This window comes from Blastococcus sp. CT_GayMR20, assembly GCF_004570345.1.
This window is the reverse complement of sequence record NZ_SPQM01000013.1, coordinates 1-55,270: the sequence shown is the minus strand read 5'-3', so window position 1 is coordinate 55,270 and position 55,270 is coordinate 1. Positions and strand designations below refer to the sequence as shown.

The window sequence follows — 55,270 nt, the reverse complement described above, 5'->3', positions numbered from 1 at the left end:
CGTTGCGCGAGCCTGCGTCCTTCAGGCGGGCGGCCTTGACCATCAGCGCGTGCGAGGCCTCCACCTTGGTGGCCATCTCGGCGAGCTGGAAGGCGATCGCCTGGTGCTGGGCGATCGGCTTGCCGAAGGTCTCTCGCTGCTGCGCGTAGGCGATGGCGAGCTCGAAGGCCCGGATGGAGATGCCGCAGGCGCGGGCGGCGACGTTGACCCGCCCGACCTCGACGCCGTCCATCATCTGGGCGAACCCGCGGCCGGGGACACCCCCGAGGATGTCGGTGGCCTTGGCCTGGTAGCCGTCGAAGACCAGCTCGGTGGTGTCGACGCCCTTGTAGCCCATCTTGTCGATCTTCCCGGGGATGGTGACGCCGGGAACGACCTCGCCGAAGCCCTCCGGCTTCTCGACCAGGAACGTCGTGAGGTTCTGGTGGGCCTTCTCGGCGCCCTCGTCGGTGCGCACGAGCGCGGCGACCAGGGTGGAGCTGCCGCCGTTGGTCAGCCACATCTTCTGGCCGTCGATGACATAGGTGCCGTCGGCCTGCTTCGTCGCCTTGGTACGGATGCCGGCGACGTCGGACCCCAGGCCCGGCTCGGACATGGAGAACGCGCCGCGCACCTCACCGGTCGCCATGCGCGGGAGGAAGCGCTCCTTCTGCTCGTCCGTGCCGTGCTGGATGAGCATGTAGGCGACGATGAAGTGGGTGTTGATGACACCCGAGACGCTCATCCAGCCGCGGGCGATCTCCTCGACGACCAGCGCGTACGTCAGCAGCGACTCACCGAGACCGCCGTACTCCTCGGGGATCATCAGCCCGAAGATCCCGAGCTCCTTGAGCCCGTCGACGATCTTCTGCGGGTAGATGTCGCCGTGCTCGAGCTCCTGCGCGTTCGGAATGATCTCGCGGTCGACGAACGTCCTGACCGTGGACAGGATCTCCTGCTGGATGTCGGTCAGGTCGGCGGTCTGGGCCAAGCGGGTCAACTGTCGCTCCATTCGGGACGGCGGTGTCCGAGTTACCGGTGAGTATGGGCCACGTCCGGGGGACTCCCGGCGTGTGCCTGCTCACGCTCCAGGCCTGCGCGTGGTGGAGTACCGCGACCGGCGCCGCCGGGCAGGAAGGACGTCATGCCGAGCTCCGACGACAACCTCTACCGAGGCGATCCGCCGTCCGCGCCTCCGCAGTACGCTCCGCAGCCGGCCTACGGCCCGCCGCCCGGCTACGGCCCGCCGCCCGGCTACGGCCCGCCGCCCGGCTACGGGCCGCCCCCGGGCTACGGGCCGCCGGGCTATCCGCCGGTGTACGTCCGCCCCACGAACACGATGGCGATCCTGTCGCTGGTCATGGCGTTCGTCTTCGCCCCCGCCGGCCTGGTCCTGGGGATCGTGGCGCGCAAGCAGATCCGCCGGACCGGCGAGGACGGCGACGGCCTCGCCCTGGCCGGCATCATCGTCGGTGGCATCATCACCGGGATCTACGTGCTGCTGATCCTGTTCTGGATCATCGCCTTCGCCTCGCTGACCAACGGCTCCTTCGGGCCGTAGCTCATTCCTCGGGCGGGGTGAAGGACGACGTCCGCTCCATGCCGGCCGCGCGGCCCTTGCCGGCGATGACCAGGGCCATCTTGCGGCTGGCCTCGTCGATCATCTCGTCGCCGAGCATGGCCGAGCCCTTCTTCCCGCCGGCCTCCGACGTCGCCCAGTCGTAGGCGTCGAGGATCAGCTCGGCGTGGTCGTAGTCCTCCTGGGACGGCGCGTAGATCTCGTTGGCCGCGTCGATCTGCCCGGGGTGCAGCACCCACTTGCCGTCGAAGCCGAGCATCGCCGAGCGCTTGGCGACCTCCTCGAAGGCCGGCACGTCGCGCACCTGCAGGAACGGTCCGTCGATGGCCTGCACGCCACGGGCCCGGGCGGCCATCAGGATCTGCATGAGGATGTAGTGGAACGGGTCGCCCGGATAGTCCGGGTGCAGGGCGCCGACCACGAGCGACTTCATGTTGATGCTGGCCATGAAGTCGGCCGGGCCGAAGATGATCGTCTCGATCCGCTCGCTGGCGAAGGCGATGTCGTTGACGTTGATCAGGCCCTGCGCGGTCTCGATCTGCGCCTCGATGCCGATCCGGCCGACCTCCAGGCCGTTGGCCTTCTCGATCTGGCTGAGCAGCAGGTCCAGCGCCTTGACCTGGGCGGCGTCGGCGACCTTCGGCAGCATGATGCAGTCGAGGTTCGCGCCGGCTCCGCCGACCACCTCGAGCACGTCCTGGAACGTCCACTCCGTCGTCCAGTCGTTGACGCGGACGGTGCGGATCTTGTCGCCCCAGCCGCCCTCGTTCAGCGCCGCGACGATGTTCTTGCGGGCACCGGGCTTGGCCAGCGGCGCGCACGCGTCCTCGAGGTCGAGGAAGACCTGGTCGGCGGGCAGGCCCTTCGCCTTCTCCAGGAACCGGGGGTTGCTGCCGGGGACGGCGAGGTTGGAACGACGGGAACGAAGCTCGGCCACGGGTCCTCCGGGATGGTGGGTGGGTCGGAGACAGGGCTTGTCAGGTGGTCTGTCAGCTACCGGAGAGTAGCCAGGGCCCTTCCCGGTCGCTGACCGCCCGGACCGGTCGCCTGCCGACTTGTGGTCGATGACACGCACCGACTCGCCGGTTCGGGCGACAACAGGTCAGCAGTCGGCGCTCAGGTGGCCGGCTCCACCAGGGTCGTCGGCCGGCTCGCGCGCACGACGAGCGCCACGCCGGCGACGACGAGGGCCACCCCGGGAAGAGCCAGCAGCGGCGGTACCTGCCCGAGCAGCGCGAGGGCGAACAGCAGCGCACCCGGCACCTCGAGCAGGACGGCGAGGCTCACGACCGTCGGCCCGACCGACGACAACACCAGGTTGAGCAAGGTGTGCCCGAACAGCTGCGCGGCCACGGTGATGGCAGCGATCAACCACCAGTCGCGCCCGGTGAACCCACCGAGCGGCGCGCCGACGACCAGCGCCGACACCGCGATCACGACCGCGCAGACCGAGTAGCAGACGACTGCGTACGCGGACGTGGCGAGCCGCTGCCGGGCTCGCGCACCGGAGAGCACGTACCCACCCGCGCAGATCGCGCCCAGCAGGGCGAGTCCGTCGCCGGCGAGCGCCTCGAGGCTCACCGTCACGTCGACGCCGACGATCAGGACGACGCCGACGAAGGCGAGCAGCAGCCCCCACCACACGGCCGCTGGCAGGCGCACGCCCGAGATGCGTGCGGCGAGCGCCGTCCAGATCGGGGTGGTCGTGACCAGCGCGACCGAGGCGGCCACGGTCGTCATCGACAGGCTCGGCAGCCAGGTGGCGAAGTGCGCGGCGAGGAAGAGCCCGGCCACCACGGAACTGCGCAGGTCGCGCCACCGCAGGCAGGTCAGGGTGGCCCGCTCGCGGGTGAGCAGCACCGGGACGAGGGCGGCCGCGCCGGCCGCATTGCGCCAGAACGCCAGCGCCAGCATCGGCGCGGTGACCATCGCGGTCAGCGGCGCCGACAGCGAGACCCCCACGACGGCGAGCGACAGCAGTCCGACGTCCCGGGGCCCCGGCCGGTGCAGCGCCCAGGCCTGCGCAGCCGCGGGGCGGCTCACGCGGGTACGCGGATGCGGCCACCGGCCACGGGGACGACGGACCCGCGGACGGTCGCCGCGATCGCCGTGCCCCCGGAGGCGGTCACCGTGCAGGAGAGCACCGACGGGCGCCCCAGCTTGTCGCCCTGGCGGACCGTGTAGGACGACGTCCCCTCCCCGGCTAGCAGGCCGCTCTCGACCAGCCAGACGCCCGTGCCCAGGGCGGCCGACCCGGTCGCGGGGTCCTCCCCCCAGCGCAGGTCGTTCGCGAAGACGCGCGCGTAGGCGGTGGAGGTCGCCGCGTCCCAGGAGAGGACGGAGACGCCCTCCCCCACGCCCAGCGCGTCGAGCGCTGCCTGGTCCGGCACGGCGGCGTCGACCAGGTGCGGCGCGACGGAGAGGTACGCGAAGGGGAGGCCGCAGCCGGCGACGTCGGCCGGCAGGCCCGTGGCGTCGGCGGGGCTCAGCCCGACCGCCCGGGCCAGCTCGGCCGCGGCCGGCCCGTCCTCCAGGGTCGGGCGGCCGCCGGTGAGCTGCGCGCCGTCGTCGTCGACGACCAGGTCGAGGACGCCGAGGCCGCACTCCTGCCGCAGCGTGCCGGCGCCGAGCCGGCCGGTGCGCACCAGCGTGTGGGCGGCACCGACGCTCGGGTGCCCGGCGAACGGCAGCTCGGCGAAGGGCGTGAAGATCCGCACGCGGTAGTCGGCGCCCGGCTCGGTCGGTGCGCAGACGAACGACGTCTCGGAGAGGTGGAACTCGAAGGCGAGCGCCTGGCACTGCTCGGTGCTCAGCGCGTCGGCGTCGAAGACCACGGCCAGCGGATTGCCCGCGAACGCGCGCGGGGCGAAGACGTCGACGATCTCGTAGTCGAGAACCTCCGGGGACGACACGCCCCGACGGTAACCTCACCGATCGTGACCTCCGCGAGCAGGGCGTACGTCTCCCGGCTCGCCGGGCTGACCGTGTTCGACCCCAACGGCGACCGCGTCGGCAAGGTGCGGGACGTCGTCGTGGCGCTCCGGGTCGGATCGGCCGCGCCCCGCGTGCTGGGCCTCGTCGTCGAGGTGGTCGCCCGCCGGCGCATCTTCGTCCCGATGGGCCGGGTGACCGCGGTCGACCCCGGCGCGGTGATGCTCGCGTCGGGCACGCTCAACCTCAAGCGCTTCGAGCAGCGGGCCGGCGAGACGCTGGTGCTCGGCGAGCTGCTGGACCGGACGGTGCGCATCCTCGAGTCGGGCCGTCCCGCTCACGTGGTGGACGCCGGCATCGAGCAGACGCGCACCGGCGACTGGGTGCTCTCACGGCTCGCCGTGCAGGAGCCGGGCCGCCTCGGCCGCCGCGGGCAGCTGCACCAGGTGTCGTGGGACGAGGTCGAGGGGCTGGCGCTGCCGCAGACCGGCCAGGGGGCCGAGACCCTGATCGCCACCTACCGCGACCTCAACCCCGCCGACGTCGCGCACGCGCTGCAGGAGCTGCCGATCAAGCGACGGCACGAGGTCGCCGAGGCGATGGACGACGAGCGGCTGGCCGACGTCCTGGGCGAGCTGCCCGAGGCCGAACAGATCGTCATCCTGGGGACTCTGGAGGAGCGCCGGGCCGCCGACGTGCTCGAGGCCATGGACCCGGACGACGCCGCCGACCTGCTGGCCGAGCTCTCCAACGTCGACCGCAACCGGCTGCTGGAACTCATGGAGCCCGACGAGGCCGAGCCGGTGCGCCAGCTGCTCAAGTACTCCGAGGACACCGCCGGCGGCATGATGACCAGCGAGCCGGTGATCCTCACGCCCGACGCGACGATCGCCGAGGCGCTCGCGCGGGTGCGCGAACCGGAGCTGACGCCGTCCCTGGCCAGTCAGGTGTACGTCTGCCGGCCGCCGGCGGCGACACCCACCGGCCGCTACCTCGGCCTCGCCCACATCCAGCGGCTGCTGCGCGAGCCTCCGTCGAGCCTGGTGAGCGGCGTCCTCGACGACCTCGAGCCGCTCAAGCCGGAGGCACCGCTGGCGGAGGTGACGCGCTACTTCGCGACGTACAACCTCGTCGCCGCCCCGGTGGTCGACGCGCAGGGCCGGTTGGTGGGCGCCGTCAGCGTGGACGACGTGCTCGACCACCTGCTGCCCGACGACTGGCGCGAGCGGGCACGTCGTGGCTGACGCGCCCCGGCTCGACATACCCCGCAGCAGGACCCGCAGCCTCACCGGGTTCCTGCGGCTCAACCCGGACGCCGTCGGCAACTTCGCCGAGGGCATCGCCCGGTTCCTGGGCACCGGCCGGTTCCTCGCCGTCCAGACGATCATCGTGATCGTCTGGATCACGCTGAACGTGGCCGCCGTCCGGCTGCGCTGGGACCCGTACCCGTTCATCCTGCTCAACCTGGCGTTCTCGACCCAGGCCGCCTACGCCGCGCCGCTGATCCTCCTCGCGCAGAACCGGCAGGCCGACCGCGACCGGGTGCAGGCCGAGGAGGACCGCGCGCGGGCCGCCTCCGTCCGCGCCGACACCGAGTACCTCGCCCGCGAGCTCGCCTCGCTGCGCGTGGCGGTCGGCGAGCTGGCCACCCGTGACTTCATCCGCAGCGAGCTGAGCCGGGTGTTCACCGAGGACGAGGACGCCGAGAAGCGCGAGAAGAAGTCGAAGAAGAAGCGCGACCAGGGGGCGCTGACGAGCGCCGATCCCACGGGGTAGGAACGCCCCCTCCGCTGCGCACTCCGCGTCCGCCCTCGAGCCGCTGCGCGTGGAGCACGCCGCCGAGGCCGGGCTGTCCCCCCGAGCACCCCCGTCGACGGCGAGATCCGCTGGGTCGACGGCTGGGAACTGTCGGAACCCGGCGTTACGGTCGGGCCGTGCGATCACCCGGCAGGACGCACGCCGTGGTGCCGTCCCCGATCGGCCCGCTGACCGTCGTCGGTGCGGACGGCACGCTGCTCCGCGTCGCCATGTCGCCGCCGGCCGCCCTCGACCCGGAGGTGCTCGGAGAGCGGAGCGACGAGGAGATCGCCGACGCCGCCCGCCAGCTCGGCGAGTACTTCGCCGGCGACCGGGCGACGTTCGACCTGCCCCTCCGACCGGTCGGCAGCGACTTCGAGCTGGCCGTGTGGCACCAGCTGACCCTGATCCCCTACGGCGAGACCCGGTCCTACGGCTACGTCGCCAGGGCGGTCGGCGAACCCGGCGGCGCACAGGCCGTCGGGGCCGCCAACGGGCGCAACCCGCTGGCCGTCGTCGTCCCCTGCCACCGGGTGATCGGGGCGGACGGCAGCCTCATCGGCTTCGGCGGCGGACTGCCGCGCAAGCGGTTCCTGCTCGACCTCGAGCAGCGCGCCGACCGCCTGTTCTGACCCGGGCCGTCAGGACACGACCGCGGCGAGGAGGTCCAGGCCGCGCCCGCCGAGCCACGCCATCGGCAGTGTCAGGACGAGCGCCCACACCCGTGTGCTGCCGTGGCGGGGCAGCAGCAGGACGAGCACCACCGCCACGACGACGTCCACGACGAGCTGGATGCCTGCTCCGCGCCCCGCGAGGACGATGCCCGCGGCTGCGGCCATCAGCGCCCCTGGCAGCGGACCTGGCCGGCGGGTGCCCCACCACGCCGCCACCGCGGCGCAGGCGACAGCGGTCGCGGACAGCAACAGCCACACCGGCAGCAGCCGGTTCCACCCGAACCCGAGCACCCAGGCGGCATAGGCGTAGTAGGCCACCGTCATCGCCGCGAAGAAGACCGCGGCCCGGACGGCGGCGGTCCGCCAGGCGGGGGCGGCCCGCCCGATCAGCGCCACGGCGAGCACCCACGCGGCCGGATAGGAGCCGAGGTCGCCCGCCCAGCTCCAGCCGGACTCGTCGCCGACCTTGGCCGCGATCCCGGCGAGCAGGCCGAAGGCGGCGAACCCGCCGACGACGCGTCGATCCACCCGGACGCCGGACCGCTGGTCGAGCGTCATCCGGCGATGACGTGCACGAGCGCCCCCGCGGCACCCGCCAGCAGCAGGACGACGATGAACGGCGCGCGGAACGCCAGCGCGACCGCGGCCACCAGGAGCCCGGCCAGGCGGCCGTCCACCACGAGGGACTGCCCGCTGGCGAACGCCTGCACCGCGACGAGGGCGGCCAGCAGCGCGGCCGGCACGAAGTCGACGATCCGCGCGATCCACGGCTGCTCCACCCAGGCGGCCGGCACCGCCAGGCCGGCGAGCTTCAGCAGGTAGCAGCCCAGCGACGCGGCCAGGACCGCCGCCCACAGCGCCGCCCCGCTCACGTCTGCACCTCCCGGGTCCGCGGTCGCCCGGCGAGGCCCACTGCGACGACGGCCGCGACGACCTGCACTCCGGCCGGCACGAACGGCGTGAGCGCGAGGGCGACGGCGGCGCCGCCGATGGCGACCCGCAGCTGGACGCCGGCCTCCGGGAACCCCTTCCTCAGTCGGGGCCAGAGCAGCGCGAGGAAGGCGGCCGGGACGACGGCGTCGAGCGCGGCGAGCGCCGGCCCGGTGAGGGCGGCCGCACCGAGCGCGCCGATCACCGTCGTCGCGTTCCACATCAGGAAGATCGAGGCGCCGCCGGCGAGGAAGGCCAGTCGCGCCAGCGCCCGGTCGGGGGCCGCGATGGACAGCGCCGTCGTCTCGTCGATGACCCAGTGCGCCGTGCCCAGCCGGCGGAGGACGCCGCGCGGCTGCAGCAGCGGCAGCAGGCGCACGCCGTAGACCGAGTTCCGGGTGCCCAGCAGCAGGGCGCTGCCGACGGCGGCGAGCGCGCTCCCCCCGGCCCCCAGGACGCCGACCAGCGCGAACTGCGAGGCACCGGTGAACATCAGCGCCGAGAGGGTCATCGCCTGCCACAGGTCCAGCCCCGCCGCATCGGCCGCGGCGCCGAACGCCGCGCCGTAGAGCCCCACCGCCAACCCCAGACCGATCGCGTCGCGGAGGACCGACGATCGGGTGGGGGCGGACATGTCTGGCGACCCTAACGAGCCGCCGTGGCGCTCAGGTCACGCCACCTCGGGCAGCTGCCGGGAGCCGGCTCCTGCGGCGGCCTCGTCCAGCAGGTGGGCGGCTGCGGCCAGCTCGCGGAGCACCACGATTCCCGGACCGGCGACGAGCGGTACCCCGCCGTCCGCACCGAGGGCGGCGGCGGCCCGCCGGGCCTGTGCGGCGAGGGAGAGAAGGCGTCGACCGGCGGACGTGTGGCTGGACCAGCGTTCGACGGCGTCGTCCTGGGCAGCGGCCGACAGGGCGTCGTCGATCTGAGCGCGGAGGTCGTCCGTGCGGGAGGCGGAGGGGCTGAGGAGCGATGTCGTGGTCATGGCGACGACCCTCGTTCTGAGGGGTGCCTCCGGGCATCGGTCGACCGCGCAGTCCCCGGGTCGCCGCGGTCCCTAGGCGAAGCGCCCGCCGGTCTGAGGTACCTCAGACCACGAGTGCGCAGCAGATCACTCCGCCCCGGGCGGCGCTGTGGGCGTCCCGCCGTACAGTTGCAGGCGACCCGATCGTGCAGGTCGTCGCGTTCTCGCCGACCGCCGACCGGGGCCCCCGTCGAAGGAGACACACGCAACGATGTCCGACACGCTGACCGGCTCGCCGGCGCTCGACGCCGTCAACGCCGCTCTGGCCACCGTCCAGGACCCGGAGATCAACCGCCCGCTGACCGAACTGGGCATGGTCAAGGACGTGCAGATCGGCGCCGACGGCTCCGTCCGCGTCGACGTCTACCTGACCGTCTCCGGCTGCCCGATGCGCGAGACGATCACCAACCGCGTGACCCAGGCCGTGTCCGCCGTCCCCGGTGTCACGTCGGTGTCGGTCGTCCTCGACGTGATGAGCGACGAGCAGCGCGCCGAGCTGCGCCGCACCGTCCGCGGTTCCGACGCTGCCGAGCCGGTCATCCCGTTCGCCCAGCCGGGGTCGCTGACCCGCGTCTACGCGGTCGCCTCGGGCAAGGGTGGGGTCGGCAAGTCGTCGGTCACGGTGAACCTGGCCGCGGCGCTGGCCAAGCGGGGGCTGTCGGTCGGGGTCGTGGACGCCGACATCTACGGGCACTCGGTGCCGCGCATGCTGGGCGTCGACGACAAGCCGACCCAGGTCGACAACATGATCATGCCGCCGCAGTCCTACGGCGTGAAGGTCATCTCGATCGGCATGTTCACGCCGGGCAACACCCCGGTCGTGTGGCGCGGGCCGATGCTGCACCGGGCGCTGCAGCAGTTCCTCGCCGACGTGTGGTGGGGCGACCTCGACGTCCTGCTCATGGACCTCCCGCCCGGCACCGGTGACGTCGCGATCTCGGTCGCCCAGCTGGTGCCGAACGCCGAGATCCTCGTCGTGACGACGCCGCAGCTCGCCGCGGCCGAGGTGGCCGAGCGGGCGGGCGCGATCGCCACCCAGACCCACCAGCAGGTGGTCGGCGTGGTCGAGAACATGTCCTGGCTGGAGCTGCCCACCGGCGAGCGCATGGAGATCTTCGGCTCCGGCGGCGGCGAGGCCGTCTCCGACGCGCTGACCCGCACCCTCGGTGCCCGGGTGCCGCTGCTCGGCCAGATCCCGCTGGACACGCGGTTGCGCGAGGCCGGCGACGCCGGTGCGCCGATCGTCCTGGCCCAGCCCGACTCCCCGGCCGCGCAGGCGCTGGAGAAGATCGCCGACGGTCTCGCCGTGCGTCAGCGCGGGCTGTCCGGGATGTCGCTCGGCCTCACGCCGGTCCGGAAGTAGCGCTCAGGCGGCGTCGGCCTCGGCGGCCTTCTTCAGCCGCTCCAGCGTCGCGACGATGCCCTCCCGGTTGCGCTCGTAGAACTTCGCCCGGCGGACGACGGCGTCGGTGAGCGTGTTGGCGCGCGTGGTGTCGAACGTCTCGGTGACCGTCGTCCCGCCGTCGGCGGTCGGTTCGAGCTCGTAGCGCCAGCGGTTGGCGGTGAAGTGCCGCCAGGCGATCCGGCGGTCGGCCTCGTACTCCACGACCCGGTTCATGATCACGTACGGGACGTGGAAGAGCTTCATGCGGACGGTGAAGGTCTGGCCCTTCGCCGTGATCCGCTCGGGTCCTGAGATGACCGAGCCGACCGAGCCGGACCCGTCGATGCGGTTGTGCTGACGGGGGTCGGCGAGGATCCCGAAGACCACGGCCGGCGGCGCGTCGACGGTGATGCTCTCGGAGATCAGCTGGTCGGTCACGGTCCCGACCGTAGGCGGCGGCACCGGAACGTGCTGGTCGAGGGCCTATGTCGCGTCGGGGTCGAACGGCGGCGGGGTCGCGTGGTCGCGGGGGCGCGACACCGGCGTGGCGGCGGCCGCGGGGCGCACCACCGGCTTGTCGTCCTCGTCGTCAGCCAGCAGCTGGCTGCGGATGAACGTCTTCGGGTGGTACTTGCGCAGGTCCAGGTCGCGCAGCTCGGGCAGGTCGTCGCCGAAGGACTCGTTCACCTGCTGCCGGACGCCGGTGATCGCCGAGCGCACCCGCTTGAGCCCGGTCGCGGCGTCCTTGGCCAGCCCCGGCAGCCGCTCGGGGCCGAAGATGAAGAGCGCGGCGAGGGCCAGGACGATGATCTCCGGCCAGCCGATCGAGTCGAACACCGCCGCTCCCGTCGTCCCGGACCGCCCGCTGCGGTCCCCCTCAGTATGGCCCCGTCCCGGGCACCGCCCTGAGCGTGCGAAGGGTGGGGAGGACGGGGTCCTCTGTCAGGCGCGGTCGAGCGTCGCCCGGAACTCCTGCGAGCTGCCGCTGCGGACCACCTCGACGGTGATCGTGTCCCCGGGGTCGTGGGCGTCGACGGCGACGACGAGCTCCTCGGAGCTGCCGACGGGCTCGCCCTCGACCGCGATGACGACGTCCTCCTCCTCGAGGCCCGCGGCGGCGGCCGCGCTGCCCGGCTCCACGTTGAGCACGAGGGCGCCGTCGCGGGTGCCGTCGGTGACCGAGCGGGTGTTCACACCGAGGGAGGCGTGCACCGCCTCGCCGGTGGAGATGAGCTGCTCGGAGATGTCGCGGACGGTGTCCATCGGGATGGCGAAGCCGAGACCCACGCTGCCGCCGCCCACCGAGGCGATCGCGGTGTTGATGCCGATCACGGCGCCGCTGGCGTCGACGAGCGCGCCGCCGGAGTTGCCCGGGTTGATCGGGGCGTCGGTCTGCACAGCGCTGATCACCGCGTTGGTGTCGCTGCCCTCGCCGGCCAGCCGCACCGGCCGGTCGAGTGCGCTGACGATGCCGCTCGTCACCGTGCCCGCCAGGCCGAGGGGCGAGCCGATGGCGACCACGGGGTCGCCGACGACGACGTCCTCGGAATCGCCGAGCGCGGCGGGCACGAGGCCCGGCTTCTCCACCTTGAGGACGGCGATGTCGCTGGCCGGGTCGCGACCGACGATGCGGGCCGCCGAGCCGCTGCCGTCGAAGAACACCGCCCGGATCTCGGCCCCGTCGACGTCGTCGGCGCCGGAGACCACGTGGTTGTTGGTGACGATGTAGCCCTGGTCGGCGTCGATGACGACGCCCGAGCCGGTCGCCCCGGCCTGCCCCACGCGGACCTCGATGGAGACGACGGCCGGGGTCACGCTCTCGGCGATGTCGGACACCGAACCCGGTTCCCGCGAGACGCCGGGGTCGACCTCCGGCAACTGCATGCCGGGCGAGAGGAGCGGCGTCTCGTCGTTGGTCTTCGTCAGGTACCAGCCGGCGCCGCCACCGATGGCGGCGACCAGCAGGACCGCCACCAGGCCGAGCACCCAGAGCCGGACCGAGAGGTCGCGCAGCCGGAGCTTCTTCCGCCCCTTCGGGTCGACGACGATCGGACCCGGCTGGGTCTCCTCGTCGTACACCGCGGGCGCTCCGAGGCCGGCGGGCGCGTACGGGTCACGCCACGGGTCGCTCCGCGCGTCGGGCTTCCACCACGGTCCGGTGGCGGTGCGCCGCCGTCCCGGGCGCCCGCCGGGCGGTTCCTGCAGGCCGCGCTGCCCGGTGCCGGCCGGACCGAAGGCCCGCAGCAGCGCCTCTGCCGGGGGCGGCGGGGTCGGCCGCGGGGGCGCGGTCGGCCGGCCGTCGGCGAACGGACCGTCGACCGTCGCCGGGCGCCCGAAGGCCGCCTGCTGGCCCGGGGAAGGGAGGGACGCCGTCACCGGACGCGGACCGAGCCGGGGGACGTCGTCGAACGCGCCCGCCCCTGCGGGCCGGGCGAAGGCCCCGTCGGAGGGCGACCCCGCGCCGTCCGGACCCGGCTCGTGTCCGTCGGAGGTGCTCAGGGGGTCCCGCCCTGGCCGGGAGTCGCGGAGCGGGTGCCGACGGAGAGCGTGCGGACCACCGGCGGGACGACCTCGGTGTGCCGGTCGGGCGAGGAGTCGGCGACCGGCGTGGCCGGGGGCCGCGTGGTGCCGGGGACGTGGTCGGCCGGGAGGTTGAGCGCCAGCGCCGTGACCCCGGCGCCGAGGCCGATGAGCGTGCCCGCGAGGCCACGGCGGAGCCAGCGGGCGTGATCGGGCCGCTGCGGCCGCTCCTGCGGCTGGAGGTCCACTGACCAGGAGCCCGAGGAGCCGGTCACGGTCAGCCCGCCGGGACCGGCAGCCAGCGTGCCTCCGCCGGAGCCCGGCACGTCGGTGGTGAAGGGGATGGCGCACAGCCGCGACATGAGGTCACCGGGGACGGCGACGTCGCGGGACTCGTGCAGCGCCTCCTTGGCCTCGCGCTGGGCCTCCACCGCGAGCCGGCACTGGACGCAGCCGGCCAGGTGGCGGGCGGCGCGGGTGGCGGGGCCGGCGGCCAGCTCGCCGTCCACGAGCGCCGCGATGGCCTCCTGCGCGAGGTGGCTCTCGGGAATGCTCATGCCGGGGCTCCCCCGGCTTCCGCCGGACGACGGGGTGCGAGGTGGGCGAGGGCCTGGCGCAGCTGGACGCGGCCGCGGTGGATCCGGCTGCGGACCGTCCCGAGCTTGATGCCCAGGGTCGCCGCGATCTCCTCGTAGGTCAGACCCTCGATGTCGCAGAGGACGACGGCCACGCGGAACTCCGGCGAGAGCGCGTCGAGGGCCGCCTGAACCTGCGGGTCGAGGTGGGTGTCGGCGTAGACCTGCTCGGGGCTGGGCGACGCGCCGGGCAGCCGCTCGGTGTCCTCGGGCAGCGCGTCGAAGCGGATCCGCTGACGGCGCCGGACCATGTCGAGGAACAGGTTGGTCGTGATGCGGTGCAGCCAGCCCTCGAAGGTGCCGGGCGAGAAGTCCGCGAGCGAGCGGAAGACCCGGACGAAGGTCTCCTGGGTCAGGTCCTCGGCGTCCTGCGGGTTGCCCGAGAGCCGGTAGGCCAGCCGGTACACCCGTGCGGAGTGGTCGCGCACGACCTGCTCCCACGTCGGGGCCACCCAGGCCACCTCGGGCGCCGGGGCCTCGGGTCGGACGACGGGCTCGGACACCCCCTCAGGATCGCAGACGCGGGCGCCCTCGGTCCCCCCGGCGTCGACCGGGCGGACGGAGGCAGCGGGCTTGAGGCGCACGAACTGATCAACGGCCGGTGGCGGCACCCGTGTTCCCGGGCACACCCGTTCGCAGCAAACCCACAGGTTCACCGGTTCGGCAGGCGCGGCCACTACCCTCGCCCGGTGACGAGCGCCCGGCAACCGCCGCCCGGTGGTGGCTCTGCAGAGGGCGCCGCGTACGCCGACCGGTTCGCCGTCGAGAGCCCCGAGATGGAGGCGGCGAGGGCCCGTGCCGCGATCCTGGCCGGGTCCCCACCCGTGCAGCCGGCCGTCGGCGCCACCCTCGCCCTGCTCGCGGCCGGCGTCGAGGCCCGCTCCGTGGTGTCGATCGGCAGCGGCGGCGGCCTCGCGGGGCTGTGGCTGATGCGCGGGATGCGGACCGACGGCGTGCTGACGGCCCTGGACGGCGACCCGGAGCAGCTGCGGGCCACCCGCAAGGCGTTCGCCGATGCGGGGGTCGCTCCCAGCCGCGCGCGGATGATCTTCGGCACCCCGGCCGAGGTGCTCCCCCGGCTGTCCCCGGGCGCCTACGACATGGTGGTCTGCGACGGCCCGCCGCGTGAGTACTCCGGCCACCTGGGCGCACTGAGGGACCTGGTCCGGGTGGGCGGCACGCTGACCTGCCACGGCCTGCTGGACGGCGGCCGCATCGCCGACCGCACCGCCCGCGCTCCGCAGACCGTCGCCTGGCGCGAGATCGCGCGGACGATCCGCGAGGACGAGACGCTGCTGTCGGCGGTGCTGCCGATCGGCACCGGTCTGCTCGTCGCCACCAAGCGCGCCTAGAACGGGTGCTCGGCGACGGGCTCCCAGGGCCCGCCGAGGTAGCGCCACACCCCGAGACCGCGGGCCCCGACCCTGTACGGCGCGAAGTCCGCGGACAGCCGGTCGTGCAGGGCACGGGCGACCGCGGGATCCACCTTGTTCTGCACCGTGACGTGCGGGACGTGCCGCTGCCGGTCCTGGGGGGTCAGCCACGGCTCCCACGCAGCGGCCAGGCCGTCACGGAGGTCGACGAGCTCCGCCGACCGCAGGGTGTAGGCCACTCCGCGGCCGAGGAACCGGAGCCCGGTGACCTCGAGGTCGAACGGCTTCCGGTCGGCGGCCGCCCGCAGGCCGGCGGACACCTCGTCGAGGTGCTCCCCCGGCAGGGCGTGGAACAGCGTCAGGTGCGCGGCGAGGTGGTTGCGCTCCGGCGGGAAGTGCTCGGCGCGCAGCCGGTCGAACTCCCGCTGCGCGTCGTCGTCCAGCAGCAGGGTCACCACCAACGCCTGCGACGGCCCCGTCGCAGGGGCCCGCCGCGAGCTTGCGAGCGGTGGGGGGCGACGGGGTCCTCTTTCAGACGATCGCGCGGGCACCCTTGCCCAGCACGGTCACGCCGCCCTCGCTGACGTGGTAGTGCTGCTTGTCGGCGGCGGTGTCGACCCCGATGCGGGCCCACGGGGGCACGACGACGTTCTTGTCCAGGATCGCCCGGCGCACATAGGCGCCCTCGCCGATGTACACGCCGTCCATCAGCACGCTGTCCTCGACCCGCGCGCCGCGCTCGACGCGCACGCCGGGTGAGACCACGCAGTTGTGCAGCGAGCCGCCGCCGATGATCGCGCCGGCGCTGACCATGGACTCCTCCGCGCGGCCGCCGAGGACGAACTTCGCCGGCGGCAGCTGCGGCGGCAGGGTGAAGATCGGCCACCGGTCGTTGTAGAGGTTGAACACCGGCGTGACCGAGACCAGGTCCATGTGCGCGTCGAAGTAGGCGTCGATGGTCCCGACGTCGCGCCAGTAGCCGTGGTCGCGCTCGGAGGCGCCCGGGACGATGTTGGTGGAGAAGTCGTAGACCCACGCGTCACCGGCGTCGGCGAGCATCGGCATGATCGAGCCGCCCATGTCGTGGACCGAGTCCTCGTCCTCGGCATCGGTGCGCAGTGCCTCGAGCAGCGCGTCGGTGGTGAAGACGTAGTTGCCCATGGAGGCGAAGCTCTCCTCGGGCGAGTCCGGCAGACCCGGCGGCTCCGCCGGCTTCTCCAGGAATCCGCGCACCTTGCCCTCGGCGGTGGAGTCGATGACGCCGAACTCCGTCGCGTCCTTCCGCGGCACGCGCAGGCCGGCGATCGTGACCCCGGCACCGGTCTGCAGGTGCTGGTCCACCATCTGACCCGGATCCATGCGGTAGACGTGGTCGGCGCCGAAGACGACCACGATCTCCGGACGCTCGTCGTAGATCAGGTTGAGGCTCTGGAAGATCGCGTCCGCGCTGCCGGTGTACCACCGCGGGCCGAGCCGCTGCTGCGCCGGCACCGGCGTGATGTAGTTGCCCAGCAGCTGCGACATCCGCCAGGTCTGCGTGATGTGCCGGTCCAGGCTGTGGCTCTTGTACTGCGTGAGGACGGCGATCTGCCGGATCTCGGCGTTCACCAGGTTCGACAGCACGAAGTCGATGAGCCGGTAGTTCCCGCCGAACGGCACCGCCGGCTTGGCGCGGTCCGCCGTCAGGGGGGACAGGCGCTTGCCCTCGCCGCCCGCCAGGACGATGCCGAGAACCCGAGGACCGCCACGCATGTTCCGCAACGTAGCTGTTGCGCCGGGGGTTCGCCCGACCTACCTGCACGAAGCCGCCCCCTAGGGTGACGCCGTGCGCATCGGCATCGTGACGCGGGAGTGGCCGCCGGACGTCTACGGCGGCGCGGGAGTACACATCGAGCACCTGGTGGCGGCCCTGCGGTCGCTGCCGTCAGGCCCGGAGATCGACGTGCACTGCTTCGGCGGACCGCGCCCGGACGCGACGGCCCACGCCGTCCCGGCCGGCCTGCGGGAGGCCAACGGAGCGTTGCAGGCGGTCGGGGTCGACGTCGAGATCGCCGCGGCGCTCGGCGGTGCCGACCTGCTGCACACCCACACCTGGTACGCCAACGGCGCCGGGCTGCTCGGCTCGCTGGTGCACGGCGTGCCGCACGTGGTGACGGCGCACTCGCTGGAGCCGCGCCGACCGTGGAAGGCCGACCAGCTGGGCGGCGGCTACCGCCTGTCCTCGTGGATCGAGCGCACCTCCTACCTGGGCGCCGACGCCGTCATCGCGGTCAGTCACGGCATGAAGGACGACGTCCTCGACGCCTACCCCGACCTCGACCCCGCCCGCGTGCACGTCGTGGGCAACGGCGTGGACGCCGAGGCGTACCGGCCGGTCGAGGCACCGGACGTGGTGCGCGCCCAGGGCGTGGACCCCGACCGCCCGTACGCGCTCTTCGTCGGCCGGATCACGCGGCAGAAGGGAGTGATGCACCTCCTGCGCGCGGCCGACCAGCTGCCCGAGGAGTACGGGCTGGTGCTGTGCGCCGGAGCCGCCGACACCCCCGGCGAGCGCCAGCAGGTCGCCGACGCCGTCGAGGAGCTGCAGCGCCGTCGCAGCGGCGTGGTCTGGATCGAGGCCATGCTGCCGCGCGACCAGCTGGTGCCGCTGATCACCGGCGCCACGGTCTTCGTCGTCCCCTCGGTCTACGAGCCGCTCGGCATCGTGAACCTCGAGGCGGCGGCCTGTGGGACGGCCGTCGTCGCCAGCGCCGTGGGTGGCATCCCCGAGGTGGTCGCCGACGGCCGCACCGGCCTGCTCGTGCCGTACGACCCGGCCGACGAGGCCGGCTTCGAGAGCGGTCTCGCGGCCCGCATGAGCGAGCTGCTCGCCGACCCCGGCCGCGCCGCCGCGATGGGCGCGGCAGGGCGGGAGCGGGTGCTGGCGGAGTTCGGCTGGCCGGCGATCGCCCAGCAGACGGTGGAGGTCTACTCCGCCGTCCTCGCCGCACGGGCCTGAGCCGGGCGCTGGTACCTTTCCCCCGCCGGCCCGTGTGCCGGTGACGCAACGGCCGCGAAGTCCGGTGCAATCCCGGCGCTGTCCCGCAACTGTGATGGCCACCCGCGTGGCCTGAGCCAGATCGCCTGCCCTGCGTCTTGTCACCGACCCTCGCGGTAAGGGTCGCGCATCGAGCGTCGGGCAGCTCATGGGCGACGCTGCCGCCTCCACCGGAGGCCCGCTGTGCCCAGTTCCCTCTCCCGGACGCGGACGACGTCCCGGGACGCGCGGCGGCTGACGCCCCCCGCGCTGCTCGCTCTCCTCCTCGCGCTGCCCGTCGCCCTGACGGGCTGCGGCAGCGACGCCGACGCAGGGTCCGGCGCCACTGCCGAGACCTCCGGCAGGAGCTTTCCCGTGACCGTCACCGGCGCGGACGGCGACCTGACGATCGAGGAGCGGCCGGAGGCCATCGTGTCGCTGTCGGCCACCAGCACCGAGATGCTCTTCGCCATCGGCGCGGGCGACCAGGTGACCGCCGTCGACGACACCTCGAACTACCCGGACGACGCCCCGGTCACCGACCTGTCGGCGTTCACCCCCAACGCCGAGGCGATCGCGGGCTACGAGCCCGACCTGGTCATCCTCAGCAACGACCTCAACGGCATCGTCGACTCCCTGGACGCGCTCGCCGTGCCCACGCTGCTGCTCGAGGCGGCCACCACCGTCGACGACACCTACGCTCAGCTCGAGGTGCTCGGGGACGCGACCGGCCACGTCGAGGAGGCCGACGAGGTGATCGCCGACGTGCAGGACCGCATCGCGACCGCAGTGGCCTCGGTCGCCGACGTCGAGGGCATGCGGGTCTACCACGAGCTCGACCCGAGTTTCTTCTCCGCCGACAGCACCACGTTCATCGGCAGCATCTACGCCCTGTTCGGGCTGGAGAACATCGCCGACGGCGCCGACGCGTCCGCCGGTGGCTATCCGCAGCTGTCCGCGGAGTACGTCGTCGGCCAGGCCCCGGACCTGATCGTGCTGGCCGACACCAGGTGCTGCGAGCAGTCCGCCGAGACCGTGGCCCAGCGGCCCGCGTTCGACACGGTGCCGGCGGTGAAGGAGGGCCGCATCCTCGAGGGGGACGACGACGTCGCATCCCGCTGGGGTCCGCGCATCGCCGAGTTCGCCGAGTCCGTCGCCGAGACGCTGCAGGGCTGAGGAACACGATGACGGCGACGGCGGGCAGCGGCACCCGCTCCGGGCAACCGTCGGCGGCGCACCCGCGCCGCCGACGGCCCGGGGTGGTGCTGGCCGGCGCCGGGCTGACGCTCGTCGCGGCCCTGCTCGCCGGGGTCTGGGTGGGTGCGCTCCCCCTGGCACCCGGCGCCGTCGTCGCCACCCTGCTCGACCGCCTGCTGGGGCCGCTGGGCATCGACGTGCCCGGCGGCCTCAGCGGCACCGAGGAGGCGGTGCTGCTGCAGCTGCGGCTGCCCCGTGTCCTGCTCGCCGCCCTCATCGGCGCCGGTCTCGCCATCGCCGGAGCGGCCTACCAGGGCGTGTTCCGGAACCCGCTGGCCGACCCCTACCTGCTCGGGGCCGCCGCCGGCGCGGGACTCGGCGCCACGCTCGCGATCGCCTACTCCCCCGTGCAGTCGATCGGCCCCGTCGGGATCGTGCCGCTGGCCGCGTTCGCCGGCGCCCTGGTGGGCGTCGGCAGCGCCCTGGCCCTCGGCACGCTGGCCGGCGGCTCGCACAGCCCCACCCTGCTGCTCGCCGGGATCGCCGTCGCCGCATTCCTGGCCGCCGCCCAGACCCTGGTCCAGCAGCAGAACACCGACGACCTGCGCGAGATCTACGGCTGGCTGCTCGGCCAGCTCGGCAAGGCCCAGTGGTCCGACGTCCTCGTCGTCCTCCCCTACCTCGGCGCGGCCTGCGTCGTGCTGCTGCTGTGCGGCCGCGCCCTGGACGTGCTCGCCGTCGGCGACGACGAGGCGTCCTCCCTGGGTGTGCACCCCGGCCGGCTGCGGCTGATGGTCATCGTCGCCGCCTCGCTGGCGACCGCCTGCGCGGTGGCGGTCAGCGGGCTCATCGGCTTCGTCGGCCTGGTCGTGCCGCACATCGCCCGCCGGTTCGTCGGCGGCGCGAACGCGCGGGTGCTGCCGGTGTCGCTGCTGATCGGTGGCGCCTTCCTGGTCCTCACCGACATCGTCGCGCGCGTGGTGCTGGCCCCGGCCGAGCTGCCGATCGGCGTCGTCACGGCCTTCGTCGGCGCCCCGTTCTTCGCGGGCCTGTTGTGGGTGGGGGCCCGGCGATGAGGAGCCGGCCGGCCCGCGACGCCGCTCCCCGTCGCGACGGCGGCGCCCGCCTCGAGGTCGTCGGGCTGACCGCGGGGTACGGCCGCACGCGCGTGCTGGACGCCGTCCGGCTGACCGTCGAGCCCGGCGGCTGGCTGGCGATCATCGGCCCCAACGGCTCGGGCAAGTCCACGCTGCTGCGCTCGGTCCTCGGGTTCCACCGGCACGAGGGCATCGTCCGCATCGACGGCCTCCCCACGACCGGGATGCACCGCCGCGACCGGGCCCGCTGCCTCGCCTACGCCCCGCAGACGCCGGTGCTGCCGGAGGGCGTGACCACCCGCGACTACGTCGGCCTCGGCCGGACGCCGCACCGCCCGCTCCTGGCCGCCCCGCGCGGGGTGGACCGGCAGATCGTCGAGGACGTGATGACCCGCCTCGAGCTCGACCTGCTGGCCGAGCGGCCGCTGGCGACGCTGTCCGGTGGCGAGCAGCAGCGCGCCGTCCTCGCGCGGGCGCTGGCGCAGCAGCCGCGGGTGCTGCTGCTCGACGAGCCGACGGCCGCGCTCGACCTCGGGCACGCCCAGCAGGTCCTGGACCTCGTCGACCGGCTCCGCCGCCAGGACGGGCTCACGGTGCTCAGCACGCTGCACGACCTGACGCTGGCCGGCCAGTACGCCGACCGGCTGGCGCTGCTGTCCCAGGGCCGGGTGGTCGCCGAGGGCGCGCCGCACGACGTCCTCACCGCCGCGGTGCTGCACACCCACTACGGGGCGCGGGCCGAGGTCGTCCACGGGCCGTCGGGGCCCGCCGTCCTCCCGGTGCGCGCGGCGAACTAGCGCGCGACGCGGAACCGCACCGTGTCCCCCGGCCGCAGCTGGGCCGCGGCCGGCAGGTCCGCCGAGGTCACGACGGCCAGCACCGGATAGCCGCCGGTGACCGGGTGGTCGGCCAGGAAGAGCACTGGCGAACCGTCCGGGGGCACCTGGACGGCGCCCGGCACCAGCCCCTCGCTCGGCAGCTCGTCGTCCCGGCTGCGCGCCAGCCGGGGTCCGGACAGCCGCAGTCCCACCCGGTTGCTGTCGGCGGTGACGGCCCAGTCGCGGCTGACCAGGACGTCCCACGCGGCGGGCTGCAGCCAGTCCCGCCGGGGGCCGGGCAGCACGGAGAGCACGGGTCGTCCGGACGGCGGGCGGACCGCCGCCACGTCGACCGACGGCTCGTCCCCCGCCAGCGTGCCGACCGGCAGCCGGTCACCGGCGCGCAGCGGAGCGGGGCCGAGCCCCGAGAGCGTGTCGGTGCTGCGGGAACCGAGCACCGGCGGGACGTCGACGCCGCCGCGGACCGCGAGGTAGGAGCGGAGCCCCACCGGGGGCGTCCCCAGCTCGAGAACCTGCCCCGCGCCCACCGTCAGCGGCGCGTCGAACGGGGCGGGGCGGCCGCCGAGCGACACGGCGGCGGGTGCCCCGGTGACGGCGACGAGGAGCGTCCGCTCGGCCCGCACCCGCAGCCCGCCCGCGGTCACCTCGAGGACGGCGGCCCGGGCGTCGTTGCCGACGAGCCGGTTGGCCAGGCCGGCGGAGGCCTGGTCGGCCGCGCCGGACGTGGTCACGCCGATCCCGGCCCAGCCGCGGCGGCCGCGGTCCTGCACCGTGGCGAGGGGACCGCTCGCCAGGACCGTGAGCACTCAGCCCACCTCCCGGAGCCGCACCCGGGTGCCGGGGACCAGCAGCGCGGGTGGGTCGCGGTCGACGTCGAACAGGACGGCGTCGGTCCGGCCGACGAGCTGCCAGCCGCCGGGCGACGCACGCGGATAGGCGCCCGCGAACGGACCCGCCAGGCCGACCGAGCCGGCCGGCACGCGGGTGCGCGGCGTGGACCGGCGCGGCACGTGCAGCTCCTGCGGCAGACCGGTCAGGTAGCCGAAGCCGGGGGCGAACCCGCCGAAGGCGACGGTGAACTCGATCGCGGTCAGGGCGGCGACGAGGTCCGGCACGGGCCGGCCCACCAGGTCGGCGACCTCGGCGAGGTCCGGCCCGTCGAAGACCACCGTCAGCTCGACCCGGTCGACGGCTGCGTCGTCGCCCGGGTCCTGCGGGGAGAGCCGGCGCAGGGCGGCGAGGTCGAGATCGGTGGGCCGGCGGTCGAGGACGACGAGGACCGTGCGCGCCGCGGGGACCAGGTCGCACTGCCCGGGCAGCGGTGACCGCTCGAGCGCGGCGCGGACCGCGGCCACCGCCGCGAGATCGTCCAGCTCGACGAGCAGCGCGCGGTCCCCGTACGGCAGCACCCGGTCCACCCGCACATGATCTCCGGTCCTGACAGGTATTCCGTCGGCCGCGGCCGGACAATCGGGTGTGACCATCGCCGGCCGCTTCGAGGCCGCGCTCGACGACGTCCACGAGCCCGATCTCGCCGGGCCCGAGTTGCTGCCCGTCCGCCTCTCCCGTGCGTGTGCACGGATGCTGCGGGTGGACGGCGCCGGGCTGAGCCTGCTCGACGCCTCGCAGCAGCGCATCCCCCTCGGGGCCAGCTCGGTCGAGGCCGAGATCGCCGAGCGGCTGCAGTTCACCGTGGGCGCCGGCCCGTGCATGGCAGCCGCCGACACCCGTCAGCCCGTCTTCGCCGTCGAGGAGGACCTGCGGCGCCGGTGGCCGGTGTTCAGCGACCTCCTCTTCGGGGCCACGAGGTACCGCGCCGTCGTCGCCCTGCCGCTGCAGCCGGCGCTCACCGGTTTCGGCGCGCTCGACCTGTTCTTCGAGCGCGCCGACGACGTGCCCGAGCTCGACGTCTTCGAGGCCCTCGCCGTGGGCGAGCTGGTGACCTCGGCGCTGAGCGACGCCGCGGTCTGGTCGTCGTGGTCGGCCGCGGACGGCCCGGACTGGCTGCACGGTCCCGCACCGCTGCGGCGGGCGGCGGTCTGGGAGGCGATGGGCAAGCTGGGCGTGGACCTCGAGATCGGCGCACCCGCCGCCCTCGCCCTGCTGCGGTCGCGCGCCTACGGGTCCGGCCAGTCGGTGGACGACGTGGCCGCGGACCTGCTGTCCGGCCGGCTGCGCGCCGCGGACCTCACGGGCGCCCCGGACTCCGCCGACTGAGCCGTCAGCCGGCGAAGGGCCGCAGGGCGAGTCCGGCGTCGGCGAGCGCCGTCCGCACCGCCCGGGCGATGTCCACCGCACCGGGGGTGTCCCCGTGCACGCAGACGGACTGGACCGGCATCAGCAAGCGGGTGCCGTCCACCGCGACCACGATGCCGTCCGCGGCCATCCGCACCGACCGCTCGGCGATCTCGGCCGGGTCGTCCACGAGGGCACCCGGCCGGTTGCGCGGCACCAGCGTCCCGGCCGCGGTGTAGCCACGGTCGGCGAACCCCTCCGCCACCGGGCGCATCCCCGCCGCCTCGGCCTCGCGCAGCAACGCAGACCCGGGCAGGCCGAGCACCGGCAGCCGGCGGTCGTAGGCGAGGACGGCGTCGACGACCGCCTGGGCGTGCCCTTCGTGCGCGACCACGGCGTTGTAGAGCGCGCCGTGCGGCTTCACGTAGGACACCCGGGTGCCGGCGACGCGGGCCATGCCGTCCAGGGCGGCGAGCTGGTACAGGACGTCGTCGGTGAGCTCGGCCGGGTCGACGTCGAGGAACCGGCGACCGAAGCCGGCCAGGTCCCGGTAGGACACCTGCGCGCCCACGGTCACTCCGCGCGCGGCGGCCCGGGCACAGACGCGGCGCATCGTGGCGGGGTCCCCGGCGTGGAATCCGCACGCGACGTTCGCGCTGGTCACGACGTCGATCAGGGCGTCGTCGTCGGTCAGGCGCCAGACGCCGAAGCCCTCGCCGAGGTCGGCGTTGAGATCCATCCTGCGCTCAGGCGATGTGCTCACCGGCGCAGTCTGACACCGCCGTGATCACCCGGATCGACGTGTCATCGTGGCGACATGTCGACAATCAGTGCTCTGGAAGACACGCTCCGTATGGGATCGTTGGCTTCGGCAGTACGGTCGACGGAGGGAGACGACGCCTGTGCCCACCTCACTGGTCGCCGCTCCCGCACTCCTGGAAGCGCTTCCGGACGTCGTCGTGGTCGTGGACCGGGACGGCCGCATCATCTACGCCAACCCGGCGCTGCGCTCCCTGCTCGGGCAGGAACCCGCCGAGATGCGGGGACGCCCGCTGACCGTGCTCCTCCCCGAGCGGCTGCGCGACGCCTACGCCGCGGGGTTCGCCCGGATCCTCGGCGAGAGGTCCGAGCTGTCGGGCCCCCGGACGAGCCAGATCCCGGTGCTGCACACCGACGGGTCCGAGGTGACGGTCGAGATCACGCTCTCCCGGCTCGACGACCCGGGCGACGGGAACGGCACGGTCGTCGGCGGCGCGATGGTCGGCGTCCTGCGCGACGTCAGCACCTCGGTCCGGCTGGAGCGTCAACTCGACGTGGCCCGCCACCTGAACGCCACCCTCCGTGTCACGACGGCACTGACCGATGCCCCCGACGCCGACGTCGCCTTCGAGCGGCTGCTCCCCACGCTGTGCGCGGAACTGGACTGGGACGCGGCCACCCTCTGGGAGCCGGAAGCCTGCGGGGGCCGGCTCGGGCACACCAGCACCTGGACGTCGCCGGGCCGCACCGTCCCGGCCCTGCAGGAGGACACGCGGATCCGTACGTTCGTCCGGGGCGAAGGACTTCCCGGTCTCGTCTGGAAGACCCACGAGCCGGTCGTCGTCGAGGACCTGTGGCGGGACGGGCGCTTCCTCCGCCGCGCAGCCGCCCGGGGCGACGGGCTGCGCACGGCGGTCGCGTTCCCCATCCTGCGCGGGAACACCCTGCTCGGCGTCTGCGAGCTCTACTCCCGCGAGGCGCGCTCGGTGCCGCCCGAACTGCTCGGCGTCCTCGCCAGTGCCGGCCGCCAGATCGGCCAGTTCCTCGCCCGGTTGCGCGCCGAGTCCCAGCTGCGGGAGCTGGCCGACACCCTGCAGCGGAGCCTGTTGCCGGCGCACCTGCCCGACATCCCCGGCGTGCAGCTGGCCGCCCGGTACCGCGCGGGGGCCGACGGCGTCTTCGTCGGCGGTGACACCTACGACGTCCTGCCGCTGCCCGGAGACCGGTGGATGGTGCTGATCGCCGACGTCTGCGGAACCGGCGCGGAGGCCGCCGCGATCACCTCGCTCACGCGGCACACCGCCCGCGCCTGCGCACTCACCGGCGCCGGTCCGGCCGACGTCCTTGCCGCGGTCAACACCGCGCTGCTGCACGAGCAGCAGACGGGAGGGCCGCTGCGCTTCGTCACGGCCTGCTGCCTGGTCATCGAGCCGCACGCCGCCGGGGTGCACGCCCGGGTCAGCGTGGCCGGGCACCCGCTGCCCCTGCTGCGCTGCGCCGACGGAAGCGTGACCGAGGTCGGCACGCCAGGGCAGCCCCTCGGCATCGACGCCGGCGCCCGCTCCGGGGACCTGCGCGTCGAGCTGTCGGCCGGCTCGACCCTCGTCCTCTACACCGACGGCGTCACCGAGGCCCGAGACGACACCGGCGCGCAGTTCGGGGAGGACGCGCTGCTGCGGGTCGTGGGTGGTCCCGACTGCCTGACCGCGGGCGGGGCCGTCGCGGCCGTGCACGACGCGGTCGCGTCCCATCTGCGCGGTTCACGGCACGGAGCCGACGACCTCGCGGTGCTGGCGCTCCGCTGTTGACAGAGGATCCCCTTGCCGCCCACCACTCGCAGGCTCGCGGCGGGCCCCTGCACGGGGGCCTATCCGGTCTGGCCGGTGTCGGCGTGGGCCACCCCGACCGGCTTGGACTCCGGCGAACCCCGCTGACGCAGGTAGACGGAGAAGACGGCCATCGAGCCGACCGCCAGCATCTCCGACTGCCAGTTCTGGAAGGACCGGTTCCAGAAGTCGGCCTCCCCGAGGTAGCCGAGATAGCCCACGGCGTCCTGCCGCTGACCGAGCTGCTCGCTGTTGAAGGCGGCCCAGCCGGCCACGGACGAGGCCGCCCAGGTGAGCAGGAAGAGCGCGCCCATGAGCAGGCCGAGGGAGCGGGAGAACAGCGCCGTCCGCCAGCCTCCGGTGCGGGCCCACTCCGGCGAGTCCTCGGTCGCGTGGCGGCCGATCCGCTGCTCCTTGTCGGACTCGGTGCCCTCCTGGCCCGGCTTCTTCGACTCCGACGAGCCGCGCTGGACCAGCCACACCGTGGCGAAGATGTAGAGGAAGAACTGCAGGTACTCCGACTGCCAGTTCTCCATGACGTCGACGCCGAAGGAGGACGAGGTCACGTACTCCCCGAGCGACACCGGCTCCAGCCCCTCGGCGATCTGCTGGGCGTTGTAGTCGGCCACGCCGGAGAGCGCCTGCCCCACGAGTGCGATCAGGAAGGCCGCGCCGAACGCCAGGCTCAGGGCGTTCGCGCGCAGGAAGCCGTAGCGGGGAGCTGTCATCGGCCCATCAACCCCAGGGCAAGGACGTAGGCGATGCCGAGCAGGATCACGACCAGGTAGCCGGCGAACACGGCGCGGACGCCTCTCATGACCCCTCCACCTCGCAGTCGTAGGGCGCGTCGCCCCGGGCCTGGCAGGCCGCCGCGACCACCCGCCACCCCGCACTGGTCTCGGTCAGGAAGACGGTGTCCCCGTCGAAGCGGACCTGCGCCTCACCGCCCCAGATCTCCACCGCGATCACCTCGCCACCGTCGAGCGACAACTGCTCGACCGCCTCCGTGCACGACCCGTCCTTCTCCATCGCCGCGAGCGTCTTCGGGGCCAGCAGGTCGCAGCGGGTCTCGGGATCGGCGGCCGGGTCCTCGAACGTCGTCGCCACGTCCTCGACCGTCGGCTGCTGCGCAGCGGAACAGCCCGTCAGCAGGACGACGGCGCCACCGGCGGCGATCGCGAGCGCGCGACGCCGGCCTGTCGTCGGAGCAGCGCTGGTCACAGCGGCCTCCTGTCGGGGAGGAAGGGCACGCCCTTCGGCCTGCACCGGGGACCTACCCGACCCGGATCACAGGGCAAACGATCTTCACCCGGAAGGCCGACAGCCGCCGGTTACCGTGGCGGCGTGGCACGGGTAGCGGTCGTCGGCGCCGGACTGGGCGGCCTCGCCGCGGCGGCCCGGCTCTCGGCGGCCGGTCACCGGGTCACCGTCCTCGAGCAGGCCGAGCACGTGGGCGGGAAGCTCGGCTGGTACGCCCGGGACGGTCACGCCTTCGACACCGGCCCCAGCCTGGTCACGCTCCCGCAGGTCTACCGCGACCTCTTCGCGGCCACCGGCGGAAGGCTGGAGGAAGCCGTCGACCTCGTGCGACTGGACCCCGCTGTGGCGTACCGGTTCGCCGACGGCACGCGGCTCGCCGTCCCGGGGACTCCCGACGCGATCCCGGCGGCGCTGGACGGCACGCTCGGTGCGGGCGCCGGCACCCAGTGGACCGCCCTGCTGGAGCGGGCGGCCCGGATGTGGCGGATCAGCGAGCAACCTTTCCTCCGAACCCCCCTCGACGGCGCGGCGACCCTGGCCCGGCTGGCCCGCCGTCCGGCGGACGTGGCGGCCATCGCCCCCTGGCAGACGCTGCGCGGCCTCGGCACGGCCTACCTGCAGGACCCGCGCCTGCGCGCCCTGCTCGACCGCTACGCCACCTACTCCGGATCGGATCCACGGCGGGCGCCGGCGGTGCTCGCGACGGTGCCGTACGTGGAGCAGGCGTTCGGTTCCTGGTACGTGCGCGGCGGGCTGCACCGGCTCGGACTCGCCGTGACGGAGCGCGCGGTCGAGCGCGGCGCGGTCGTGCGCACCGGCTGCGCGGTGCGCCGGGTGCTCGTCGAGGGCGGCCGGGCGAGCGGGGTCGAGCTGGCGGACGGCGAGCGGGTGGCCGCCGACGTGGTCGTGTCGGCGGTCGACGCCGCCGCGCTCTACGCCGACCTGCTGCCCGGTGATCCGCGGACGCGGCGGGCCCGCCGCGACCTGGACCGGGCGACGCCCTCGCTGTCCGGCTTCGTGCTCCTGCTGGCACTGCGCGGCCGGACGCCCGGGCTCGCCCACCACACGGTGCTGTTCCCCGACGACTACGACGCGGAGTTCGACGCCGTCTTCGGCACCGGCCCGTCCGCCGGCGCGCCCCGTCCGGTGGCCGACCCGACCGTCTACGTGAGCGCGCCCGACGACCCGGCGCTGCGACCGGACGGCGACAGCGAGTCGTGGTTCGTGCTGGTCAACGCCCCGCGGCACGACCCGGCCGGCGGCGTCGACTGGGACGCGCCGGGGCTGGCCGACCGCTACGCGTCGGACCTCCTCGACGTGCTGGCCCGGCGCGGCCTGGACGTGCGCGACCGCGTGCGCTGGCGCGTCGTCCGCACGCCGGCAGACCTCGAGCGCGACACCGGCAGCGTCGGCGGCTCCATCTACGGGACGTCCAGCAACGGCACCCGCGCGGCCTTCCTCCGCCCGGCGAACGCCTCCCCCGTCCCGGGATTGTTCCTCGTCGGCGGCTCGTCGCATCCCGGCGGCGGGCTTCCGCTGGTCGGCCTCTCCGCCGAGATCGTCGCGAGGCTCGTCGGACCCGCCTGAGCTCGAGCCGCTCTCCTCAGCCGGGACGGGTCGCGAGCACGGTGACCACCGGCGCACCCGGAGCGAGGGCCCGGGGCGGTGCGGGGCGCAGGCCGGCGTCCGTCAGCTGCGTGACGAGGGTGTCGGCGTCCGAGAGCTCCATCCGCCCCTCCTGGGCCCGCAGCAGCAGGTCGAAGTGCCGGCTGAACAGCTGCGGCGTCGCCACGGTCGTCACCACCAGCAGCACCCCGCCGGGGGTCAGCAGACCGGCCACGGTGCGGAGCAGGGCGACGCGCTCCGCCATCGGCACGTAGTAGATGACGTTGGCGAGCACGGCCACGTCGAACGGCTGCTCGAGCGGACCGGTGCGTCCGTCGCGGATGTCGGCCTGCACCACCTGCGACCGGGCCGCCAGTCCCTGCCCGGCCAGCGTCCGCTCGGCCAGCGCCACGGCACCGGCGTCCAGGTCGACGCCGACGCCGACGGCGTCCGGAGCGGCCGCCAGCATGGCGGCCAGCTGCAGCCCGGAGCCGCAGCCGACGTCGAGCACCCGGCTCGGCCGCCGCCCCGCGACCACGCGGGTGAGCTCGTCGAGGACGAAGGGCTCGAAGCCCGCCGAGATGCGGGCGATGAGCGCACCCTGCTCGGCGACGTCCCGCCGTCCCGGGCCGCCGGCCAGCAGGGGGCCGATCTCCCGGTACAGCGCGGTGTGGAAGCCGGGGAAGGCCTCGTAGGCGGCGCGCACCAGGTCGTCGCCGACGACCGCCCGCCCGCGCGCGGTCAGGCGCCACGGACCGTCGGTCCCGCCGTCGACGAACCCCGCCGCCGCCACGACACGCACGAACGCCCCGAGCAGCGCGGTGTCGGCGACGCCCATGCGCCGGGCCAGCTCGGCGGTCGGCGCAGGGCCCTCGGCGAGGACGTCGAGCAGTCCGGTGCCCACCGCGGCCCCCGCGAGGTGCAGCCGGATGGCCGCCGTCCCCTCCCGGTTCGCCCGCACGCGGGCCCGGAGATCACCTGCGCGGACGAGGGTCCACAGCGCCCTCGCGCTGATCAACTGGGACATGCCGGAACACTGTGGCGTCTCGGCGGCCCCGATGCCAGGGTCTTCGGGGTGCGCACCGATCCCCCGGACTCCGGCCCCGAGCTCGTCCAGCTGACCGCCTTCCTCGACTACCAGCGCGAGACGATGCTGCTGAAGACCGACGGGTTGACCGGCGAGCAGCTCGCCCGGCCGCTGCCGCCCGCCTCGCTCACCCTGGCCGGCCTGCTCAACCACCTCGCGAAGGTCGAGGACACCTGGTTCCGGGTCCGGTTCGCCGGGCTGCCGGAGGCGGCGTGGCGGGCGGATGCCGCCGGCCCCGCCGAACCCGACTGGGACTTCGACACCGCCACGTCGGTGGCCCCGGAGGAATTGCGCGAGCGCTACCGGACGGCGTGCGCCGCCAGCCGGGAGATCGTCGCGCGGTCTCCCGACCTCGACCGGCTGTCGGCCCGACCCCGGCGCGACGGGCCGCACGTCGACCTGCGCTGGATCCTCATCCACATGATCGAGGAGACCGCGCGGCACGCCGGGCACGCCGACCTCCTCCGCGAGGCGATCGACGGCGTCGTCGGGGAGTGATCAGCGGGGATCGGTGGCCAGTACCGACATGAGCAGCGCGTCGTACCGGACGCCGTCCCACAGCAGGGCCTCCCGGCGCCGGCCCTCGAGCCGGAAGCCGCACTTCTCGTAGACCCGCTGCGCTCGCGGGTTGTGCGCGTAGACCTCCAGCTCGACGCGGTGCAGCCGCACCGTGCCGAAGGCGTGGTCGAGCACCAGCCGGGTCATCTCGGTGCCGTACCCGCGCCCGTACACGTGCGGGCCGGCCAGCCCGATGCGGAAGCCGACCGACTCGTTGGCCGGGTCCAGGTCGTTGAGCACGACCTCGCCGACGAACTCCCCCGACCCGACGGCCGTCGCGGCCCAGTCGGCCCGGTCGTGCTGGTCGCCGCGCGACCGCAGCCACGTCTCGGTCTGCTCGTGGGTGAACTCGGCGTGGGTGCCGGTCAGCCGCCGTCCCTCGGGGTCCTGGAGCGTCCGCCAGTACGCGGGCAGGACGGCGGGACCCAGCGGCTCCAGGCGGACCAGCTCCCCGGCGAGCACGGGCTGGTCCCGGAACGCGTCGGCGGCGACCATCAGTCGAGCACGGTCTCCGGCGGGTCCACCGGCGCGCCCGCCTCCAGCCAGCGCAGCAGCGTCCGCGCCCCGAAGCCGGTGCCGCCCTTGACCACCTCGGCGTCGTCGGCGCCGGCGCGAGCCGGGCCGGCGACGTCCAGGTGCGCCCAGGGCAGATCGCCGGCGAACGGCTCCAGGAACAGGGCGGCCGTCGAGCCGCCGGGGTTGCCGGGCGCGTTGTTGGCGTCGGCGGTGGCGCTGTCCAGGAGGTCGCGGTGCTCCTCCAGCAGCGGCATGCGCCACAGCTGCTCACCCGCGCGCACGCCCGCGGTGCCCAGCGCCATGGCCAGCCCGTCGGTGGTGGCGAACAGGCCGGCGGTCCGCGTTCCCAGGGCCACCTTCATCGCGCCGGTGAGCGTCGCGACGTCGACCAGCACGGTCGCACCCAGCTCCAGCCGGGCGTAGGCCAGCCCGTCGGCGAGCACCATCCGGCCCTCCGCGTCGGTGTTCAGCACCTCGGTGGTCCGGCCCCCGACGTGCCGGACGACGTCCGCCGGCCGGTACGAGGACCCGGAGACGGCGTTCTCGGCGGCCGGGACCACGGCGGTGACCGTGACCGGCAGGCCCAGCCGGGCCGCGGCATCGACCGCCGCGAGCACCGCGGCCCCACCGGCCATGTCGGTCTTCATCTCCCGCATGCCCGCGTTCGGCTTGATCGAGATGCCGCCGGTGTCGAACGTGATCCCCTTGCCGACGAGCACGGGGTGCGCCGGCCCGGCGCCAGGCGGGCGGTAGGTCGCGACGACGACACGCGGGGGCGTGGCCGAGCCGCCGCCGACCGCCAGCACGCCCCCGAAGCCCCCGGCGACGAGCTCGTCCGGGCCGAGGACCGCGACGGTGACGTGCGGGAGCCCGGACAGCCGCTCGACCGCCTGGTCCGCCAGCCACGCCGGGTTCTTGACGTTGCTGGGGGTGTTGATCAGGTCGCGGGCCCAGGAGACGGCCGCCGCGGAGATCTCCCCCGCCCGGCCGGCCGCGCTCACCACCGGGTCTTCCGCGTCGGCGGCCACCACGGTGATCGTGTCGAGCCGTGCGGGATGGGGCGTGGACGTGTCCCGGAAGCGGTAGCCGGCCAGCAGGGCGGCCTCGACGGCGGCGCGCACCTCCTCCGATCCCGCGGGGGCGGCGGGGCCGTCGACCGGCAGCACCAGCCGCCGTGCGCCGTGCTCGGCCAGCGTCTGCCCCCGGCGGACCGCGGTCGCGACGTACGTGCGCAGGTCGGGGAGCGTGGCCTCGCCGACGCCGACCGCTGCGACACTGCGCGGCCGCCGGCCGGCGATCGGCACGGCCGTCAGCGTGCCCGCCCGGCCCTTGTTGCCCGTGTCGGCCAGCGCCCCGCGCAGCAGCTCGGGACTCACCGGCGGGGCGGACGAGGCGTCGAGCCAGGACGGGAGCCCGCCGCCGGATCCCACGGGCACGGCCAGGACGTCGTCCGGCCCGAGCGGGGGCAGGGAGTCCACGACCTCGACCCGCGGCAACGGCGCGGCCCCGGTCGCCGGCGTGCTGCCGGCGGCCGGGGCCGTGTCGTGCGCGGGGCTGCCCGGAGGCAGGCTCGCGGGGGTGTTCAGCTGGTCGCGCCCTTCAGTGCCTCCGACAGCGCTGCCGCCTCGTCGGGCGACAGCTCGACGACCAGGCGACCGCCTCCCTCGAGCGGTACGCGCATGACCAGGCCTCGCCCCTCCTTGGTGACCTCGAGGGGACCTTCACCCGTGCGCGGCTTCATGGCCGCCATGCGTGCCTCCTTCGCCGGCCGCACCCCGCCTGCCGAGGCAGGAGGCGATGCAGCGTCCGTCGATGCTGTGCTCTGCGACCAATGATCCCGTATGACCGGCTGAGGTCCAACATCAGCCCCTCGCAGGCTCGGAACGCCGGTGTGCTCGGAAGCAGTCGGCCACGTGGTCGTCGACCATGCCGGTGGCCTGCATCAGCGCGTACGCGGTGGTCGGGCCGACGAAGACGAAGCCCCGGAGCTTCAGCTCCTTGGCCATCGCCACCGACTCCGGGCTGGTCGCCGGCACGTCGGCGAGCGTGGCCGGCCGGGGCCGCGGACCGCTGGGCGCGAAGGACCACAGGAGCGCCGACAACCCCTCGGGGAGCTGCTGGGCGGCCCGGGCGTTGCGGACGGCGGCAGCGATCTTGGCCCGGTTGCGGACGATGCCCGCGTCGGCCATCAGCCGCTCCTCGTCGTCCGGACCGAAGTCCGCGACGGCGTCGATCTCGAACCCGGCGAACGCCTCCCGGAAGGCGCGGCGCTTGCGCAGGATGGTGATCCAGGAGAGCCCGGACTGGAACGCCTCGAGGCAGAGCCGTTCGAAGAGGGCGTCGTCCCCGTGGAGGGGAGTGCCCCACTCGTCGTCGTGGTACTCCGCGTACTCCGGCGCACTGTTCGCCCAGCCGCACCGCGGCCTGTCCTCGTCCACGGCGGCGACGCTAGCGGCCGCCGGGGACAGAACCGTCAGGCCAGCGGCGAGCGCACGAATCCGGTGACGAGGTCCTTGAGGTAGAGGTCCCGGGCCCGGTTGGTGTCGACGGACACGAGGGCCTGCGAGGTCGTGACGAGCACCTGGTCGGCCGTGATCGCCGTGAGCCGGCCGTACTCCGAGGGGTCGACCGAGCCGATCGGCCCGGCGGTGGCGCGCCCGTCGGCGTCGGAGGTCACGAGCAGGAGCGGCCCCGCGATCCCGCCGCCCAGGTCCCGCCGGTAGTGGTCGGTGTGCCCGTTCGTGTCGCCCGCCAGCTGCCCGGAGGACGTGGCGAAGAAGGCGTACCGACCGGTCGGGTCCAGTTCGACCTGGTGCTCCCAGACCGTCAGCTGACCGCTGCCGAGCGCGAGCACGCTCCCGGTGGCCGTGTCGAGGCGGTAGGCGAGGCCGGCGCTGCTGGTGGCGCCCGGAGTGGCGGTCGCGATCCGCGCGGTGGTCACCAGCGCGACGTAGCGGCCGTCGTCGCTGATCGCGACGTCCCCGGCGTCACGGAACACGCCGAACGGGGTGGCGCCGGCACCCTGGCCGACCGTGGAGACGAGCAGGAGGTCACCTGCGCCTGCGCCGGACAGCGTCTTGCGGTAGAGCAGCACGGTGCCGCTGCCCGACGTCACCGGGAACAGCGCGAACCGGCCGTCGGGCGTCACCGCCAGCGCCGGGCCCGTGGCCGCGCCGCCGATGTTGCCGCCGGCAGTCGTGGTCGAGACCCGCGTGACCGCGCCGGTGGAGATGCGCTTGGCGAAGAGGTCCACCACGGCGTTCGTGTCGCTTGCGACGAGGTCGGTCCGCGCCGAGTAGAAGAGCACCAGGTCGCCGTCGGCGGAGAGCGCGACCGGCGGGCTGGTCGAGTACACCGACCCGCCGGTCTGCAGTACGGCGCCGGCCGTGGTCGCGTTCGTGCCGCCGCCGGCCGGCACACTGACCAGGCTCCACACGCGGGCGGCGGTGTCGAACCGGTAGACGTCGGCCAGCCCGTTCGTGTCGCCGGGGACGAGCGCGGCGGTGGTGGCCAGGGCCAGCGCGCCCCCGTTCGCGCTGATCACCGGCGCGCTGGTGTTGGTCGGGTCGGTGGCACCCGTGGCGCCGGCGGACAGCGGGGCGATGCGGGTGGCCGTGCCGGCCGTCCGGTCGACCAGGTACAGCTCGTAGGCGGTGTTGGTGTCGGCCGCCTCCAGACGCGCCCGCGTGCCGACGACGACGTAGCGGCCGTCCTCGCTCACCGCGAGCCCGCCGCTCTCCCCGGCCCCGGAGGCCGGCATCGGCGGCGACGCAGGGATCACAACCACCACGTCCGAGGGCACCGAGACGTGCCCGCCGGCGTCCACGGCGACGACCGTGAACCGGTAGGTGGTCCCGTTGACCAGGTCGGGGACCGCCACCTGGGTGGTCGGTGCCGGGACGGAGGCGACGGTGCTCCCGTCCTGGGCGAGCACCCGGTAGGAGACGACGTCGGGGTCGGCGGGCGCGGTCCAGGCGAGGAGGGCCCGCCGGTCGCCGGCCGTCGCCGTGACCCCGGTCGGCGCCGCGGGCGCCATGTCGCGCGGGGTGGCTGCGGAGCCGCCGGACGGCGCCGAGCGGTTGCCGTGGGTGTCGACCGCCACGAGGGCGTACGTGTAGGCGACGTCGTTGGTCAGGCCGGTGTCGGTGTAGCCGGTCCCGGTGACCGTCGCGATCTCGACGCCGCCCCGCAGCACCCGGTAGCCGGCCAGGTCCGGCTCGCCGTTCGCCGTCCAGGACAGGGTCACGCGGTTCTCGCCCGCGGTGGCCACCAGGCCGGTGGGGACGGCGGGCGGGGTGAGGTCGGTCGGCGTCGCCGGCACCGGCGCCGACGGCGCCGAGCGGTTCCCCGCATCGTCGACCGCGACCAGCGTGTAGGTGTAGGTGACGTCGTTGGTCAGCCCGGTGTCCACGTAGGTCCGAGCGGTGAGGGTGGCGATCTCGACGCCGTCGCGCAGCACCCGGTAGGTCGCGAAGTCCGGCTCGTTGTTCTTGGCCCAGGAGAGGCTCACCTGGCCGTCGCCCCGGGTGGCCAGCAGTCCGGTCGGCACGTCCGGTGGCGTGACGTCCGCGGCCGCCGTGGCCGACGTCGACGGCGCCGAGCGGTTCCCGTGGCCGTCCACGGCGACGAGGGAGTACGAGCGGGGTGCACCGTTGGCCTGCGTGTCGGTGTAGGTGGTGGTCCCCGTGACGGTGTCGATCTCCACGCCGTCGCGGAGGACCCGGTAGGAGGCGAGGTCCGGCTCCACGTTCGCCGTCCAGTCCAGGACCGACTTGCCGTTGACCCGGGTCACGACCAGGCCCGCGGGGGTCGCGGGCGCCGTCAGGTCCGTGGGTGTCGCGGAGACCGGCCCCGACTCCAGGGACCGGTTGCCCGAGCTGTCGACCGCGGCGAGCCGGTAGCCGTAGGTGGTGTCGTTGACCACGCCGGAGTCGACCCAGGTGGTGCCGGTGACGGCGGCGACCTCGGACCCGTTCCGCAGCACGCGGTAGGTCGCGAGGTCCGCCTCGGGGTTCGCCGTCCAGGTCAGCGTCACCCGGCCGTCGCCGCGGAGCGCGGCCAGACCGGTCGGCGCCCCCGGCGGGACGACGTCCGCCGGGGTCGCCGGCACGGCCGACGCGGGCAGGGACCGGTTGCCGTGGCCGTCGACGGCGACCAGCGTGTAGCTGTAGGTCGTGCCGTTGGCCAGGCCGCTGTCGACGTACCCGGGACCGGTCACCGTGGCCACCTCGACCCCGTCGCGCAGCACCCGGTAGCTCGCCAGGTCCGGCTCGGTGTTCGCGGCCCAGGACAGGGTGACCTGGCGGTCGTCGGGCGCGGCGGCCAGCCCGGTCGGCACCGCGGGCGCCCCGAGGTCGGTGGGTGTCGCGAAGACCGGGGACGACGAGAGCGAGTGGTTGCCGTGGGTGTCGACGGCGGCCAGCGTGTAGCGGTACGTCGTGTCGTTGGCGACCGCGAGATCGGCGTGGGCGGTGACCCCGCTGAGCACGGCGATCTCGGCGCCGTCGCGCAGCAGCCGGTAGCTCGCCAGGTCGGCTTCGGGGCTGGCCGACCACGAGAGGTCCACGCGGCCGTCACCCCGGACGGCGACCAGCCCTGCGGGCGCGCCGGGCGGGGTGAGGTCCGTCGGGGTGACGGGTACGGGGGCCGACTGCGCGGACCGGTTCCCGTGGGTGTCGACGGCGGCCAGCGTGTAGCTGTACGTGGTGTCGTTGGTCAGCCCGCTGTCGAGGTGGTCGGTGTCGGTGACGGTGGCGATCTCCACGCCGTCGCGGAGGACCCGGTAGGAGGCGAGGTCCGGCTCGCTGTTCGGGTTCCACGCGAGCCCCGCCGTCCCGTCGCCGCGACCGCCGACGATGCCGGTCGGCACGGCGGGGGCGGTCAGGTCGGTCGGGGTGGCCACGGCGGCGGGCGCCGACGGCGCCGACCAGTTGCCCGAGGTGTCGTGGGTCTCGACGGTGAAGCCGTAGGTGACGTCGTTGGTCACCGCGGTGTCGGCGTAGGCGGCAGTGGCCCCCCCGGCGAGGAGTCCGGTGACGGGCGTGCCGTCCCGGAGCACCCGGTAGCCGTCGGCGTCGTAGTCGCCGGTGTTCGCGACCCAGGACAGATCGACCCGGCCGTCGCCGCGCACCGCGGTCACGGCCGTGGGTGCGGCGGGCGGCACGGCGTCGCGCGGGATGCCGGTGACGGGAGTGCTGGCCGTCGACCCCTCGGTGGGCAGGCCGAGGAAGGAGGAGCGGGTGACGACCGTGACGACGTAGCCGCGGCCGTTGACGAGCCCGGGAACCGTCACCGACGTCGTCGTGGGACTGGCGACGAGCTCGCCGTCCAGGTACACCCGGTACCCCGTGACGGTGCCCTCGGCGGCCGCCGTCCAGGTGAGCTCGAGCGCCCGGTCGGCGCCGGTCGCCACGACGTCCGTCGGCGGCACCGGGTTGGTGGAGCTGGCGAGCTCGATCTGCGGCGCCGGCTGCCCGGTGCCGGCCAGGGGGACGGTCGCGAGGACGAGGAAGGACGCGAGAGCGCGGACGATCCACGCCCGTCGTCGGGCGCCTGCGACGTCCGTTCGGGGCACGGTGTCCTTGTCGGCATCCGCCACGGTCCGCTTGAGCTGGACCAGCCACGACGGGTGGCCGGCCGCACCGGTGCGTCAGCGCACCGACGCGTCGCAGGCGGCCTCGGTGCTCGGTTCCGGCCGGGGCGCCGCACTGCGCCGGGTGGCCAGGACGCAGCCGACGAGCACGAGCGGCAGGCCGATCGCGATGCCGAGGGTGAACGGCTCGTCGAGCAGCAGGACGCCGAGCAGCACCGCCACCGCCGGGTTCACGAAGGTGATGACCAGCGCCCGTTGCGGTCCGACCTCCCGGATCAGCGAGAAGAACAGCGCCAGGGCCAGCGCCGTGCAGACCACACCGAGGCCGACGAGGGAGAGCCAGGCCGGGGTCGAGACGTCCGCGAGCTCACCGAACTCGGACGCCGCGAACGGCGCGTAGGCGACCGCGGTGACGAAGAGTGCGATCGAGCTGGCGGCCACCCCGGACACGTCGGGCAGCGCGCGCGTGACGACCAGCGGGCCGGTCGCGTACCCGACCAGGACGAGCGCGATGGCCAGCAGCGGCAGGAGCTGGGCGCCGTCGATGTCCAGCCCGAGCAGGACGGCGATGCCGACGACGCCGATCGCCATGCCGAGGATGCGGACGGGCGTCAGCCGCTCCTCCTCCCCCGCCAGGCGCGCCGCGAGCGCGGCCACGAAGGGGACGCCGGCGACCAGGAGCCCGGTCAGCGAGCTGGACAGCGTTCCCTCGGCGTAGGCGATGAGGAACCACGGGCCGGCCATCTCGAGCACGGTGAAGAGCAGCAGGGCGCGCCAGTGCCGCAGCGCCGGCCGCAACTGCCCCGTGGCGACCGTCCAGGGCAGGAGCAGGGCGGCCCCGATCACGCAGCGGACGAAGACGAGCATCACCGGCGACACCTCGCCGACGGCGACCTTGATCAGCAGGTACGGCACGCCCCAGATGACCGACATCGTCAGGAACAGCACCCAGCCGCGACGGCTCATCCCCACTCCCCTGCGTCGGTCATCCCTCCATCCTCGCCGACGGCATTGTGCGGCTGAGTCCGGGCCGCTGGGATGGCGTGCATGGACACCGGACGACGGTTCGCCGCCCTGGTCGACGCCTTCGACGGGACGCCGGGCGTCACGCTGCCCGGGGAGCCCGGCGGCCGCGGGTTCGGCTCCGGGGCGCTGAAGGTCGACGGCTCGATCTTCGCCATGGCGGTGCAGGGCGCCGTGGTGCTGAAGCTGCCGGAGGCCCGGGTCGCCGAGCTCGTCGGCTCGGGCGCCGGGAGCCCCTTCGACAGCGGCAAGGGCAGGCCGATGCGCGAATGGGTCGCCCTCGACGGGGACGATTCCGACGCCGACCTGCAGCTCGCGCGGGAGGCACTCGCGCACGTCCGCTCCCGGCGCCGCTGAGACGCGTCAGCGCAGCCAGGCCATCCCCACACCACGTCGGCCGCCGCTCCGGCCACCACCCCCGCCAGACCGAGCCGCGCCCAGGTGTCCTCGCCGGCCTCGTCGGCGAGGGCGACCCCCAGCGCGAACGCAACGGCGGCGGAGCCGAGGAGCACCCACGTCCTGGCGGCCATGCCGGGAACCCAGCCGGTCAGACGCCCCGCTCGGCGGCCAGCGCGGCGAGGCGCTTCAGCGACTGCCGGAGACCCCACACCACCAGGGGCCGGGAGAGGAACCAGCCGGCCACCCCGAGGTAGCCGTACGGCAGGTACCAGACCTCGGTGCAGACGACGGTGGAGTGCGCGCCGCGCGGCAGGACCTCGAACGTCCCGGGGCCCCGCACGATCCGGCCGGTGTGCTGCACCTCGACCAGCGTCGGCGGCTCCCACCTCGTGATGATCATGGTGTCGAGGACGCCGAGGCGCCGACCGCCGGGCAGCGGCAGGCCGGTGCGGGCGGCGAGCCGACCGTGCAGCCGCTGCGCCGGGCCGTCCACCGTGCGGACGTCGGTCAGCAGCATCCAGTCGCCCTGCCGCTCCCAGTCGGTGAGCAGCGCCCACACCCGCTCGGGCGGCGCGTCGACGTCGATCCGCTCGGTCAGCTCAGGCATGCGGGGACTCCTCGTCGTCCGGCGGCCCGGCGGAGTCGTCGTCCGCCGGGGTCTCCCCCGCCTTCTTCCCGCCGTCATCGGCCGGATGCAGCCGGGCCGTCAGCGCGGCGATGCGGGCGTCGCGCTCGTCGAGGATCAGCGCGAACTGGTCCAGCAGCCAGTCCACCTCCGTCATCCGGTAGCCGCGCAGCACCACGCTCATGCGCAGCGCCCGCACGTCGTCGGAGATGACCGGCCGGTCGTCGGGCAGCTCGACCGGCGAGCGGTCCAGCTCGGCGGGTGGCTGCGTCTCCCCGCGGCCGAGCAGCGCGGACGCACCCAGGAAGAGCAGCCCGCCGACGACGAGGACGCCGAGGACGAACAGCAGGAAGGCGAGCATCAGGCCTCGAGCGGGCCCTGTTCGGCCGGGACGTACTGCATGCCCCCACCGCCGTCGCCGCTGCGCCGGGCACTGTCCGCGGCCTGGACGACGGCCATGACCTCGGCGATGTCGTCGGTCACCGTGATCAGGTCCAGGTCGGCGGCGTTGATGGTGCCGGTGCCGGCCAGCGTGGTCCGGATCCAGGTGAGCAGGCCCGACCAGTACTCGGTGCCGAAGAGGATCACGGGGAACCGGGTGACCTTCCGCGTCTGCACAAGGGTGAGTGCCTCGAACAGCTCGTCGAGGGTGCCGAACCCGCCGGGCAGGATCACGAACGCCTGCGCGTACTTGACGAACATCGTCTTGCGCACGAAGAAGTAGCGGAACGCGATGCCGACGTCGACCCACTCGTTGAGGTCCTGCTCGAACGGCAGCTCGATGCCGAGGCCGACCGACAGGCCTCCCGCCTCGCTGGCGCCCCGGTTCGCCGCCTCCATCGCGCCGGGCCCGCCGCCGGTGATGACGGCGTAGCCCGCCTGGGCCAGCGCGGCGCCGATGGCCACACCGGCGGCGTAGTGCGGATGGTCGCGGGGCGTCCGGGCGCTGCCGAACACGCTCACCGCCCGTGGCAGCTCCGCCAGGAGGCCGAACCCCTCGACGAACTCGGACTGGATCCGCAGGACGCGCCACGGGTCGGTGTGGACCCAGTCGCTCGGGCCGCGCCGGTCGAGCAGCCGCTGGTCGGTGGTCGACCCCTCGGTCTGCTCGCTCGGCTCGCCACCGCGCAGGACGACGGGGCCGCGGTGCCGGGTCGGACGGGGCCGGCGCTCGGGGGGCGGCGGGTTCGGCGGCAGGGTCATCAGTTGCTCCCCGAGAGGTAGGCGGTCAGGGCGTCCTCGGCCGGCTGCAGCCGGTCGACGAGCACGTGTTCCTCGCGGGTGTGCGCGAGCTGCGGATCACCCGGGCCGTAGTTGACCGCGGGGATCCCGAAGGCGGCGAAGCGGGCGACGTCGGTCCAGCCCAGCTTCGCCCGCGCGGGGCGGCCCACCGCGGAGACGAACGCGGCGGCGGCCGGCTCGGACAGCCCCGGGAGCGCCCCGCCGGCGTTGTCGACGACGGTCAGGGTCGCGCCGGCCGCGATCGCGTCGGCGAAGACCTCCCGCACGTGGGCCTCGGCGGCGTCCTCGTCGCGGTCCGGTGCGTAGCGGAAGTTGACCATCACCTGGCAGGCGTCGGGGATGACGTTGCCGGCCACCCCGCCCTCGATCCGGACGGCGTTGAGGCCCTCCCGGTAGGTGCAGCCGTCGATCTCCACCTCGCGGGCGGCGTAGGCCGACAGGGTCGCGAGGATGCCGACGGCACCGTGGATGGCGTTGACGCCGAGCCAGCTGCGCGCGCTGTGCGCCCGCCGTCCCGGGACGTCGATCAGCGCCCGGAGGGTGCCCTGGCAGCCGGCCTCGATCTCGCCGTCCGTGGGCTCGAGCAGCACGGCGAGATCGCCGTAGAGCCAGCCCCGACGCTCCCGCGCCACCCGGCCGAGCCCGTTGAGGGCGGAGTCGACCTCCTCGTTGTCGTAGAAGACGAACGTCAGGTCGTGCGCCGGCCGGGCACCGGGGACGCCGAACCGTCCGGCCAGTCGCAGCATCACCGCGTCGCCGGCCTTCATGTCGGTCGTGCCGCATCCGTACAGCCGCTGTACCCCGTCGACCTCGCGCAGTTCGGAGGGCACGTTGTCGGCGATCGGCACGGTGTCGAGGTGCCCGGCCAGGACGACGCGGGTGGGCAGGTCGAGGTTCGTCCGGCCCAGCACGGCGTTGCCGACGCGCTCGACCTCGAGCCCTCCGAGACCCCGCAGCGCCGCCTCGACCGCGTCGGCCAGCGCCGTCTCCGACCCCGACACCGACGGCGAGTCGACCAGGGCCCGGGTGAGCTCGAGGACGTCGGCGGACAGGTCGAGGGGCGGGAGGGAACTCACGACTGCCGAGCCTAAGGGGCGGTGGCCCCACCGGCCCGCCCCGGCACGGACGGCGCCGGTAGCGTCGTCGCCGTGACTGCCGCACCTCTCTCCGCCGTGGCCGCCGGTCTCGCCACCGTCACACCCTCCGGGACGGTCCTCGACACCTGGTACCCCGAGCCGCGGCTCGGCGCGCCCGACGGCGCCAAGCCCGGGACGACGCGGCTCGGCGCCCTGGAGCTCTCCGGCGAGCTCGGCCCCGACTACGGCGGTCTGGTGCGCCGCGACGAGGCGCGCGGCGTCGAGATCATCGCCGTCCGCACGGTCATCCCGGACCTGTCCCAGCCGCCGGTCGACACCCACGACGTCTGGCTGCGGCTGCACCTGCTCTCCTCCCGGCTGATCCGGCCGCACGGCGCCGACCTGACCGGCATCTTCGGGCTGCTGACCAACGTCGCCTGGACCAGCGCCGGGCCGGTCGAGGCGGCGGGCTTCAACGCCCACCGGCTGCGCGCCGCCGTGGGCAACGTGACCGTCTTCGGCGTCGACAAGTTCCCGCGGATGGTCGACTACGTCATCCCCTCCGGTGTCCGCGTCGCCGACGGCGACCGGGTGCGGCTCGGCGCCCACCTCGCCGAGGGCACGACCGTCATGCACGAGGGCTTCGTCAACTTCAACGCCGGCACTCTCGGGCCGTCGATGGTGGAGGGGCGGATCAGCGCCGGCGTCGTGGTCGGTGCCGACAGCGACATCGGCGGCGGGGCCTCGATCATGGGCACCCTGTCCGGCGGGGGCACGCAGGTCATCTCCATCGGCAGCGGCTGCCTGCTCGGCGCGAACGCCGGCATCGGGATCTCCCTCGGCGACAACTGCGTCGTGGAGGCCGGCTGCTACGTCACCGGCGGCTCACGGGTGACGCTGCCCGACGGCTCCGTGGTCAAGGCCCGCGAGCTGTCCGGGCGCGACGGGCTGCTGTTCCGCCGCAACAGCGTGAGCGGCGCGCTGGAGGTCCTCGTCCGCGAGGGAACCTGGGGTGCGTTGAACGCCGACCTGCACGCGAATACGTAAGTCGGCCTCCGGCCTCCACCGCGGCCACGACCCGTTCCCCATCTGCTTGGAGCGACCCTGTCGTTCCTGCGCGGAACCCTCCGAGCCCCACTCGGCCCGACGCCCTTGCCTCTTCAGCGGAGGTTCGCGGGGGCCTCGGCGGGGACGTCGAGGTGCTCGAGGAGCGCGACCGCGAACTCCTGGGGCCGCTCGACGTGCGGTGAGTGGCCGACGTCCGGGAGCACCACCTCGCGGTACGCGCCGCCCGTGGCGGCGTAGCGGTCGAGCACGGTCCGCGTCTGGGTGACCATGGGCTGCGGCGGGCAGTCGTCGTCGCCGGGCCAGCCGGGGACGGCGCCGAGCGAGCCGAGGAACGCCAGGTCGAGGGCAGACGTGTCGGAGACGATCTGGTCGGCCTCACCGCGGATCCACAGCACCGGCGGCTTCTCGCCGAGGTCGACGATCCCCGAGACGTCGAAGACCGTGGGAGCCATCGTGTTGAGCACGCCCCGGGTGCCGGGGGCGAGGCCCGGCCAGGTCTGGCAGGTGCCTGCGTCACCCGGGTAGTGGTCGACGCCGGTGCGGGTGCTGTTCATCGACGCGACGAAGACGTCCTCGAGGTGCGGGTCCAGCGGCAGCGAGCCCGGCGCCACGTAGAAGGCGCGCAGGATCGACCGCGGGCTGGTGGGGCTGTCGGCGGTCGTGTCCCCCGCCGCGAGCGCCGCCACGAACTCCGGGTTGGCCGCACCCCCACCCGAGCCGGCGCCCTCGGCGGACAGGAGCCGTCCGTCGGCGCCCGAGGTCCCCCCGAACCCGTAGGGCGACACCGGCGCGACGAGCGCGACGGAGGCGACCCGCTCCGGGGCGTCGAGCAGGTACTGCAGGATCACGCCGGCGCCCATGCTCCAGCCGACCAGGTGCACGCGGTCGATGCCGAGGGTGTCCACGAGCGCGGCGACGTCGTCGGCCCAGTCCCGCATGCCCCGGGTGGCATCGACGGGCAGCGGGTCTGTCTCCCCGTACCCGCGCAGGTCGACGGCGAGGACGCGGTGCCGCCCGGTGCTGCCGAGCGCCAGGATCGGCTGCTGCCAGAAGAGGGCGGAGCTGACGTTGCCGTGCACGAACAGCACCGCCTCGCCCGGGCCCACGGGGTCGACGCCGTCGAGGTGGAGGACGTGCTGGGTGAGCCGGGGTGTGGGCACGCGGGTGGCAGCGATACCGGGCAGCAGGACGTCGGGCATGGCGGGCTCCTCGGACGGGGCTCCTGAGCTGGGAGCGAGCGCTCACGCTAGCGACGACCGGCCCGGGAGGACACCGGTCCGCCTCGCCGACGTGACCGCGGGCACCCCGGAACGCACAGGTTCGCGACCTAGAGTCGCCGGTGATGACCGCCCCGCGCACCTCCGTCCACCCCTCGGGGACCCGGCGGAGAACCCCCGCGCGGAGCCGGCGCAGCACGCCCGTCCGGCGGCGCCGGACCACGGGGACGCCGAACCGGAGGCGCCCGGCCGGGAAGCGGAAGGGACGTCGTCGGTCCCCGTCGCTGCAGCGCTGGTGGCCCGCCCTGCTGGTCGCAGCCGCCATCCTGGTCGGCCTGGCCTGGGACACCGAGAGCCGCGGCGTCCCCCGGGTCCCCGGCCGGTGCACCCTCGTCGGGACCGACCTGACCCTGACCCAGGAACAGCTGACGAACGCGCGGACCATCGCCGGCGTCGCCCAGGAGCGCGGACTGCCGGAGCGGGCCGTCGTGATCGCGCTCGCCACCGCCCAGCAGGAGTCGCGGCTGCGCAACCTCGACTACGGCGACCGGGACTCCCTCGGCCTCTTCCAGCAGCGTCCGTCGCAGGGCTGGGGCAGTGAGGCGCAGGTGCGGGACCCGGTCTACGCGGCGGGCAAGTTCTACGACGGCCTGGTGGAGGTCCCGGACTGGCAGACGGGTCGTCTCACCGAGGTCTCGCAATCCGTGCAACGGTCTGGCTTTCCCGAGGCCTACCAGCAGTGGGAGCCGATGGCGCAGGCGTGGACGACGGCCCTCCTCTCGGGGCGTGACGGCTACGTCGCCTGCACACCCGAGTAGTCGAACCCCGTCCCCCAGCCGGGGGACACGGGGCCCGCGCCCCTCAACGAAGCGGCCTGGCGCGCCGACCACCTCGGCATGTTGCCGAACGTCCGCCCCCTCGCGGCACCCGCCGATGTCACGACCCTGCTGCCGTCCCGCGAGGCACTGCTCGAGCACCTGGCCGAGCGGCTGCCCCTCACGGTGCGGACGTCGGCGACCCTGATGGTCGTCGGGCTGCTGCGCGGCGACGACGGCTGGCCGACCGCGCAGAGCACGCTGGCCGAGGTCACGACCCTGCTCGCCCGGTCGCTGCGGGGCGGCGACTACCTCGCCAAGTCAGGGCCCGGCGAGTTCGCCGTCGTCCTGTCCGGCCCTGCCGAGGCGGCCGCGGCGGCCGCCGAGCGGCTGGTCACGACGATCGGGGAGCTCGGGATCGAGGGGCTCACCGCGGCGGCCGGGATCGCAGCGCTGGGACCCGGGCTGACCGAGACCGAGGTGCTCCGCCGCGGCCTCGCGAGCCTGACCGCCGCCCGCCGGGCCGGGGCGGGCACGGTCATCCGCCACCGCCTCCCGTACTGAGCCACGGGGTCAGCCGGCGAGGCGCTCCACGGCGGCGGCGATCCGCTCGTCGGACGCGGTGAGGGCCAGCCGGACGTGCCGGGCTCCCGCCGGGCCGTAGAAGACACCGGGGGCGGCGACGATGCCGAGCTCGGCGAGCCGGTCGATCGTCGTCCAGCAGTCCTCGTCGCGGGTCGCCCAGAGGTAGAGCCCCGCCTCCGAGTGCTCGATCCGCATGCCGGCACCGCGCACCGCCGCGGCCAGCCGCTCGCGCCGGGCGCGGTACCGCTCGCGCTGCGCGTCCACGTGGGCGTCGTCCTCCAGGGCCGCCGTCATCGCCGCCTGCACCGGAGCCGGGACCAGCAGCCCCAGGTGCCGGCGCACCTCCCACACCCGCTTGACCAGGGCAGGGTCGCCCGACAGCAACCCGGCCCGGTAGCCCGCTGCGGTGGACTGCTTGGACAGCGAGTGCACCGCCAACAGGCCGCCGTGGTCCTCCCCCGCCACCGACGGGTGCAGCAGGGATCGCGGCTCCACGTCCCAGCCGAGCGTCACGTAGCACTCGTCGGAGACGACCGGGACGCCGTGGGCCCGGCCCCAGGACACCCAGCTCCGCAGCTGGTCCCCGGTCAGCACGCGGCCGTGCGGATTGCCCGGCGAGTTCAGCCAGACGAGCACGACCGGCGGGCGGGGGACCGACATGGCATCGGCGGGCGGGTCGTCGGTGCGGCGCACGCCGAGGCCGGCCAGGACCGCTCCCACCTCGTAGGTCGGGTAGGCGACCTCGGGGACGACGACCGTGCCGCCGCCGGACAGACCGAGCAGTGTCGGCAGCAGGGCGACCAGTTCCTTCGACCCCACCGTCGGGATCAGCGACGGCTCCGCGCCGAGCGGGTCGGCCACGTGGACTCCGAGCCGGCGCCGGAGCCAGCCGGCCGCGGCCGTGCGCAGCGCGGCGGTGCCGAGAGCGGTGGGGTAACCGGGCGCGTTACCGGCGGCGGCCAACGCCTCCGTGAGCACGTCCGGGGTGTCGTCGACCGGTGTGCCGATCGACAGGTCGACGACCCCGCCGGGATGCCGGGCGGCGCGCGCCCGTGCACCCGCGAGGGCGTCCCAGGGGAAGTCCGGCAGCGAGCGCGCCGTTCCCGGGACCGTGTCGGTCAGTGGCCTTCGCCCTGCGGCGGGAGTGCGGCGACCAGGGGGTGGTCCTTGTTGATCTTGCCGGTCTTCGCCGCGCCACCGGGGCTGCCCAGGTCGCTGAAGAACTCCACGTTGGCGTTGTAGAAGTCCTTCCACTTGTCCGGGACGTCGTCCTCGTAGTAGATGGCCTCCACCGGGCAGACCGGCTCGCACGCACCGCAGTCGACGCACTCGTCGGGGTGGATGTACAGCATCCGCTCGCCCTCGTAGATGCAGTCCACCGGACACTCGTCGATGCACGCCTTGTCGAGGACGTCGACGCAGGCCTGTGTGATGACGTAGGTCACGGTGTTCCCTCCCGGGGACTGCAGGGCAGCGACACCGGCCGGGAACCGACCCGGCCAGGGTCTTCTTGCCCGCACAGTATGACGCGACACCGCCGGGCGGGGTGCGACGGGTCGCCCTTCCGCGCTCCCCCGAACGGGGTGCCGGGTCACGCAGGACTCAAGGACCGGGCGAACGTGCCGATCTTGATCGCGTGTCGGACGCACGGGCGCGCCTCGGCGCAACGCAGCGGCTCTCGCCGCCGGCCTCACCGTTCGACGCCCGAGCGGCCGTGGAGCACCTCCTCGCGCGGCTCCGCGCGTCCGCCGGAGCCACCCGCGTCTCGGTGTGGGTGCACGAGGCCACGACGGGGACGGTGGTGCCCTTCCGCCAGGCGGTGGCCGAGTCGGCCGTGCCCCTCGTCGAGGACTCCCGACTCCACAGGCCCCTCGCCCTGCAGGAGACCCCCTTCTTCTCGAGGGTGATCGGCAGCCGCTCGTCGACCGTGGCCCAGGCCAGCGGCCGCCGGGCCGCCGACAGGGAGGTCGAGAGCCTCGGCATCCGGTCGGCCCACGCCGAACCCCTGATCGTCGACGGCGAGGTCATCGGCGTGCTCACCGTCGAACCGGCCGCGGCGGCCGCGCCGCACCTGCTCCGCCAGGTGACGCCGAAGCTCGCCGTCGCCGTCGCCGAGGCCTGGGCCCGCCGGTCGGAGAAGCGCCGCGCCGCGCAGGCCGCCGTCCTGCTCGGGCTGATCGAGTCCGCCTCGAAGGCCCCGTCGATGGACCACCTGCTGGCCGCCGCCTGCCGCCGGCTCGCCGAGCTGGGCGAGGTGGAGCGCGCCTGCATCTTCCTGCTGGAGGACGGCCGGCTCGTCCCAGGGGTCGCCGCCGACCGCCTGCCGGTCACGGAGACCGTGCTGCGCACCGGGCTGCCACTGACCCCTGACGGCGACCCGGGGCTGCTCGCGATCCCCCTCGGGCGCAACCCGCACCTGACCGGCGTCCTGACGCTGGACAGCGTCGCCGCCCGCCCCTTCCCCGAGGACGTGCGTCGGCTCGCGGCTGCCGCCGGCGCCCACCTCGGCGGCGTCCTCGCGCAGGGGCAGCCCCTGGCCCGGGCGGGGCAGGCCGCGGTGCCGCTGCCCCGTTCGGAGGCCGCCGCGGTGGAGCTGCCGGCCTGACGGGAGGATCTCCGGCGTGCCCGACGTCCCCGGAGTCGACGAACTCGAACGCCTGGCGGCCCGGAGCTGGCAGGGGCTGGAGCAGGAGCGGTACGGCGACTGGCTGCTGCGGGCGGGCGGCGGCTTCACCGGCCGGGCGAACTCCGTCCTCGTCGTCGGCGATCCGGCCGAGGACCTCCCCACCGCCGTCGCGACGGTGACCGACTGGTACTCCCGCCGCGGGCTGCGCCCGCGCGCCCAGCTGCCGATGCCCGATGCGGCGGCCGACGCCGCGTTCGGCGCGGCCGGCTGGGTCAGGGACGACGACGTCCTCGTGCTCACCGCTCCCCTGACCGGCTGGGCACCGCCGCGCACCGCGGTCCACCTCGCGCCGGAGCCGGACGCCGCCTGGCTCGCCGGGTACCGCTACCGGGGCACGCCGCTGCCGGTCGTGGCCCGCGGCGTGCTGGTCTCGGCGCCCGATCCGGTCTTCGCATCGATCCGGTGCGATCCGGAGCCTGCGCCGCTCGCCGCCGTCGCGCGGGGCGTCGTGGTGGACGGCTGGCTGGTCGTCACCGCCGTCACCGTGGACGAGCAGTACCGGCGCCGAGGCCTGGCGACGGCGGTCATGGCCGCTCTCGGCGCCTGGGCCCGGAGCCGGGGTGGGCACTCCTGCCTGCTGCAGGTCGCCGCGGACAACGCTCCCGCCCTGGCGCTCTACGGGCGGCTGGGCTTCACCGAGCACCACCGGTACCACTACCGGCTGGGGCCGGTGCCTGCTCCGGCGGGCTGAACCGCGGCCGCCGGGGGCCGGCCAGGACCCGGCCCACGCCCACGGCGGCGCCGAGCACGCCGAAGAGCAGGAAGGCCAGGCTCACCACGCCGAGGGCGCCGGTCCCGACGACGAGCAGGTCGCCCTCCGGACGGCGGTTCATCGCGGCGAGGACGACGACCAGCCACGTCACCCCTGGCAGCACGGCGACGGCGCGCGACCCGGACAGCCGGAACGCCGCGCCGGTGAGCAGCAGGTTGCCCGCGACCGCGGCCGCGATCGACAGCGGGAGCAGCACGCCGGCGACCCGCAGCGGCAGCCAGAAGACCTCCACGAGCGCCATCCAGGCGGCGGCGGCCAGCACGGTCACCGACCACCCGGCCAGGTCGAGGGCGCGCAGGAGCCGCATCAGGCCACGCCGGCGAACAGGTCGTCCTCCCAGCCGTTCGGAGCGGCGCCCCCCGGCCCGCGCTCGCCCCGGACCAGCCGGTAGTACTCGGTGCCGAGGACCTCCATGCCCAGGTTGTTCGAGAGGGCGAAGAACGGTCCGTCGACCATGATCTGCGTCGGGTGCGCACGCATGGCGGCGTCCTTCTGCGTTATGAAGGCGCGCCCGTCGACGGCGGCGGCGACGTCCTCGTCGTCCACCCCGAACGGGATGTCGTCGGCGCTGGCGACGCCCTCGAAGAAGGAGGTGTCGCCGGCCGCGGCCATGGCGTCGATGCCCTGCTGGAGCACCGACCGCGGGTAGCAGCACCAGTAGACCTTCGCCACCGCCCAGGCCTCGCCGAGATCGGGCCGGTAGGCGGGGTCGGCGGCGGCGTCCACCGCGCCCATCGCGACCCGGTGCGCCTGGATGTGGTCGGGGTGGCCGTAGCCGCCGTTCTCGTCGTAGGTGACCACGACCTGCGGGCGGGTCTCGCGGACGACGGCGACCGCGTGTGCGACGGCCTCGTCGAGGTCGGCGTTCCAGAACGCCCGCGGCTTCTCGTTGGCCGGCGTGCCCATCATCCCGGAGTCGCGGTACCGGCCGGCCCCGCCCAGGAAGCGGACGTCGCCGACGCCGAGGGCGTCCATCGCCTGCCGCAGCTCCCAGATCCGGTAGCCGCCGAGCTGGTCGGCCTGGTCGGCGGCGAGCTGGGCGAGTTCGGGGACGAGGACCTCGCCCTCCTCACCGAGCGTGCAGGTGAGCAGCGTGACCTGCGCGCCCTCGGCGACGTACCGCGCCATCGTCGCCCCGTTGTTGATCGTCTCGTCGTCCGGATGCGCGTGGACGAGCAGGAGCCGTCGCGAAGGCGTGGTCACGGAAGAGATCTTCCACGATGTGCGCCGGCGGGCAGTTCCCGAGGGGACTCCTGCCCGGCAGCGCCCACTCTCCGCGCGGAGACACAGCGGGAGGCCGACCCCGGAGGGCCGACCTCCCGTCGTGGGACCTACTGCTGGATCACTCGGTGAAACCGATGTCCTCGTACCGCTCCGACGCGAAGCCGAACGCGCCGAAGTTCGCGAGCGTGTCCTTCGCGCCGACGATGTCCGGACGCTGGTAGAGGGTCAGCGAGTGCACGATCTCCCAGATGGCCGCGTCGATCTCGTTGGCCTTCTCCCGAGCCGCCTCGGGGTCCAGCTCCTGGGTCACCTCGTCGAACATCTGGTCGATCTCCGGCGTGCCGACCCGGGCGAAGTTCTGCTGGATCTCCTCGCCCTGCGGCATGGCGTAGATGGACGAGGACGAGCTGATCGGGAACGGCGTGCCGATCCACGAGAAGACCGTCATGTCGTAGTCGCCGATGAGGATGAAGTTCTCGAAGAACTCGTCCGACGAGACCGTCTCCACCTGCACGTCGGCACCGACCTCCGCGAGCATGCTCTGCACCAGCTGTGCCTCCTGCTCGCTGGTGGCCACGCCCGACGGGATGACGAAGCGGATGCTGAGCTCCTGGCCGTCCTTCGTCCGGGTGCCGGTGTCGCCCTCGCGGGTCCAGCCGGCCTCCTCGAGCTGCGCGTTCGCGGCGTCGAGGTCGGGCTCGGAGAGGTCGCCGGCGTTGTCCTGGTAACCCTCCTGGTTCCGCATGAAGATGTGGTTGTCGAGCTTCGTCGCGTCGCCACCCAGGGGACCGATCATGGCGTCGGCGATGGTCTGCCGGTCGATCGCCTTGGCCAGCGCCTGGCGCACCTCCACGTCCGACAGCACCGGGGAGGTGCCGTTGATGGTGATGTGCCGGAAGTTCGGGCCACCCGCCCGGCGGATCTCGATGCCCTCGGTGCCCTCCGCGCGCTGCAGCTTGTTCACGTCGGAGGCGATGTCGATGAAGTCGATCTCACCGTTGGCCAGCGCGTCCACCTGCGCGTCGAGCTCGATGACGCGGTAGATGATCCGGTCGAGGACGGCCGGCTCACCCCACCAGTCCGGGTTCCGCTCCAGCGTGATGGTCTGCGCGGTCGCGTCCACCTCGTCGAGCTGGAACGGGCCCGCGGTCACCTGGGGCTGCTCGACCCAGCCGGTGTTGAACACGTTCGGGTCGCTGTTGGTCGACGCCGGGTACAGCGGGCTGAACAGCGCCTGCCAGTCGGCGTAGAGGTTGGCGAAGGTGACGACCGCCTGCTTCGCGGAGTCCCCCTCCTCGATGGAGGCGATCTGGTCGTAGCCCGTGGTCGAGGAGACGTTGTAGGCCTCGTTCGTGCCGTTGAGGGCCTGCCACTGGGCGACCAGGTCCGCAGCGGTGATGGGGGTGCCGTCGGACCAGGTCGCGTCCTCGTTGATGTCGTAGGTGATGACCTGCGGGTCCTCGGAGGTCACCTCGATGCTGGAGAAGTAGTCCTCGTTCAGCACCGGTGTCGAGTCGGCCTCGAAGTGGAACGCCGACGGCATCAGCGCTTCGATGACGTCGCTGTTGTCGTCGAGGGTGCCGTCGAACTGGTGGTAGTTGAAGTTGGGCGGGAGCTCACCCAGGGGCCAGCGGAGGTCGCCACCCTCGGCGAGGTCGGCGCGGTCGACCGGGTTGATCTCGTTCTCGGTGGCCGACGCCTGCTCACCGCCGCCACCACCGCCCCCGTTCCCGTTGTCGGAACCGCCGCCGCACCCGCTGGCCACGAGGGCGACGGCGGTGAGGGCGGCAGCAGCGCTGAGTGGACGGAATCGTCTCAAAGTGGATGCTCCGTGGTCGGTCCCGGGCGCACGCATGCGGGGCCGGGCGATTTCGTGGGACGTCCGAACACTAGGCACGCGCATGCATCGCGGCGGTCACGTCGCCATAACGATCAGTGCTGAGTTTCGGTAATCAACTAGGGACGACGGGCCGCTCCCGCGCCCAGTGGCAGGCGGACTCCAGATCGCCGTCCGTGTGGCGGGCCAGCACCGGGTCCTGGTCGCGACAGACCTCCTGCCTGTCCTCCGGCAGCTCCGCGTAGAGCGGGCAGCGCGACCGGAAGCGGCACCCCGACGGCAGGTTGGCCGGGCTCGGCAGGTCCCCCCGCACGAGGATGCGCACCCGCTGCCGCTCGGCGACCGGGTCCGGGATGGGGACGGCGGACAGCAGCGCCTGCGTGTACGGGTGCGTGGGCCGCTCGAACACGTCGTCCGCGTCGCCCACCTCGACCAGCCGGCCCAGGTACATGACGGCGACCCGGTCGGCGACGTGCCGCACCACCGACAGGTCGTGGGCGACGAACAGGTAGGACAGACCGAGGCGGACCTTGAGGTCCTCCAGGAGGTTCAGCACGCCGGCCTGGATCGAGACGTCCAGCGCCGACACGGGTTCGTCGAGCACCAGCACCTTCGGCTCCAGGGCCAGCGCCCGGGCGATCCCGATGCGCTGCCGCTGGCCGCCGGAGAAGTCCGCCGGGTAGCGGTTGGCGTGCTCCGGGCTCAGCCCGACCAGTGACAGCAGCTCCCGGACCCGCTGCCGCCGTTTCTCGGCGGGGACGTCGAACACCCTGAGGGGTTCGTCGATGATGTCGCCGACCGGCAGCCGCGGGTCGAGCGACGCGAGCGGGTCCTGGAAGACCACCTGCACGTCCCGGCGCAGCTGCTTGCGGTCTCGGGTGTCGAGGCTGCCGACGTCCTTGCCGAGCACGCTGACCGAACCCTGCTCGGGGGTCGCCAGCTCCAGGATCTGCATGATCGTCGTCGACTTGCCGCAGCCGCTCTCGCCGACCAGGCCCAGCGCCTCCCCCTCGCGGACGTCGAAGCTGATGCCGTCGACCGCCGTGATGGTGCCGACCGTCCGGCGCAGCACGACGCCCTTGGTGACCGGGTAGCGCTTCGCGAGGTCGCGCACCTCGAGGACGGCGGTGCGCTGCTCGCGGGGCAGCTCGTCCCGGGCGGTCGCGATGGCGGGTGGCGGGAAGACCGGCGCCCCGTGGATGAACCCCGACTGGATCTCCTCGCTGCGGTGGCACGCCGCCTCCCGGCCGCCGCCGGCGGTCGGCTCGAGGGCCGGCTCGATCTCCGAGCAGATGGGGATGGAGACGGGGCACCGCGGGACGAACGGGCAGCCCTGCGGCAGCCGGGCGACGTTGGGCGGCGAGCCCTCGATCGGCGTCAGCGGCTGACCGGGGCGGTCGAGCCGGGGGACGGAGCCGAGCAGGCCGATCGTGTACGGCATCCGCGGATCGGCGTAGACCGGCGCCACCGGGCCGCTCTCGACGGCCTTGCCGGCGTACATGACGACGATGCGGTCCGCGATCCCGGCCACGACGCCCAGGTCGTGCGTGATCATGACCGTCGCGGCGTTGGTCATCTCCCGCGCGGTGTCGAGCAGCTCGAGCACCTGCGCCTGGATGGTGACGTCCAGAGCGGTCGTGGGCTCGTCGGCGATCAGGACGTCGGGGTCGTTGGCGATCGCCATCGCGATCATCACCCGCTGCCGCATGCCGCCGGAGAACTCGTGCGGATAGGCCTTGGCCCGCTGCGCGGCGTTCGGGATGCCGACGTCGTCCAGCAGCTGCACGGCGCGCGCGAAGGCCGCCGCCGGCTTGAGCCCCTGGTGGATCTGCACCGTCTCGGCGATCTGGTCGCCGATCGAGTACACCGGCGTGAGCGCCGACAGGGGGTCCTGGAAGACCATCGCGATCTTGCGGCCGCGGATCTTCGCCAGCTGACGGTCGGGCAGCCCGAGCAGCTCCTGACCGCGGAACCGGACGCTCCCGGAGACCGTCGCCGACGGGGGGAGCAGACCCATGACGGCGAGCGAGGACACGGACTTGCCCGAGCCCGACTCCCCGACGATCCCGAGCACCTCGCCGGGCGCGAGCGTGTAGTCGACCCCGCGGACGGCCGGCACGCGGCCGTCCTCGCCCGGGAACTCCACGGTCAGGTCGCGCACCTCGAGCAGGGGGGCGGTCACCGACGTCACCGCCGGCAGGGGCTGCTGCTGGATGCTCACTTGCTTCCTCCCGCGCGTGTGGAGCTCGGGTCCAGCGCATCGCGGAGACCGTCGCCCAGCACGCTGACGGCCAGCGTCGTGAGCACCAGCAGGCCGCCGGAGAACAGGAACAGCCACGGGAACGTGAACGCCGACTGGGTGCCGTTGGCGATGAGGGTGCCGAGCGAGACGTCCGGCGGCTTCACGCCGAACCCGAAATAGGACAGCCCCGACTCGGCGATGATCGCTGCGGCGACCGAGATCGTGGCGTCGATGATCAGCAGCGACGACATGTTCGGGATCAGGTGCCGGAAGATGATGCCCGGGGTCGAGACGCCGGAGAACCGCGCGGCCAGCACGAACTCGCGCTCGCGGAGGCTCAGCGTCATCCCCCGCACGATCCGGGCGGTGATCATCCAGCCGAACACCGCGATCAGGAACACCAGCGCGATCCAGCCGCCGGACTCCATGCCGCGGCTGATGATCGCCACGATCAGGAACGACGGGATCACCAGCAGCAGGTCCACCACCCACATGAGCACGCGGTCGGTCCAGCCGCCCAGGTAGCCGGCGAACGCCCCCACGATCGCCGCGAGACCCGTCGAGATGATGGCCACGAGCAGGCCGATCAGCAGCGACTTCTGCAGCCCGCGCATCGTCTGCGCGAACACGTCACCGCCGATCTGCGTCGTCCCGAACCAGTGGTCGGCCGACGGCGGCTGCAGGAAGGACGTGAAGTCCTGGCCCTTGTAGGTCCAGCCGGTGACCGCCTCGTAGACCGGCGGCATCACGAACGCGCCGACGAACAACAGGACCAGCACCACGAGGGCGCTCATCGCCGCCTTGTTGCGGCGCAGCCGGCGCATCACGAGCTGGCGGCGGCCCCGGACGACGACGTCCGGACCGGTGGGGGTCTGCCCCGGGGTGTCGGAGAGGGCGGCGTCGTCGGCGACGACGAGCGGAGCAGGCGGGCGTGGGTGGTCGGGGCGTTGTCGAGACCGGGGGTGGCCACGGAAGTCAACGGCGTCTCCATCCTCTGAATGGCCGGGGCGGAGTCCAGCACCGGCGGTGGTGCACGTGCGACCCGA

Annotated in this window: 59 protein-coding genes and 1 riboswitch (1 of these 60 cut by a window edge); of the genes, 20 read left to right on the top strand and 39 right to left on the bottom strand. The window is 74.1% G+C overall.

The features are described from left to right. A protein-coding gene (locus E4P40_RS05685) for an acyl-CoA dehydrogenase family protein (protein WP_135157922.1) crosses the window boundary here: on the bottom strand, window positions 1-979 show its 5' portion. Its footprint begins 221 nt before the window's first position; the window shows 979 of its 1,200 coding nt (coding positions 1-979); its start codon is at window positions 977-979; the stop codon falls past the left edge of the window. A 144-nt stretch (window positions 980-1,123) separates the two neighbouring features. Here E4P40_RS05685 and E4P40_RS05680 point away from each other — a divergent pair, with 144 nt between their 5' ends. Beyond that, entirely contained in the window at window positions 1,124-1,540 is a 417-nt protein-coding gene (locus E4P40_RS05680) for a DUF4190 domain-containing protein (protein ID WP_135157921.1), read from the top strand. A 1-nt stretch (window position 1,541) separates the two neighbouring features. Here the strand turns inward: E4P40_RS05680 and E4P40_RS05675 are convergent, their stop codons facing one another. The 3 genes from E4P40_RS05675 to E4P40_RS05665 all read right to left on the bottom strand — a co-directional run bounded on the left by E4P40_RS05675 (window position 1,542) and on the right by E4P40_RS05665 (window position 4,470). Further along, a complete protein-coding gene (locus E4P40_RS05675) occupies window positions 1,542-2,495 on the bottom strand; it encodes a CoA ester lyase (protein ID WP_135157920.1) in 954 nt (317 codons plus the stop codon). Window positions 2,496-2,674: 179 nt separating this feature from the next. Beyond that, on the bottom strand, window positions 2,675-3,601 hold the full coding sequence (locus E4P40_RS05670; protein WP_245160157.1) for a DMT family transporter: 927 nt from the start codon (window positions 3,599-3,601) through the stop codon (window positions 2,675-2,677). After that, entirely contained in the window at window positions 3,598-4,470 is an 873-nt protein-coding gene (locus E4P40_RS05665) for a PhzF family phenazine biosynthesis protein (protein ID WP_135157919.1), read from the bottom strand. The genes E4P40_RS05670 and E4P40_RS05665 overlap by 4 nt, the downstream gene beginning before the upstream one ends. A 24-nt stretch (window positions 4,471-4,494) precedes the next feature. Here E4P40_RS05665 and E4P40_RS05660 point away from each other — a divergent pair, with 24 nt between their 5' ends. The 3 genes from E4P40_RS05660 (at window position 4,495) to E4P40_RS05650 (ending at window position 6,918) form a co-directional block, all read left to right on the top strand. After that, on the top strand, window positions 4,495-5,733 hold the full coding sequence (locus E4P40_RS05660) for a CBS domain-containing protein (protein WP_135157918.1): 1,239 nt from the start codon (window positions 4,495-4,497) through the stop codon (window positions 5,731-5,733). Beyond that, the gene (locus E4P40_RS05655) at window positions 5,726-6,265 is read left to right on the top strand and encodes a DUF1003 domain-containing protein (protein ID WP_135157917.1); all 540 of its coding nucleotides are present in this window, start codon (window positions 5,726-5,728) and stop codon (window positions 6,263-6,265) included. The genes E4P40_RS05660 and E4P40_RS05655 overlap by 8 nt, the downstream gene beginning before the upstream one ends. Before the next feature lie 158 nt (window positions 6,266-6,423). After that, window positions 6,424-6,918 carry a methylated-DNA--[protein]-cysteine S-methyltransferase gene (locus E4P40_RS05650; RefSeq protein ID WP_245160156.1) on the top strand — a complete coding sequence of 165 codons (495 nt, stop codon included), beginning with the start codon at window positions 6,424-6,426 and terminating at the stop codon, window positions 6,916-6,918. Between the two features lie 9 nt (window positions 6,919-6,927). On the opposite strand, the gene E4P40_RS05645 is transcribed toward E4P40_RS05650, so the two are convergent. Genes E4P40_RS05645 through E4P40_RS05630 form a run of 4 tightly spaced genes read right to left on the bottom strand, consistent with a single transcriptional unit; the run spans window position 6,928 to window position 8,875 of the window. Next, window positions 6,928-7,518: a hypothetical protein gene (locus E4P40_RS05645; RefSeq protein WP_135157916.1), complete on the bottom strand. Its 591-nt coding sequence runs from the start codon at window positions 7,516-7,518 to the stop codon at window positions 6,928-6,930. Next, window positions 7,515-7,832 (bottom strand): AzlD domain-containing protein, encoded by a 318-nt coding sequence (locus E4P40_RS05640; protein WP_135157915.1) that lies wholly within the window; start codon window positions 7,830-7,832, stop codon window positions 7,515-7,517. Before E4P40_RS05640 ends, E4P40_RS05645 begins: the two co-directional genes overlap by 4 nt. Next, window positions 7,829-8,524: an AzlC family ABC transporter permease gene (locus tag E4P40_RS05635; RefSeq protein ID WP_135157914.1), complete on the bottom strand. Its 696-nt coding sequence runs from the start codon at window positions 8,522-8,524 to the stop codon at window positions 7,829-7,831. The genes E4P40_RS05640 and E4P40_RS05635 overlap by 4 nt, the downstream gene beginning before the upstream one ends. 36 nt (window positions 8,525-8,560) lie before the next feature. After that, complete coding sequence (locus tag E4P40_RS05630; RefSeq protein WP_135157913.1) at window positions 8,561-8,875, bottom strand: hypothetical protein; 315 nt, start codon at window positions 8,873-8,875, stop codon at window positions 8,561-8,563. 250 nt (window positions 8,876-9,125) lie between these two features. Between E4P40_RS05630 and E4P40_RS05625 the strand changes: the two genes are divergently transcribed. Then, window positions 9,126-10,277 (top strand): Mrp/NBP35 family ATP-binding protein, encoded by a 1,152-nt coding sequence (locus tag E4P40_RS05625; RefSeq protein WP_135157912.1) that lies wholly within the window; start codon window positions 9,126-9,128, stop codon window positions 10,275-10,277. A gap of 3 nt (window positions 10,278-10,280) precedes the next feature. Here E4P40_RS05625 and E4P40_RS05620 read toward each other — a convergent pair whose 3' ends face one another. The 5 genes from E4P40_RS05620 to sigE form a co-directional block, all read right to left on the bottom strand. Further along, the gene (locus E4P40_RS05620) at window positions 10,281-10,736 is read right to left on the bottom strand and encodes an SRPBCC family protein (protein WP_167762119.1); all 456 of its coding nucleotides are present in this window, start codon (window positions 10,734-10,736) and stop codon (window positions 10,281-10,283) included. Between the two features lie 45 nt (window positions 10,737-10,781). After that, window positions 10,782-11,135 (bottom strand): twin-arginine translocase TatA/TatE family subunit, encoded by a 354-nt coding sequence (locus tag E4P40_RS05615; RefSeq protein WP_135157910.1) that lies wholly within the window; start codon window positions 11,133-11,135, stop codon window positions 10,782-10,784. Window positions 11,136-11,240: 105 nt separating this feature from the next. Further along, a complete protein-coding gene (locus E4P40_RS05610; RefSeq protein WP_245160155.1) occupies window positions 11,241-12,674 on the bottom strand; it encodes a trypsin-like peptidase domain-containing protein in 1,434 nt (477 codons plus the stop codon). 119 nt (window positions 12,675-12,793) lie between these two features. Continuing rightward, window positions 12,794-13,375, bottom strand: a complete 582-nt coding sequence (locus tag E4P40_RS05605) for an anti-sigma factor (protein ID WP_135157909.1) — start codon at window positions 13,373-13,375, stop codon at window positions 12,794-12,796. Further along, window positions 13,372-13,956 carry an RNA polymerase sigma factor SigE gene (gene sigE / locus E4P40_RS05600; RefSeq protein ID WP_135157908.1) on the bottom strand — a complete coding sequence of 195 codons (585 nt, stop codon included), beginning with the start codon at window positions 13,954-13,956 and terminating at the stop codon, window positions 13,372-13,374. Before sigE ends, E4P40_RS05605 begins: the two co-directional genes overlap by 4 nt. A 186-nt stretch (window positions 13,957-14,142) precedes the next feature. Between sigE and E4P40_RS05595 the strand changes: the two genes are divergently transcribed. Further along, on the top strand, window positions 14,143-14,805 hold the full coding sequence (locus tag E4P40_RS05595; RefSeq protein ID WP_135157907.1) for a class I SAM-dependent methyltransferase: 663 nt from the start codon (window positions 14,143-14,145) through the stop codon (window positions 14,803-14,805). Here the strand turns inward: E4P40_RS05595 and E4P40_RS05590 are convergent. Continuing rightward, window positions 14,802-15,281: a 2'-5' RNA ligase family protein gene (locus tag E4P40_RS05590; RefSeq protein WP_245160154.1), complete on the bottom strand. Its 480-nt coding sequence runs from the start codon at window positions 15,279-15,281 to the stop codon at window positions 14,802-14,804. The two genes, E4P40_RS05595 and E4P40_RS05590, sit on opposite strands and share 4 nt — an antisense overlap. A gap of 76 nt (window positions 15,282-15,357) precedes the next feature. Beyond that, complete coding sequence (gene glgC, locus E4P40_RS05585) at window positions 15,358-16,578, bottom strand: glucose-1-phosphate adenylyltransferase (protein WP_135157905.1); 1,221 nt, start codon at window positions 16,576-16,578, stop codon at window positions 15,358-15,360. Between the two features lie 73 nt (window positions 16,579-16,651). Between glgC and glgA the strand changes: the two genes are divergently transcribed. From glgA to E4P40_RS05565, 4 genes are all read left to right on the top strand, one after another. Further along, on the top strand, window positions 16,652-17,824 hold the full coding sequence (gene glgA / locus E4P40_RS05580; RefSeq protein ID WP_135157904.1) for a glycogen synthase: 1,173 nt from the start codon (window positions 16,652-16,654) through the stop codon (window positions 17,822-17,824). 9 nt (window positions 17,825-17,833) lie between these two features. Further along, window positions 17,834-17,968, top strand: a riboswitch (cobalamin riboswitch). A 78-nt stretch (window positions 17,969-18,046) separates the two neighbouring features. Continuing rightward, a complete protein-coding gene (locus E4P40_RS05575) occupies window positions 18,047-19,018 on the top strand; it encodes an ABC transporter substrate-binding protein (protein WP_209305201.1) in 972 nt (323 codons plus the stop codon). Between the two features lie 8 nt (window positions 19,019-19,026). Further along, on the top strand, window positions 19,027-20,115 hold the full coding sequence (locus E4P40_RS05570; RefSeq protein WP_135157903.1) for an iron ABC transporter permease: 1,089 nt from the start codon (window positions 19,027-19,029) through the stop codon (window positions 20,113-20,115). Next, a complete protein-coding gene (locus E4P40_RS05565) occupies window positions 20,112-20,933 on the top strand; it encodes an ABC transporter ATP-binding protein (RefSeq protein WP_135157902.1) in 822 nt (273 codons plus the stop codon). The genes E4P40_RS05570 and E4P40_RS05565 overlap by 4 nt, the downstream gene beginning before the upstream one ends. Here the strand turns inward: E4P40_RS05565 and E4P40_RS05560 are convergent. Together E4P40_RS05560 and E4P40_RS05555 are read right to left on the bottom strand one after the other, a co-directional pair. Next, on the bottom strand, window positions 20,930-21,781 hold the full coding sequence (locus E4P40_RS05560; protein WP_135157901.1) for a biotin-dependent carboxyltransferase family protein: 852 nt from the start codon (window positions 21,779-21,781) through the stop codon (window positions 20,930-20,932). The genes E4P40_RS05565 and E4P40_RS05560 overlap by 4 nt on opposite strands. Further along, window positions 21,782-22,393, bottom strand: a complete 612-nt coding sequence (locus tag E4P40_RS05555) for an allophanate hydrolase subunit 1 (RefSeq protein WP_245160153.1) — start codon at window positions 22,391-22,393, stop codon at window positions 21,782-21,784. A gap of 58 nt (window positions 22,394-22,451) precedes the next feature. Here E4P40_RS05555 and E4P40_RS05550 point away from each other — a divergent pair, with 58 nt between their 5' ends. Then, entirely contained in the window at window positions 22,452-23,192 is a 741-nt protein-coding gene (locus E4P40_RS05550; protein WP_245160152.1) for a GAF domain-containing protein, read from the top strand. Between the two features lie 4 nt (window positions 23,193-23,196). Here the strand turns inward: E4P40_RS05550 and E4P40_RS05545 are convergent, their stop codons facing one another. Then, the gene (locus tag E4P40_RS05545) at window positions 23,197-23,973 is read right to left on the bottom strand and encodes a 5-oxoprolinase subunit PxpA (protein WP_245160151.1); all 777 of its coding nucleotides are present in this window, start codon (window positions 23,971-23,973) and stop codon (window positions 23,197-23,199) included. A 139-nt stretch (window positions 23,974-24,112) separates the two neighbouring features. On the opposite strand from E4P40_RS05545, the gene E4P40_RS05540 reads away from it, so the two are divergent. Continuing rightward, window positions 24,113-25,777: a SpoIIE family protein phosphatase gene (locus E4P40_RS05540; protein WP_135157899.1), complete on the top strand. Its 1,665-nt coding sequence runs from the start codon at window positions 24,113-24,115 to the stop codon at window positions 25,775-25,777. A 59-nt stretch (window positions 25,778-25,836) separates the two neighbouring features. Here E4P40_RS05540 and E4P40_RS05535 read toward each other — a convergent pair whose 3' ends face one another. After that, the gene (locus tag E4P40_RS05535) at window positions 25,837-26,523 is read right to left on the bottom strand and encodes a DUF6766 family protein (RefSeq protein WP_135157898.1); all 687 of its coding nucleotides are present in this window, start codon (window positions 26,521-26,523) and stop codon (window positions 25,837-25,839) included. A gap of 85 nt (window positions 26,524-26,608) precedes the next feature. Beyond that, window positions 26,609-27,016, bottom strand: a complete 408-nt coding sequence (locus tag E4P40_RS05530) for a hypothetical protein (protein ID WP_135157897.1) — start codon at window positions 27,014-27,016, stop codon at window positions 26,609-26,611. A 123-nt stretch (window positions 27,017-27,139) separates the two neighbouring features. Here E4P40_RS05530 and crtI point away from each other — a divergent pair, with 123 nt between their 5' ends. After that, window positions 27,140-28,642, top strand: coding sequence for a phytoene desaturase family protein (gene crtI / locus E4P40_RS05525; RefSeq protein ID WP_135157896.1), 1,503 nt, complete (start codon window positions 27,140-27,142; stop codon window positions 28,640-28,642). A 16-nt stretch (window positions 28,643-28,658) separates the two neighbouring features. Here the strand turns inward: crtI and E4P40_RS05520 are convergent, their stop codons facing one another. Beyond that, the gene (locus E4P40_RS05520; protein WP_135157895.1) at window positions 28,659-29,687 is read right to left on the bottom strand and encodes a class I SAM-dependent methyltransferase; all 1,029 of its coding nucleotides are present in this window, start codon (window positions 29,685-29,687) and stop codon (window positions 28,659-28,661) included. 48 nt (window positions 29,688-29,735) lie between these two features. On the opposite strand from E4P40_RS05520, the gene E4P40_RS05515 reads away from it, so the two are divergent. Continuing rightward, window positions 29,736-30,245 carry a DinB family protein gene (locus tag E4P40_RS05515; protein ID WP_209305200.1) on the top strand — a complete coding sequence of 170 codons (510 nt, stop codon included), beginning with the start codon at window positions 29,736-29,738 and terminating at the stop codon, window positions 30,243-30,245. Here E4P40_RS05515 and E4P40_RS05510 read toward each other — a convergent pair whose 3' ends face one another. The 6 genes from E4P40_RS05510 to E4P40_RS05485 form a co-directional block, all read right to left on the bottom strand. Continuing rightward, a complete protein-coding gene (locus E4P40_RS05510) occupies window positions 30,246-30,800 on the bottom strand; it encodes a GNAT family protein (RefSeq protein ID WP_135157894.1) in 555 nt (184 codons plus the stop codon). Continuing rightward, window positions 30,800-32,299 carry a leucyl aminopeptidase gene (locus E4P40_RS05505; RefSeq protein ID WP_245160150.1) on the bottom strand — a complete coding sequence of 500 codons (1,500 nt, stop codon included), beginning with the start codon at window positions 32,297-32,299 and terminating at the stop codon, window positions 30,800-30,802. Before E4P40_RS05505 ends, E4P40_RS05510 begins: the two co-directional genes overlap by 1 nt. 104 nt (window positions 32,300-32,403) lie before the next feature. Beyond that, window positions 32,404-32,571 (bottom strand): DUF3117 domain-containing protein, encoded by a 168-nt coding sequence (locus E4P40_RS05500; protein WP_012947303.1) that lies wholly within the window; start codon window positions 32,569-32,571, stop codon window positions 32,404-32,406. 112 nt (window positions 32,572-32,683) lie between these two features. Further along, window positions 32,684-33,259 (bottom strand): DNA-3-methyladenine glycosylase I, encoded by a 576-nt coding sequence (locus tag E4P40_RS05495; protein ID WP_209305199.1) that lies wholly within the window; start codon window positions 33,257-33,259, stop codon window positions 32,684-32,686. Window positions 33,260-33,294: 35 nt separating this feature from the next. After that, on the bottom strand, window positions 33,295-37,395 hold the full coding sequence (locus tag E4P40_RS29300; protein ID WP_135157891.1) for a fibronectin type III domain-containing protein: 4,101 nt from the start codon (window positions 37,393-37,395) through the stop codon (window positions 33,295-33,297). Window positions 37,396-37,470: 75 nt separating this feature from the next. Beyond that, window positions 37,471-38,379, bottom strand: a complete 909-nt coding sequence (locus tag E4P40_RS05485; protein ID WP_135157890.1) for an EamA family transporter — start codon at window positions 38,377-38,379, stop codon at window positions 37,471-37,473. Between the two features lie 81 nt (window positions 38,380-38,460). On the opposite strand from E4P40_RS05485, the gene E4P40_RS05480 reads away from it, so the two are divergent. Beyond that, window positions 38,461-38,793 (top strand): hypothetical protein, encoded by a 333-nt coding sequence (locus E4P40_RS05480; RefSeq protein WP_135157889.1) that lies wholly within the window; start codon window positions 38,461-38,463, stop codon window positions 38,791-38,793. 190 nt (window positions 38,794-38,983) lie between these two features. On the opposite strand, the gene E4P40_RS05475 is transcribed toward E4P40_RS05480, so the two are convergent. The 4 genes from E4P40_RS05475 to dapE are packed head-to-tail and all read right to left on the bottom strand — an operon-like array spanning window position 38,984 to window position 41,778. Continuing rightward, window positions 38,984-39,442 carry an SRPBCC family protein gene (locus tag E4P40_RS05475; protein WP_135157888.1) on the bottom strand — a complete coding sequence of 153 codons (459 nt, stop codon included), beginning with the start codon at window positions 39,440-39,442 and terminating at the stop codon, window positions 38,984-38,986. Continuing rightward, window positions 39,435-39,821 carry a DivIVA domain-containing protein gene (locus tag E4P40_RS05470; RefSeq protein ID WP_135157887.1) on the bottom strand — a complete coding sequence of 129 codons (387 nt, stop codon included), beginning with the start codon at window positions 39,819-39,821 and terminating at the stop codon, window positions 39,435-39,437. The genes E4P40_RS05475 and E4P40_RS05470 overlap by 8 nt, the downstream gene beginning before the upstream one ends. Continuing rightward, window positions 39,821-40,663: a TIGR00730 family Rossman fold protein gene (locus tag E4P40_RS05465; RefSeq protein WP_135157886.1), complete on the bottom strand. Its 843-nt coding sequence runs from the start codon at window positions 40,661-40,663 to the stop codon at window positions 39,821-39,823. The genes E4P40_RS05470 and E4P40_RS05465 overlap by 1 nt, the downstream gene beginning before the upstream one ends. Next, window positions 40,663-41,778, bottom strand: a complete 1,116-nt coding sequence (dapE, locus tag E4P40_RS05460) for a succinyl-diaminopimelate desuccinylase (RefSeq protein ID WP_135157885.1) — start codon at window positions 41,776-41,778, stop codon at window positions 40,663-40,665. Before dapE ends, E4P40_RS05465 begins: the two co-directional genes overlap by 1 nt. A gap of 72 nt (window positions 41,779-41,850) precedes the next feature. On the opposite strand from dapE, the gene dapD reads away from it, so the two are divergent. After that, window positions 41,851-42,825 (top strand): 2,3,4,5-tetrahydropyridine-2,6-dicarboxylate N-succinyltransferase, encoded by a 975-nt coding sequence (dapD, locus tag E4P40_RS05455; RefSeq protein WP_135157884.1) that lies wholly within the window; start codon window positions 41,851-41,853, stop codon window positions 42,823-42,825. Window positions 42,826-42,938: 113 nt separating this feature from the next. Here dapD and E4P40_RS05450 read toward each other — a convergent pair whose 3' ends face one another. Next, entirely contained in the window at window positions 42,939-44,045 is a 1,107-nt protein-coding gene (locus E4P40_RS05450) for an alpha/beta fold hydrolase (RefSeq protein WP_135157883.1), read from the bottom strand. Window positions 44,046-44,188: 143 nt separating this feature from the next. Here E4P40_RS05450 and E4P40_RS29295 point away from each other — a divergent pair, with 143 nt between their 5' ends. Together E4P40_RS29295 and E4P40_RS05440 are read left to right on the top strand one after the other, a co-directional pair. After that, window positions 44,189-44,881 (top strand): hypothetical protein, encoded by a 693-nt coding sequence (locus E4P40_RS29295; protein ID WP_167762118.1) that lies wholly within the window; start codon window positions 44,189-44,191, stop codon window positions 44,879-44,881. A 78-nt stretch (window positions 44,882-44,959) separates the two neighbouring features. Then, window positions 44,960-45,442: a diguanylate cyclase gene (locus E4P40_RS05440; protein WP_135157881.1), complete on the top strand. Its 483-nt coding sequence runs from the start codon at window positions 44,960-44,962 to the stop codon at window positions 45,440-45,442. A 9-nt stretch (window positions 45,443-45,451) separates the two neighbouring features. Here the strand turns inward: E4P40_RS05440 and dapC are convergent, their stop codons facing one another. Beyond that, complete coding sequence (gene dapC, locus E4P40_RS05435; RefSeq protein WP_280790576.1) at window positions 45,452-46,552, bottom strand: succinyldiaminopimelate transaminase; 1,101 nt, start codon at window positions 46,550-46,552, stop codon at window positions 45,452-45,454. Window positions 46,553-46,581: 29 nt separating this feature from the next. Beyond that, the gene (fdxA, locus tag E4P40_RS05430; protein WP_135157879.1) at window positions 46,582-46,908 is read right to left on the bottom strand and encodes a ferredoxin; all 327 of its coding nucleotides are present in this window, start codon (window positions 46,906-46,908) and stop codon (window positions 46,582-46,584) included. 191 nt (window positions 46,909-47,099) lie between these two features. Between fdxA and E4P40_RS05425 the strand changes: the two genes are divergently transcribed. Both E4P40_RS05425 and E4P40_RS05420 read left to right on the top strand, forming a co-directional pair. Next, the gene (locus E4P40_RS05425) at window positions 47,100-48,068 is read left to right on the top strand and encodes a GAF domain-containing protein (protein ID WP_167762117.1); all 969 of its coding nucleotides are present in this window, start codon (window positions 47,100-47,102) and stop codon (window positions 48,066-48,068) included. 16 nt (window positions 48,069-48,084) lie between these two features. Continuing rightward, window positions 48,085-48,840 (top strand): GNAT family N-acetyltransferase, encoded by a 756-nt coding sequence (locus tag E4P40_RS05420; protein WP_135157877.1) that lies wholly within the window; start codon window positions 48,085-48,087, stop codon window positions 48,838-48,840. On the opposite strand, the gene E4P40_RS05415 is transcribed toward E4P40_RS05420, so the two are convergent. From E4P40_RS05415 to E4P40_RS05395, 5 genes are all read right to left on the bottom strand, one after another. Next, window positions 48,782-49,228 (bottom strand): hypothetical protein, encoded by a 447-nt coding sequence (locus E4P40_RS05415; protein ID WP_135157876.1) that lies wholly within the window; start codon window positions 49,226-49,228, stop codon window positions 48,782-48,784. The two genes, E4P40_RS05420 and E4P40_RS05415, sit on opposite strands and share 59 nt — an antisense overlap. Further along, window positions 49,228-50,124 (bottom strand): N-acetyl-1-D-myo-inositol-2-amino-2-deoxy-alpha-D-glucopyranoside deacetylase, encoded by an 897-nt coding sequence (gene mshB, locus E4P40_RS05410; protein ID WP_135157875.1) that lies wholly within the window; start codon window positions 50,122-50,124, stop codon window positions 49,228-49,230. The genes E4P40_RS05415 and mshB overlap by 1 nt, the downstream gene beginning before the upstream one ends. A gap of 139 nt (window positions 50,125-50,263) precedes the next feature. Then, entirely contained in the window at window positions 50,264-51,964 is a 1,701-nt protein-coding gene (locus E4P40_RS05405) for an ABC transporter family substrate-binding protein (protein ID WP_135157874.1), read from the bottom strand. A 133-nt stretch (window positions 51,965-52,097) separates the two neighbouring features. Next, a complete protein-coding gene (locus tag E4P40_RS05400) occupies window positions 52,098-54,203 on the bottom strand; it encodes an ABC transporter ATP-binding protein (protein ID WP_135157873.1) in 2,106 nt (701 codons plus the stop codon). Next, window positions 54,200-55,270, bottom strand: a 1,071-nt coding sequence (locus E4P40_RS05395) for an ABC transporter permease (protein ID WP_245160149.1), incomplete at its 5' end; no start/stop codon positions are given. The genes E4P40_RS05395 and E4P40_RS05400, both read right to left, overlap by 4 nt.

What these genes read in the sequence shown, in the direction of transcription:
- E4P40_RS05680 (WP_135157921.1), top strand. Translation starts at nt 1,124, where the DNA reads ATGCCGAGCTCCGACGACAACCTCTACCGAGGCGATCCGCCGTCCGCG.
- E4P40_RS05645 (WP_135157916.1), bottom strand. Translation starts at nt 7,518, where the DNA reads ATGACGCTCGACCAGCGGTCCGGCGTCCGGGTGGATCGACGCGTCGTC.
- E4P40_RS05635 (WP_135157914.1), bottom strand. Translation starts at nt 8,524, where the DNA reads ATGTCCGCCCCCACCCGATCGTCGGTCCTCCGCGACGCGATCGGTCTG.
- E4P40_RS05630 (WP_135157913.1), bottom strand. Translation starts at nt 8,875, where the DNA reads ATGACCACGACATCGCTCCTCAGCCCCTCCGCCTCCCGCACGGACGAC.
- E4P40_RS05625 (WP_135157912.1), top strand. Translation starts at nt 9,126, where the DNA reads ATGTCCGACACGCTGACCGGCTCGCCGGCGCTCGACGCCGTCAACGCC.
- E4P40_RS05605 (WP_135157909.1), bottom strand. Translation starts at nt 13,375, where the DNA reads ATGAGCATTCCCGAGAGCCACCTCGCGCAGGAGGCCATCGCGGCGCTC.
- glgC (WP_135157905.1), bottom strand. Translation starts at nt 16,578, where the DNA reads ATGCGTGGCGGTCCTCGGGTTCTCGGCATCGTCCTGGCGGGCGGCGAG.
- E4P40_RS05570 (WP_135157903.1), top strand. Translation starts at nt 19,027, where the DNA reads ATGACGGCGACGGCGGGCAGCGGCACCCGCTCCGGGCAACCGTCGGCG.
- E4P40_RS05565 (WP_135157902.1), top strand. Translation starts at nt 20,112, where the DNA reads ATGAGGAGCCGGCCGGCCCGCGACGCCGCTCCCCGTCGCGACGGCGGC.
- E4P40_RS05535 (WP_135157898.1), bottom strand. Translation starts at nt 26,523, where the DNA reads ATGACAGCTCCCCGCTACGGCTTCCTGCGCGCGAACGCCCTGAGCCTG.
- E4P40_RS05520 (WP_135157895.1), bottom strand. Translation starts at nt 29,687, where the DNA reads ATGTCCCAGTTGATCAGCGCGAGGGCGCTGTGGACCCTCGTCCGCGCA.
- E4P40_RS05510 (WP_135157894.1), bottom strand. Translation starts at nt 30,800, where the DNA reads ATGGTCGCCGCCGACGCGTTCCGGGACCAGCCCGTGCTCGCCGGGGAG.
- E4P40_RS05500 (WP_012947303.1), bottom strand. Translation starts at nt 32,571, where the DNA reads ATGGCGGCCATGAAGCCGCGCACGGGTGAAGGTCCCCTCGAGGTCACC.
- E4P40_RS05485 (WP_135157890.1), bottom strand. Translation starts at nt 38,379, where the DNA reads ATGAGCCGTCGCGGCTGGGTGCTGTTCCTGACGATGTCGGTCATCTGG.
- E4P40_RS05480 (WP_135157889.1), top strand. Translation starts at nt 38,461, where the DNA reads ATGGACACCGGACGACGGTTCGCCGCCCTGGTCGACGCCTTCGACGGG.
- E4P40_RS05475 (WP_135157888.1), bottom strand. Translation starts at nt 39,442, where the DNA reads ATGCCTGAGCTGACCGAGCGGATCGACGTCGACGCGCCGCCCGAGCGG.
- E4P40_RS05470 (WP_135157887.1), bottom strand. Translation starts at nt 39,821, where the DNA reads ATGCTCGCCTTCCTGCTGTTCGTCCTCGGCGTCCTCGTCGTCGGCGGG.
- E4P40_RS05465 (WP_135157886.1), bottom strand. Translation starts at nt 40,663, where the DNA reads ATGACCCTGCCGCCGAACCCGCCGCCCCCCGAGCGCCGGCCCCGTCCG.
- E4P40_RS05450 (WP_135157883.1), bottom strand. Translation starts at nt 44,045, where the DNA reads ATGCCCGACGTCCTGCTGCCCGGTATCGCTGCCACCCGCGTGCCCACA.
- E4P40_RS29295 (WP_167762118.1), top strand. Translation starts at nt 44,189, where the DNA reads ATGACCGCCCCGCGCACCTCCGTCCACCCCTCGGGGACCCGGCGGAGA.
- E4P40_RS05440 (WP_135157881.1), top strand. Translation starts at nt 44,960, where the DNA reads ATGTTGCCGAACGTCCGCCCCCTCGCGGCACCCGCCGATGTCACGACC.
- E4P40_RS05415 (WP_135157876.1), bottom strand. Translation starts at nt 49,228, where the DNA reads ATGCGGCTCCTGCGCGCCCTCGACCTGGCCGGGTGGTCGGTGACCGTG.